Raw genomic sequence first — 56,782 nt, forward strand, 5'->3', positions numbered from 1 at the left:
CGGCAATGACACCATCGATGGTGGTGGGTCTTCGGACTATGCGCTGTTCGATGGCGATCTGGCCGACTACACCCTGACACGGACCGCCGATAACCGCGTGACGGTTGTTGGTCCGGATGGCAACGACAGCCTGATCGACGTGGAATACTTCCGGTTCGACGATCAGGATGTGCGGATTTGGGATCTGCCGTTGGTCTGAGACCCGCGACCGGGCTTCAAGAATTCGGGCAGGCGCAGGCCTGCCCGAATGTCCTGCGGGAATTGCTCGCTGCGCCCCGTGTCCGCGAAACTGTTGTACTTTGAGACCAAAGACCCGGCTGAGCCGGCCCGGTCGGCGCTTTCACCGCCCAGAATTGCCAAGGACATGGCGCCTGTCACGCCCATCTCCCTTGCGCGTAGACAGGTTTGCCGCGGCATTTCCGGGAAACCCTCGCACGCGCACACCGGATCGCTGGTATCCATGTACGCCCGAGTCCCGATAGATTGAGCAATCAAGTTTCCCATATCAGGGTGTTCTTGAATGGCCCCTCTCCCAATCGGTTCCATGCGATGGGTTCTGTGACGGGCGGGTGCCGATCAGTTTTGCACTACAAGAAGCATTTTCTCGATCAGCAATTGCGCGGCGTGAACAGGACCTGACCCCGAGGATGACCAAGTAAACAGAACACTTTTTCGTTGAGAAGTGGTGCTGCCGGAGAGATTTGAACTCTCGACCTCTCCCTTACCAACGGGCCGATCCAGACAGATCTACTACAAAAAAAGACACCACAAACCAATGAATTAAGGCGCTTGCTCATAATTCTGGCAGACACAAGCAGACACTATAGGACAAAACAGACAAGAAATGCTGGATTTCGCGGGGTCCATCCAGCATTCTATCCGGCGTCTTATCCGGCAGACACGACACGACGGACAAGGAAAAACCCCGCCGTTGGGCGGGGTCTCTTGGTGCCACACTGGCGGATTGTTGCCGTTCCCGCTTTAGTGGGAAAATCTTCTAGGCAGGCCGGTCCAGATGTGGTTATGGTGCGTATGTGGGCCGAGGCGTTGCCGCGCCCCGGCCAGGTCTACAACTACTTTAGAAGTTGCAGAATATTGACGAGCAGCGTTAGTGACATGATCACTAGCGCTGTTTCTTCACTGTTCCACGCAGGCCTCATGCTCCCCCCTCCTTTCTCTTTAACGCGCCGGTTCGCCCGGCTACCAACGAATCAGTCGTAGGTTGCATGGAACAAATCTAGTGGACCCAGCGATGTGAGCACAACAGTTTATCACGGCTTGACACTATATGAGGTGATTGTTCCGCGTATTAATATCAGGAATACACCACATATTGTGGATACACATTATGGATGACCTGTGGATATGGGCGGCTAGTAAACCGCAGCATCGGCCCCAAAAAGTAGAACCCCGCCGTGGGGCGGGGTTCGTAAAGGTCGAGGAAAACGGCGTTTCGGTCGGCTTACTTCTCAGCAGGAAGCCAACCGCCCTTCCAACGCCAGCACCTTGCCTTTCGAAGTGGCAATCTCTCCGGCCTTGTCGCCGCCGGTTAGTGAACCAACCGGGACGCCAATCAGGAACACCCCGATTGCGTCCCCTCTGACGGCTTCGCGCTGTGCAGCTTCCAGAGACGTAAGCAGCTGCTTTTCCGCCGCCAGATCGGCCCGGGCCTTCTTGCAGGGCGTCTTGGCATAGGCATCCCCGAGGGACACGGGCGCGATTGCATCGGGGGATTTGGCACAAGCAGCGACGGCAAGGCACAAGCAAACGAAGGCAGGTACTTTCTTCATGGTTCTTCTTTCTTTTCGGAGCGAACAGGCAAGCCGCCAGCGGCCCCGCCAGCGGCAAGGTCGGCGGGTTGTGCAGTCCGTCCATTCAGTTGGTGTGTGGGCTGTTGTGAAAAAGTCTGGTCGCCCGGGCCAGTCGAACGCCCCCGGCGGGGGCGTTCCAACGCTTACAGTCTATTGAACTTTTAGCGATAGTCAGCCCGCTTTAACTCACGTGTAACCGAGGTTTGAGGTATCCGTGAGCTGGTGTTCATTTCAACAACCTCACCAACCCGTCGATCTTCTTTCGGGCTTCGGGGGACGGTTTTCTACCCCCAAAAGCCCGTGCATTGCGGCCTCCCGCGCTCAAGTCCGTTTACAACCTGCTGGCTGTCCCCGCCGTCAACGCCTTGCTGTCCGCGATCCCGGCACCCGGTCCTTTGACCGCAGCGTCCCGATGGGGGGCCATGCAGACCCTTTTGTCCAGCACGGCGGCGGCAACTTTTACGGAGGCGGTGGTGGGTCCGAAGGGCGACAAAGCCCCGTAGGTCGGCGGACGCAAACAAGCAGACACGGGACCAAATCAGGAACATCCATCCAGCATTTATCCAGCAATGCTGGATGAGCAGACAAACCCGATTAAGGCGAGTGGATTTTTTTCTTATATTTTCGGGGGTTTCTGGTGCTGCCGGAGAGATTTGAACTCTCGACCTCTCCCTTACCAAGGGAGTGCTCTACCCCTGAGCTACGGCAGCCCGCTGTGTCGACGCGGCCGGCCCGTTTCTGAGCCACAGCGTCGCGGTGAGCGGGTGATTAGACTCAAACGAAACGCGGCGCAAGGGCATCTGGACGGTTTTTTTCACCTCCTGTAGAGAAAGGGTATGGCAGAGCAAAAAACCCCTTCAAAAAGCAAATCCGCACCGGCGGGCCGCGAGGACAGGCTCAAGGCCGCGCTCAAGGCCAATCTGGCCCGGCGCAAGGCACAGGCCAAGGCGCGAACCGCGCAGGCCGACGCGGAAAACGACAACAAAGGTTAAGAGCAGATGGATTCGATTCTCGTTACCGGCAACGGGCCGCTTAGTGGCCAGATTCCGATTGCAGGGGCAAAGAATGCCTGCCTCACGCTGATGCCCGCCACGCTGCTCAGCGAAGAACCGCTGACGCTGACCAATGCGCCGCGATTGTCCGATATCAAGACGATGACGCTGCTTCTGCAATCGCTGGGAGCCGAAGTGTCGGCCTTGCAGGATGGCAAGGTGCTGGCGATGTCCAGCCACGACCTGACCAGCCATACCGCCGATTATGACATCGTGCGCAAGATGCGTGCCTCGAATCTGGTGCTGGGACCGATGCTGGCACGGCTGGGTCATGCGGTGGTTTCTCTGCCGGGTGGTTGCGCCATTGGCGCCCGCCCGATGGACCTGCATATCGAGGCTCTGGAGGCGTTGGGGGCCGAGATCGAGCTGCGCGACGGCTATCTGCACGCCAAGGCGCCCGGCGGGCTGAAAGGGGCCGTGCACGAGATGCGCTTTGCCTCGGTCGGCGCGACCGAGAACATGGTGATGGCCGCCACCCTGGCCAAGGGCACCACGGTGCTCAAGAACGCTGCCCGCGAACCCGAGATCGTCGATCTGGTGCGTTGTCTGCGCGCGATGGGTGCGCAGATCGAGGGCGAGGGCACCCCGACTATTGAAATCCAGGGCGTTGACCGGCTGCATGGGGCCACCCATCAGGTGGTGACCGACCGGATCGAACTGGGCACCTATATGCTGGCCCCCGCCATTTGCGGCGGCGAGGTCGAGCTCTTGGGCGGCAGGCTCGACCTGATCGGTGCCTTTGTAGAAAAGCTGGACGCCGCCGGTATCGACGTTGCAGAGACCGACAAGGGCCTCAAGGTCAGCCGCCGCAATGGCCGTGTCTCGGCCGTCGATGTCACCACCGAACCGTTCCCCGGGTTTCCCACCGATTTGCAGGCGCAGATGATGGCGCTCTTGTGTACGGCCGACGGCACCAGCGTGCTGGAGGAGAAGATATTCGAGAACCGCTTCATGCATGCGCCCGAACTTACCCGCATGGGCGCCCGGATCGAGGTACATGGCGGGACAGCTACCGTGCGCGGGGTTGAACGGCTGAAGGGGGCGCCGGTGATGGCCACCGACCTGCGCGCCAGCGTGTCGCTGATCCTGGCGGGGCTGGCCGCCGAAGGGGAAACGCTGGTCAGCCGGGTCTATCATCTGGACCGCGGATATGAGCATGTGGTGCAAAAGCTCGAAGCGGTGGGCGCCAAAATCGAACGGATCAAAGGCTGATGTCGGACGCAACATTCAAGGACGGGCGCGAGGCGCCGCTGAACCTGGGCGCCGAGGATGGCGAGGACCTCAAGATCATCTCGACCCTGGTACAGGACGCGGTGTTTCCGATCACCGAAATGTCCTGGCGCCCCGGCTCGCGCCGGTTTGCCCTGCTGCTGAACCGGTTCCGGTGGGAGGATCGCGTCGCCGCCGACAAGCGCGGGCGCGACTATGAGCGGGTCCAGTCGCTGCTGGTGATCGACACAGTGCTGGGTGTCGCCAGTCAGGGTATCGACCGGACCGACACCGATACCGTTCTGTCGCTGCTGTCCGTGACATTCGAGCCGGACACTGATGGCGCCGGGCAGGTTCTGCTGACGCTGGCGGGCGATGGTGCCATCCGGCTGATGGTCGAGGCGGTGGATGTCACGCTCAAGGACGTGACCCGGCCCTATCTGGCCCCCTCGCGCCAGGCTCCGCATCACTCGGACTGATGCAGAACAAGCGGGGGATATCGCAGGCCTTTTCCCCCGCAGGCACCGGGGGCGAGCTGTTGCGCCGGGCCACCCCCTTTGATCTTTTCGACATGTCGCGGGTGCTGACCCGCTCGATCAGCCAGCTGTGCACTGCCGATCATGGCGGTGATGCAGCGGCGATTGCGCGCTGGTGCGCCAACAAGACGCCGCAGGCGCTGCGCGCGCAGATGATGGCAGAGGGTTGGGAGTTCTGGCTGCTCATCCGCGCTGGTCAGATTGCGGCCGTAGGCGCGTTGGCCGAGATCGACCGGGGCGCTGGTACCGGGCGCATCACGCTCAACTATGTCGATCCCGCCTGTCGGGGACAGGGCGCCAGCACGGCCCTGCTGGCGGGGATGGAGGCGCGGTTGAGCGATCAGGGCGTCACGCGCGGGGTTTTGACCAGCACTGCGACGGCGCGCGATTTCTACCTGTCGCGCGGCTGGCAGGCCGATGGCCCAGCTCGGCAAGGTCGTTGGATATTGGGCCATCCAATGACCAAGACACTCGCCCGCTGAACGCTGTCGGCGATTGAGTCCGCCGCGCGCTGCCGCGCCGCAGCGAGTGAAGCTTGAGGCGGGCGGGCAGTCCGGTTATGTCAGCGCCAAAGGAGAGCCAGATGCCCCAGTTCCTCGACAGCCGTCAGCCCGATTTCGAGCCCGCCTTTGCCGCCCTCCTGGGTGCCAAGCGCGAGGACAGCCCGGATGTCGATGCGGTGGTGGCCGGGATCATCGCCGATGTGCGCGCCCGCGGCGATGCGGCGGTGATCGAACTGACCGAGCGGTTCGACCGGATCGCGCTGACGCCACAGACGCTGCGGTTCTCCGCCGAAGAGATCGCGCAAGCGGTCGATGAGGTGCCCGCCCCCGAACGCGCCGCGCTGGAACTGGCCGCCGCGCGGATCCGGGCCTATCATGAGCGGCAGATGCCGCAGGACGCGGACTGGACCGACGACACCGGCGCGCGGCTGGGCTGGCGCTGGTCGGCGGTCTCGGCGGCGGGGCTGTATGTGCCGGGTGGTCTGGCCTCCTACCCTTCGTCGGTGCTGATGAATGCGATCCCGGCCAAGGTGGCGGGTGTCGGCCGTCTGGCCATCGCCGTGCCCACGCCGGATGGGCAGGTCAACCCGCTGGTCTTGTTGGCCGCGCAGATCTCGGGCGTTGACGAGGTCTATCGCATCGGCGGTGCACAGGCGATTGCCGCGCTCGCCTATGGCACCGATACCATCGCACCTGTCGACAAGATCACCGGCCCCGGCAACGCCTTTGTTGCAGCGGCCAAGCGGCGGGTGTTCGGCAAGGTGGGCATCGACATGATCGCCGGCCCTTCCGAGATTCTGGTGATTGCAGACCGCGATAACGACCCCGACTGGATCGCGCTCGATCTGCTCTCTCAGGCGGAACATGACGAGAGCGCCCAGTCGATCCTGATCACCGATGACGCCGGTTTTGGCCGGGCGGTGGCCGATGCGGTGGAGAAGCGGCTCGAGACACTGGAACGCCGCGCCATCGCCGGTGTCAGCTGGCGCGACTTCGGCGCCGTCATCACCGTGGCGGATCTGGACGAGGCGGCGGCGCTGTCGAACCGGATCGCGCCCGAGCATCTGGAACTGTGCGTCGCCGATCCCGAGGCGCTGGCGGCCAAAACCGTGCATGCCGGCGCTATCTTCCTGGGCCAGTATACACCCGAGGCGATCGGCGATTACGTGGGTGGCCCGAACCACGTGTTGCCCACCGCGCGCTCAGCGCGGTTTTCGTCAGGGCTGAGCGTGATGGACTTCCTCAAGCGCACCACAATGTCGCGGATGACCCCCGAGGCGTTGCGCGCCATCGGCCCGGCGGCCGCGCAGTTGGCGCGTTCGGAAAGCCTCGAGGCGCACGGCCTTTCGGTTCAGGCCCGGCTTGACCGGTTGAACGGCTAGATCTCCAGATCGCGGGCAAAGGGAAAGAACCAGGCGGTGAGGCTGTTGAACATCTCGCGCACGGTCCCCGCGCGGCTGTCGAATTCCGCGAGACAGGCGCAGAGCGTGCCCAGCTCGCCGCATTGATCGGCCACTTCGACCAGCGTTGCCGACTGGTTGCGGCTGTACCCGCTCAGCGCCGACATCCGCAGTTCTTCGGGCCAGTGACGGGCCCGCTGGGCCAGCGCCTCGGCCACACGCAGCACCACCTCGCCCTCCTGCTCCTCAAGGATGCGCCGCAAGGGCGGATAGAGGTCGGGGTTCACCCCCCGGAACATGCGAAACGCCAGGTCCGTTTGCGGCAGCGTATCGCTGGCCAGCAACCGGGTCAGGTCCTCTTCTTCGCCGAAGCGCCGGTAGAGGTTGGCGATATCCGAAATCCCCGGCGCGCCATGGGACCAGAATTTCTCCAATCGACCGGCCAGGTCGGGGGCGGCCTCGACAAGGGTTCCAAATTCGTCGGCAGCACGCGTAACCCGCCCCGCGGCCAACGCCAGTGCGCGGGGAGAGGGTGCAATCATATTTCCAGGCTTTACATACCGTTCGCTCAGAAATGGGCTTGGCCAGCATCGGCCAAACCATTCATCCAACCGCCCCTCGGACAGGCGGTAAGCGTCGATATAGGATCGAAACCCCGAGTAACGCAGGCTTTCAAACCCTTCGGCAACCTGCGCATCGGACTCCGTATGGGTATAGGCAATCGAGCTCAGTACCGAGGGGTGGTGATCGACAAAGCCAGGGCTGTCATTGATTTGGCTCTGTGCGCTCTCGGCCATCGCAGCGGTATCCATACCGCTTCCTGCCACCAGTAGACATTGCCAGATCGGATGCCTCCAATATCCGCGTTGCAAGGCACTTGCCTTATCTTCTTCTGCCTCACCCTTGCTGCGAGTCTGCAATGCTTCGAAATAACGCGGCGCCAAGTCGGCCACCTCGGCGAACCGGGCGGCGGCAAAGGCGCGCTGGATGTCGCGCGACAGGCGCGAGGCTGATCGCCAGTCGGACCCGTCGGGGCGATAGACATCCTCATGCGCGCGCACGCCCAGCGGATCAGCGGCGCGGCTTTGACTGGCTTCGCTGACGGTGGTGAAATCCTCGTCTGCCGTGCTCAGCCCGTGCTGCGCGGCCGAAGTGAATTCCTGTTTCTCGGCCAGTTCGCGCAGGTCATCGCCCAGATCGAACGCTTCTTCCTTGCTCAAAACCCGGCCCAGCAGCACATTCACCCGCGCCCGCCAGGCGGCGGGCAGGGTGTCCAGATCCTCGCCCAGCGACAGGTCCAGCGCGCGCGCGGTAACGGCATCAAATTCCGGCACCTCGCGCGGCGACAGAAACGCCTCGTAATAGAGCGCCTGAAGATCGCGCATCTCGGGGTCCATCCGCTCCCACCTTTGGCGGGCGCCCTGATCGGCGCCATCGGGCGGACCCAGCCGGAAATAATCGCGCGCGGCGGAACAGACAGCGAGAGCATCCTCGCGCAGCCGCGCCTTGCGCTTGCGGTCGGCGGCGGTATCGGCCTCGCGCGGGCCGGCAAACAGGCCGGCCACCATCATCCGCCGCACATCGGCGCGGTGGCGCAGGTCAAAGGGCGGCTCGCCCGGCTCGACCAGCCAGTATTCGTTCTCCAGCTTTTCGCGCAATGCCTCGGCCCTGCCCTGCGGCAGCACGGTGCCCTGCGGCAGGCCCAGACAGGGCACCGCCAGCACAAAGCGGATCAGGTCGGTATTGATCTGCCGCAGCACCAGACCGGGATGCGCCAGGCTGCGCAATTCGGGGTCGTCGATCCGGTCGAGGATGCGTTCATAGAGGAAGCGATGGGCGAATTCCGAGCGGAACGCTTCGGCGCCATCCTCTTCGAGGTCTGCAATCAGATCGGCGATATCGCCGTCGTGGCCGCGCGCGTATTGCACAAAGATCAGCAGCGCCAACGGATGCCCCTTGAGCAGGCGGCTGACCGTGTGACGCAAGCTCTCGTCGGTCAATACCGGGGCGCGGTCGAGGCCCTTGCGCTGCATGTCCTCCTCGGAGAGGCGCCGGTCCTCTTCCTCGATCAGCTGCGCGCCCGCCTCGACCGAGAGGCCCTCCAGTGGGATGCGTCGCGAAGCCGGGCCAAAGCGGTCGTCCAGCTCGTCGCCCTCCAGCGGCTCGGCGCGACCCGACAGAACGCAGCGCAGGCCGGGCAGCTCGCGGCGGAACTGTTCCTCGACGTCGAGGATCAGGCGCACCACCTCGCCGCCCTGCCGGTCGACCGCCTCGAAACTGTCAAAGGCCAGCGCGATGGGCTGCGAGCGCAAACCATGCGCCCAGTCGCCCCGGAACCAGCCGGGCAGCTGGCTTTCCAGGAAATCGGCCTGGGCGCCATGATCGCGCACCTCGCCCATCAGATCGGTCGAGGACAGGGCTGCCCGCCGTGCCCGCAGTTGCTTGGACACATTCGCAGCGGCCTCGGGTGGTTCCAATGTGCGGGTCACGCCCACGGCGATCTGGTTCAGAATCTCGCGGGCAATCTGGAACGGTGCCCCGGATTTCAGTTGCGGCCGGTCGAAATCGAGGATCACGGTGATCGGCGCGTCACGGCGGGTCTGCCAATCCTGCAACAGTCGCGCCAGCACCGCCGATTTGCCGATGCCCCCGGTACCGGTGAGCAGCAGCGGGCGCGTATCCACGGTCTTGCCACGCAGAAAACGGGACAGGCGGCGACGGACATTGTCATAGCCGAAATGGCGGCGCGGCAGCACGATGACCAGATCGCGCCATTTCTGCACCTCCTGGATTTGCCGTTTGGCCTCGCTTTCCAGCGCCTCGAACCCGGCGTTTTCCAACGCTGGCACCGCGCGGGCAAACTGGACCGCGTCCAGGATGGCGGCGTTGTGGCGCAGATGGCTCAGCAGGCGAGTCTCGTCATCGCTGCCCTTGGGTCGGGCCACCTCGACCTGCGCGCCAGCCAAGAGTTGGTGTAGCATCTGTCCGAACAGGTCGTCATGCCAAGGCGCCGGTGCCAGTTCCAACGCCTGATCCAGTTGCGCCCGCGTGAGAAACCCGCGCAGCGCGGCGTTGCGCGGATCGGGTGCCAGCATCCAGCCATAGCGGGGCGCCGCCCCCGGCGCCGGGCATAGAACCTCGGTCACGCCGCGCGACAGCGCGCCCAGCACGTCGTGGCGCAGGTCGGGCCGTCCGTCGACCCCGAGTGCGTCGCACAGCTCGTCAGGTTCGTAGCAGCCGCAAACCGCGCTCAGCTCGTGTGCCAGATCGATCAGGGCCTCTCGCATTACTCGTCCTCTCCCACCCGTGCGCCGACCCGTCCAAACAGCGCATCCGCCGCACCCGCCACATGGGTTTCGACAAACTCCGACATCCGCTCCAGCGGCGCGTTCGCGCCAGCGAGCGAGGCGACGATATTGCTGAGAAAACCAAGGCTGGTCTCGTCAAAGGGCTTGTCCCGCGCCCCGCGCATGTTCAGCCACTGACGGAATACCTGTCCCGGATCGGCCAGATCCCGAGTGCGGATTGCCGATTTCAACACAAGACTGGGGTCGAGCCCGTTGATCTGGATATCTTCGCGCAGGCCGATCAGCACCAGCCGCAGATTGTCCTGCCGCCCGATCTGGTCATAGAGCGTCGACAGGAATTCGCGCCCCGAGGCATCGGACAGGTCGTGCCGGTCCAGATCGTCGAGCAGGATCCAGACCATGCGGTCGCCCAGCCGCTCGTTGACTTGCTGCATGAATTTCGACACCAGCCGTTTGACATAGGCGGGCGTTGTCGTGTCGGGCGCTTCGGGCAGGCTGGCCACTGCATCGGGGGCAAAGCTGGCCAGCGTATCGCAGGCCATGCGATAGGCGTCGACCTGCACGTCCCCGGCGCGAAACACGATATGGTGATGCTCGGGCGCGGCAAAGAGTGCGCGCAGGATCTCGACCGAGAAGCTCTTGCCGGGGCGGGTGACCGGCACGTCTTCATCGTTCTCCACATGTACCCGCAGAATACGGCGGTCGCCCTTCCACAGCTTCTCCAGCGCGGCGATGTAATCGGCCCGGCCAAAGACCGGGCGGCGCCCGTCCAGACAGCCCCCCACCGGGCTGAGACCGGGGATCTCGGCCAGCTTGCCCAGCATCCCCTTGGCCGTCAGATCCGCGGCGATCGAGGTGAGCGGCACCGCCACGTTGAGCGCGCGGTGATGACGGGCATCGGGCGGCGGGGTCAGGGCCTCGAGTCCCAGATAGTGCAGCGCCACCGGCTGGCCATTCTGGTCCAGTGCCAGCCCGCCCGAGGAGCCGTGCGCCGTGGTCGCCTGATGGAACAGCCGGTGCTGGCGCGGTTGGCCATAGACCACCTTGCCGCCGGTGATGGTGTGTTCCTCAGAACCCGGATGATGCAGGATCCAGACCCCGTTCGGCACGTCCTGTGTTACCCGCGCCAGATCGAACCAACCCCGTTGCAGGCCCGGCGCTCCGGTCAGCCGGATGACAGCATAATCCCAGAACCCTTCGACCGCGTTCAGCCAGCCACGCCGCTTGGCCAGCTTGTCCCAGGCGTAATCTTCCTCCAGAACGGGCCCGGTCTCGCTGTGGGCGACCAGCCAGTCCTCTGCCACGTCGAACACGGCGCCCTTGCCCTCTTCGATGCCAGTGGTCGACGAATAGTCGAAACGTATTTGAAGATCGCCCGGTTCCAGGTCCAGTTCGATCACATCCTTGATCACGTGGAAATTGGTCAGGACCATGGAGGGGCCGATCAGAAACCCGCTGCCGGTGACCCGATCGCCCATATCATTCCGGGCCTCGACCCGGCAAAGCCGTCTGCGTCCCAGGATGATGCCGGGCAGGATGTTGCCGGGATCGGTCCAGAACGCGGTTTCGTTCACGAGGGACTCGGTATTGGCCCGTTGCAGCGTGGCATGGGCGCGCTTCAACCCCAGCGCGCTGATCATCTTTTGCGCCAGTTGACGACGGTGCACCGGCAAGGGCGCCTCGGCTCCGATATCGAAAAGGCCCGCCGACACGGCGGCGGCGAAACAGTCGGCCACCGCTTGCGGCCCGCCAAGTGCGGCCAGCGCCAGGCACAGCGCATCGGCGTCGCGGGCCGGGTCCAACCCGCCGCCGCGCCCTGTCACCACCATCGCATGGGCAAAGCTGACCGGTGCCCCCGGCAGACGCCGGGCGGACAGCCAGCTATCGTACCAGCCGCGCAATTGCGGGCGGGCGAAATGCAGCCCCCGCACCACGCCCAACACGCAAGAGATCAGCCGTTCTTCGGTCCAGTCCTGTTCCGTCATTCCCCCTGCCCGTTCAGCAACCCGGTGGCAAAAGCCCCGTCGCCCATCCACAGCACCGCCTGAATATCATGCGCCAGGTTGGTCTCCATCGACTGCCCGCCGAAATGCAGCCCGCAGAGCTGGCCCGGATTGTGCAGCGACAGGATGGCCGAACCCGAGTTGCCGGGCAAGGTGGTCGCATCATGGCTGAAGGCCCAGCCGCGCGGATCGCCCGCCACCGCGCCGGGGCGCGCCTCGATCATGCCGGGGCTGATGTATTTCACCCCGTAGCGATCGCCAAAAAGCTCGCCCAGCCGCGCCCAGAAGGCCAGATAGGTGTCCTGGTCCTCGCGCGGATCGGGTCCGCGCACATTGCGCGGCTCGGCCGGATAGCCCGCCACCAGGATCTTGGTCAGCGCCGGATCAGTGGTCGAGATCAGGCCCCGGTCGATCGGATCTGGTGGGGGCGCATGACCATTGTTGGGGTCGATCCGCATAAGCGCCATGTCAAGCCGCGCCATGTTGACCGTCCGCCCGATACGCGCCGCGCCCGCCGTCGCCACCTCGGTCAGGGTATAGCGGGTGGTCTCGTCGGCGGCCTCGGGATCAAAGATGATCGAGACCGGAAAGCGCAGCTTGAACGGGCGCCGGCCGTTTTCCTCGGGCATTGGTTCGGCAAAGGCGTCGATCACGTGACGGTTGGTCATCACCAGTCCGTCCGACAGCAGGAACCCGGTGCCCACGTGCACCCAGACCCCTTGCGGGTTGCGGGCGTCGATACGGCCCACTGCGCGGACCAGCGGTTGCCAGCGGTTTACCGCCGTCAACAGATCGGCGCGCCAACTGCCCAGCAGCGGATCGAACAGTTCGGACCCGTCCGCCTGAACCCGGATCGCGGGTCGGCCGCTGAGCTTGACCAGCGCCTCGAGCGCAAAACCCACCTCGCCCGGACTGAGCTGAACATCGCGGTCCGGGTCGAGATGCGATTGCACCGCCTGCCGGATCTTGTCTGCCGCTTCGGCCTGCATGGCGGTATCGACCAGATCGGGCGCGGACTCGGCCCGCGCCTTGAACAAGTCGTTGACCGTTTCCATCACGGTTTCCAGCCCCTCGCCCCTGAGCCGGTCGACCGAGGCCTCATAGCTGAGGTCAGCGGCGCTCTCAGTCGTGCCGCCGCGCCCGGCAGCCAAGCGGCGAAAGGCGTGGTCCAGCGGCGCGGGTGGCGCGGCGGGGGCCAGCACCAGCCCCGGTTCACCCAGCGGCTGGCGATCACCCAGCAGCGCAGCCAGCGCCGGAGACGGCATTTCGCGCATCGCGTTCTCGACCGTGACCGAGGCTTCGGGCTGTTCGCGCAGCCGCCAGTCGAAGGCCAGGTATTCCGCCTCGGCCTGCAAGCCGCCTGCGTTGAAATCGGCGCCGAACAGCAGCTCGGCGGGACCTGCGCTTTCCGAGACCGCACCCCCGACGATGTCGGCTGGGTCCAGTGCCAGCAGCGCCTCGGCATCGACGATGCCTGCGCCCATCAGGCCGTGATCCCAGCCTGCGGGCGCGTGCGCGGTCTGACGCAGCGCGGCGCGGAACAGTTCTTGCAGCGGCCAGCCACGACGATGCGCCTCCTGCCGCAGCGCGCTCCAGCCATGATGCTCCAGCCACAGCGCCGCCACCCCGGCCGTCAGTGCAACGGCAAAGGAGGTGCCCTGCCCGGTATCGGTCACATCGCTCAGATCGGTCTGGCCCGGGCGACGGCGAGCGACATGCAGGTTCTCGGCCGGGGCCGAGACGTCGACCTCGGGGCCCCGGCACGAGCCGCGCCAGCGCTGCCCGGCATGGTCGACCCCGGCCACCGCGATCACGTTGCGGTCAAAGGCGGGATAGGTGACGAAACGCACGCAATTGCCCGCCGCCGCCATCACGATCATGTCCGCCGAGACCGCGCGCGCCACAGCCCGGCGCATCACCCGTGGGCCAAAGCCGCTGCCCAAGCTCATGGTCACGATCCGGCAGCCCTGGGCTCGCGCATGATCAAGCGCGCGCGCCACCGGAACCCAGGACCCGACCACGACCGCGTTATTGGTCCGCAACGGTACCAGCGAGGCGCGCGGCGCACTGCCGTTTACCCGGCCCGACCGGCGGCTGATCACCAGCGATGCGGTGCCGGTGCCATGGCCTGGCGATCCCATCGAGGGCAACAGGGGATCGGTCGGGTCCGGCGTGTTGTCGACAAAATTGTAGCCCCGCGCCATGTCGATACCGTGATCCAGTTCGTTATGGGCGGCCACGCCGGTATCGGGCTGGCCGATCCGCTGACCGGCGCCGGTAACCCCGAACCGCGACATCGCCCTGTCCGCCCGGATCAACCGCAGCGCCCAGTTGCGATCCGCCAGCGGCGGCGTATGCGCCCGGCACAGGTCCCAGATCACATCGCCCACGTTTTCGACCGGGGGCGGCACGCTTTCGGCATCGGTGAAGGGTGGCAGGATATCGGGTGTGACCGAAACCAGACCCAGCGCCTCTTTCAACGCCGCCGCCTCGGCAAAGAGGTATCCGGGCGATTGCTCGATCGGAACGCCCGGGAATTGCAGGACCAGCATGTCCTCATCCGCCTGGGTCGCGCGGAACAGGTCGAACCGGTCCCCTTCCAGCAGCGTCGCGATGGCGCCCCGCGCGGCCTCGGCGGTGACCGGTTCGGGATATTCCAGCGTAAAGGACAGGATATCGGTCGGCAGCGCCTCTCGCCCCGTGGGTGTTGCAACCCGTGCCGCGGCTTTCAACAGGTCCAGCATGGCGGTCTCCTTCAATATGCGAATGGGAAATCAGGTCTCAAATATTCCGCAACAATAGCACCGACGCCCCGTGATTTGAAGAAAAACCCTCGCGCCCTGCGGGCATATGGGGCGCGGGCATTACCTTGCGTTGTGCAATCGGTTCTCGGACCGCCCCGCGCACGGGACTTGGCAATCGGGCGTCGACGCAGTACTCCTCTGTCCAGATAGACGTTATAACCCCTTGGATTTACAAGTCTCGGTCGAGAAGGAAGGCAGCGCGTGCGCCCCACGAACCGAAAAACCATTCCGCCACTTGAAACCGTCTTGACGGGCGTTTCGCTGCTGGCCGGGCTCGAGACCGAGGTTCTGGCCGAATTCGCGGCCGATCTGGAGCTGGTCACTGTCTATACCGGCCAGACCGTGATGGAGCAGGGCGAAACCTCGACCGAGATGTACGTGGTTGTGCGAGGTCGTCTGGTCGGTCTTTTGTTGTCGCCCAACGGCAAGGAGGTGGCGTTTACCGAGATCACCTCAGGTCGCTATTTCGGGGAATTGTCGGCGTTGGACGGGCGGCCGCGCTCGCTCACCATCTCTGCCGCCGAAACCACGATTCTGGCGCGGATGCCAGCGCAGCGGTTGCTTGAATGGATGGCGCGGGAACCGCGGCTGGCCCATAACCTGGCCATCGACCTGGCCGAGCGCAACCGGGCGCTGACCGAACGGGTGTTTGGCCTGGTGGTGCACGACGTGGACAAGCGGGTACGGGCGTTGCTGATCCAGCAGGCACAGGCGGCGCAGCAACTCAAACCGGGCGGTGTGCTCGATCCCAGCCCCACGCATGACGTGATCGCCAACTATATCGGTGCCACCCGCGAGGCGGTCAGCCGCGTGATGGCGCGGCTTGCCGCCGCCGGAGTGATCGAGACCGGGCGACGGCGGCTCGAAATCGCGGATATAGAGCAGCTGTTCGAAGGGCTATGACCTGCCCCAGCGCTCCTTGAGCCGCAGGCATTCGGGCAGCATCCAGCGCTCGCCCGAACGAATTGCGCGCTCCAGCGCAGCCAGATCGCCGCTTGGCCCGTCCCGCAGCGCGGTTTCCTCGGCCATGGCATGGATCACCCGAAAGGTGGGTTGCAGGAATTCGAACCCCTGCTCGCCCAGAACCCTGCTGCCATAGGCGAACTCGGCCTGGCCCTCGTCGACCCGTCCCGCGGCAATATCTCCGATGCCGGCCAGCATCCGGGCATAGACAAGCCAAAAGGCCAGTTGCCTGCTCTGGGCCAGCTGTTTCAACTCGCTGGCATGGTCGCGAAATGCCCCCCAGTCGCGGCGGATCGCGGCCGGAAAGGCGGCGCCGAAGGTCAGTGTGTGACACAACGTGTGGATCATCTCGGAGGCGCGTGCTGAGGCCAGCGCCGCCGCCGTGGCGACGCGGGTATCCTCGGGGGTGCCGGTGAAGGCCTCGATCGCTGCAATGCAACACAGAACGGTGGCGTGATTGTCGGTGGCGCCGAACGGCCGCAACGGCTCGGCATGAAGGGTCGGGTCATAGGTGGCGAGGAACCGGTCCAGATACTGTCGCGCGTCGTCGAACTCCCCCCGGAACATGTGGCTCGAGCCCAGCATCCGGTCGAGCACCAGCGCATGCAGGCCGGTCGGATCCGAGCGCGCGATATCGGCCAGCCCCACGGCAAATTCGTGGCCCGCGTCGATATCGCCCTGCACGCAGATGTCGATCCAGCGAAAGAACATGGTCGAGAACACCCGCTGGCTGCCACCAGTACGTTCGATCAGCGCGTTGATCCGGCCCAGCACATCCTCGCCCGCTGCGCGATAGCCCTTGGCCCCGATCAGCGCCGGGAACAGCGCCAGCAAGGTGTCGGCCTCGAACTGGTCGCTCCAGTCGCCTTCGGTGGCGCCGATCCGGGGCACCAGCGCCAGCGCCCGGCGGAACAGGGCCACGGCCTCGGCATCAGCCGATTGTGCGGCGGCGCCACGCCCGGCCTCGGCCCACAGTTCTGCGGCAGGGCGCAACCGCCCGGCCCGTTCAAGCTGATCGGCCATCAACGTCGGTTCCACCGCCTGCCCTTCGGCGCGGCGGCGCGCCAACGCTTCGGCGATAGCGGTGTGGATGCGCTCGCGGTCGCGGGTCAGGATGATGTCATAGGCACAATCCTGAAGAAGCTGGTGACGCAGGATCAGCCGGTTTTCGTGTTGGCTGTCGCGGGCAAGGTGCAGTTCCGCCAGCCCCGCCGCGATCAGCTCGTCCAGCGCCTCTTCGATGGAGCCGGGGCCAGGCCAGAGGTCGCGCAGCAGCGGCAAGGGCGCCTCGCGCCCGATGCTTGCCACCAGCCGCAGCAGTGGACGCGCGCGCGCCAGCCGACGAATACGTGCCTGAAGGCTCTGTTGCAGGCTGGAGGGTACCGACATGTCCGGCAGGTTGTCGGCATCCACATCCTCGGGTCCCGCCAGCCGCGCCCGCATCTCCAACGCCAGTTCCTCGGCAAAGACGGGGATGCCCTCGGCCCTTGCCACCAGCGGCGCCACCAGAGCTTCGGCGCCCTTCGCATCTCCAAGGACCTCGCGCACGATGCTGTTGGTATGTTCCGGCGACATCAACCCCAGCGAAATCGGCACCGATCCGTCCACATGCATCAACCGCTGGTCTGGCAGCGCGTTGCGGGCGCTGACAATCAGCATCAGGCCCGGCGGGCGGCGCGAGGCCAGTGTCAGCAGAACGTCGATGGTCGAGGGGTCGGCCCATTGCAGATCGTCTATCCACAAAACCTTGGGCCCGGATTCGGTTCTGCCGAAGTGATCCGCCAAGAGGCTGATCACACGTGCCCGGCGCTGGCGGCGCTCGGCCTGGGTTGCTCTGGGAACGGCCTCCAGCTCGGCCCGCAGGGTCGTTGCGGCAGGTAGATCGGGATCGTGATCCAACAGCAGCCGGAAGGCGCCATAGGGTGTGTCGCGGCCCTGCTGGGGACAGTTGACATGGCGGACCGGCCGGTCCTCGTGCCGCAGCCGGTCAAGGAACTCTCCCACCAACCGCGATTTTCCGATGCCGTGCTCACCGGCCACGGTGATCAGGTTGAACGCCCCCATCGCGACTGCGTTCCAGCAGGCCGACAGCCGCGCCAGTTCCGCTTTCCGATTGACAAAGGGCACCCGGTCGGGACGGGCCAACAGCGCCACGCCCAGATCGGGGGTCCGGCGTGCCTCGACCGCGTAGACCGGCGCGGGTTCGTCGATCCCCTTGAGCTGCCTGAGGCCCAGGAAATTCAACTCGAAATGATGCTTGATGAGCGCCGCCGTGGTGTCCGAGACCACGACACCGCCCGGTTGCGCCTCGGCCTGAAGTCGCGCGGCCAGATTGACCACCGCGCCATAGGCCCGCCCGCCCCGCGCGTGCTGGCTGAGGTGCCGGTCCCCGATCACCACCGGCCCCGAGGCGACCCCGACCCGCACCTGCATCGGCCGCGCCCCCGGCACCGCGATGGCGCCGACGCGGCGGCAGGACTCGCAGGCGGCCATCACGCCGCGCAGCGCCGCATCCTCCAGTGCCTGCGGATAGCCGAAATAGATCAGCACTCCGTCGCCGTGATACTGCGCCACATGGCCGCCATATCGATCTACCGCGCCGTCCACCGCACGGTAGAATTCGCCAAGCAGGTCGGTGAACCGTTCCTCGCCCAGAGAATGGGCAAGTTGGGTCGATCCGACCAGATCGCAGAACACCACGGTCAGATAGAGGCGCTCGCTCTGGTCCTCGACCGGGGCGGATGGCACAACGACGTCAGGCGCATCGCGCAGGTCGGCGATGCGTGCCAGGATCTTGCGCCTGTGTCCCAGAGAGATCACCCCGAGATCCGTCAGATCCTGATCCGACAAATGCTCCAGCACCTCCAGGTCGATATCGGCCTGTTCGAACCGCTCGGCATAAACCTCCAGGCCGATATCGGCCAGCCATAAGGTGACAGAGCCGATGGTTCGGGACATTTCAGTCATTTCTCCGTTATCCGGTGATCGCCTTGATCGGTTCCTCGAAGCCATGGAAACCCGGCGGGAATCCCGGCCCCGGCGGATGCCATTCCAGCGGCTCGATGCTTTGCGGGAAGCGCAGCAGGTTGAGCGGGTCGTATTTGTGCTTGATCAAACGCAGCAGCCAATAGGTATCGCCCCAGTATTCGTCGGCAAAGCCGGGATTGTCCGGGCTGGGATAGTTCTGATAGCTCTGCCCGGTCCAATGCGGGGCAAAGGCTGCCTCCCAACCCGCGATGAACGCCAGCATGGTTTCCTTCTCCTGTTCCGTCAGCCAGAACACGTCAAAGAACAGGTCGCAATACACATCCCGGTGAAAGAAGGCGTTTTCGCCCTTTGGCATGCGGGCGATGGCGCCGCCATAGATCTCCATCGCGGCGATCGTATAGGGGCTGGGTGAGGTTCGGAAATAGTCCAGCAGTACCTTCCAGCCTGCAGCGTCGATCGGCTTGGCGACATAACGGCTGATCTTTGCCTCGGGAGGCGGCATCGGCGTCATGTCGGCGGGGAATTCCGGCACCTCGTAGGGTTCGCTCAGCAGGATACGGTTGAGGTCGATATATTGCTGCGGATCGTAAAGCGCTTGCAAGGTGGCGCCGGGGAGCGCCAGCACCGGGGCCAGCTTCTCCTGCAACTCCTCGCGGGTGCCGCGATACATCCCGCGCATCAGCAGCACCGGTTCCTTGGTCTGCCCCTCGGGCCCCTCGAAGGCCCAGATCATCTGATAACCCATGGTGTCGGGCGCGCCGGTGCGCATGAAGTTCTCTTGCAGCCAGGCCAGCGAGGTCGCGGTATCCTGCACGCCCGCGTCGGTCTGCATCGACCAGCGCACGGAAAAGCCCGAGAAGGTCGAACCGCGATACAGCCGGTACTTGACCCCCAGCAGTACGCCAAAGTTGCTGCCTGTGCCGCCGCGCACCGCCCAGAACAGATCGGGGTTCAGCTCGGCATTGGCATGCACGATGCGACCGTCGGTCATCATCACGCGGATTTCCTCGACCTGGTCGCAGTTCATGCCGAAAATACGCGCGGTAAAACCGTATCCTCCACCCTGCATGTAGCCGCCGACACAGACATCGGGGCAGGCACCACCGGGCGTGTGCAGATCATAGGGCAGAAGCTTGGCGTTGAACTTGCCGAAATTGGTGCCCGGCCCGACCCAGGCGCGCAGCGCCTCGGGGCTGATGCAGACATCGTTCATCCGGCTGACGTCGATCAGGAACCCGTTCTGCGACGAGAAGCCCGCCGTGCTGTGCCCGCCCGAGCGCACCACGACCGCCATCGACAGCGCCCGCGCCACCCGCAGGCATTCGGCCACGTCGGTCTCGACCTCGCAATAGACGATGACCTGCGGATAGGCCGAGAACCGGGGGTTCGACAGCATCCGGTCGGCGTTGTATTCAGGGTCGCCGGGCAGCACCACGGTGCCCAAGATGTTCTTTTGAAGCTCTTCGGCGTATTTCGGCGGAAGCCCCTGAAAACTGGGGTCGGTCTTTTGATTTACGGCCCAAACTGCGGATTTTTCGCGCAAACGTTGCGCACGACTATCATACCAAAGCACGGCTATGTCCTAAACAGAGAATATCTGGGGGCATCGTAAGAGAGCCGCCCCGTATTTTGCAATCGGTTCTCTCGCTTAGGTCGAAAAATCTGAACCGGCTCTACCCCTGAGATGTCTCTGTCACAACCGGTCGCGCAGGCTGAACCACAGCATCGCCAGGATCAGCAGCGGTGTGCGCAGTGCCGGGCCGCCAGGAAACGGGCGCCCGGGCACGCGTGCCATCAGGTCGAACCTTTCCGCCTGTCCGGCGATGGTTTCCGCCGCGATCTGCCCCGCCAGGGTTGCCAGCGCCACACCATGACCCGAGAAGCCCGACAGGCTCAGCATATTGCCCGACAGCCGTTCGAAATGCGGCATCCGGTTCATGGTGATGCCAAGCGTCCCTCCCCAGGCATGGTCGATCCGCACATCGGCCAGTTGCGGAAAGATCTCGAGCATCGGCTTGCGCACCTTGGCGGCGATGTCGGAGGGAAAGCGATAGCCATAGCTTTCGGTGCCACCGAACAGCAGCCGGTGATCGTCGGAGAACCGGAAATAATTGATCACGAACTTGCTGTCGGCCACCGCGTGATTGTTGCGGATCAGTGCCTCTTGCCGTTCGGGCCCCAATGGTTCGGTGGCGATGATATAGTTGTTGATCGGCATGACCCGCGCCGCCACCCGGTCATCAAGACGGCCCAGATAACCGTTGCAGCCCAACACCACATGGCGCGCTGTGATCTCGGCCTGATCGGTGCGCAGATAGGCGGGATCGCCCTCGGTTAGTGCGGTCACTTTCGAGCGCTCGAAGATACGCGCGCCTGCGGCCACCGCCATCCGGGCCAGACCCAGCACCAGTTCCAGCGGGTCGATATGGCCCGCATCCTCGTAAATCGACCCGCCGTGATAGGCGTCCGAGGCCACCAGGTGCCGCATCTCGTCCCGGTCGAGCGCCCGGATCGCGGTATAGCCGTATTCCTCGCGCATGTGGCGGACATGGTCGTGGCTGTGCGACACGAAACGTTCGCGGTGATCGGCATGGATGATGCCGGGATGGAAATCGGCATGCACCAGATCCGAGGCAGCCAGGTCGCGCACCAGATCGACCGATTGCCGCGCCACCTGCCACAGGGCATGGGCATGCTCACGGCCCAGCATCTTTTCCAGTTCTTCCTGTTCCAGCCGCTGTCCCTGCCCCACCTGGCCGCCATTGCGGCCAGAGGCGCCGAACCCCACGCGCTGCGCCTCGAGCAGGACCACGTCATAGCCGCGCTGCGCCAGATGCAGCGCCGCCGAAAGCCCGGTGAACCCACCGCCCACAACGCAGACATCACAAGTCAGCGCGCCCTTCGCCTGGGGGAACGGGTCCAGCTTCTTTGCCTGCGCGGCGTAGTATGACGGCGGGTATTCGCCGGGGCGGTCGTTTACGGTCAGCAGGTCCATCATCTCATCCCCTGTTTCGCCGCCTGCTATAGCAGCAAATTCAGAGGCCTGCCAGATATGATCAAATTTTTGATCAGCCGTTATCTCAACCCGCCATGCCGATCAGCGCCACCCCTGCCGCCATCAGCGCCGCCGCCCCCAGACGGCGTTTCCAGTTGCCCTCGCCCAGAAAGACAAAGCCGATCAGGGCGGCAAAGATCACCGAGGTTTCGCGCAGGGCCGAGACCGCGCCAAGGGGGGCAAAGTTCTTGGCATAAAGGACCAGCCCATAGGCCGCCATCGACACCAACCCGCCCAGGATGCCGGTGGCCCAGACCTTTGGCTTCAACCCCGCCAGCGTGTCCCGTTTTCGGATCGCCACAAAACCCGCGATGAAGAGATGCAGGAACGCCCCCCAGGCCCAATATGACAGCGTGTTCTGCGACAGCCGCACCCCAATCCCGTCGACCACGGAATAGGCCGAGATACACAGGCCCGTGCCCACCGCAAACCCCAGCGCCGCGCGCCCGACCCCGAGGCGCAGCGCCGACCAGCTGCTCAGCTGGATACCGGCGGCGATGGTGGCGATGCCCACCCAGGCCTGGACCGGCAGGGTTTCACCTAGCAAGAGCAGCGCCCAAAGCGCCACCAGCGCCGGCACGATGCCGCGCGCGATGGGATAGACCACGCTCAGATCGCCGTGACGATAGGCCTGCCCCAGCATGTAGTAATAGCCGAAATGGATCACCGTCGAGAGCAGGATATAGGGCAGGCTTTCGGGTGCGGGCAGCGGCAGCAGCGTAACCATGACCGCGCCCGCCAGCACATGGCCCGAGGCGACAAGGCCCAGCATCGTGGTGCGGTCCGCCGCGCTTTTGACAATGGCGTTCCAGATCGCGTGCAACAGGGCCGCCGACAAAATGATGGCGACGATGCCCGCCGACATCTCAGTCCTCGTCCTGCGTTGCTGGCAGGGTTTCGATCAGGCGGGTCTCTAGCAGTTGGCCGTTGGCATAAAGTATCGGATAGGCCACAGCCGAGACATGGCTGTTGAATTCGCGCAGGGCACGCAGGGTTTCCAGATGACAGTCGCTGGTGTCGAAACTCTGCACCTCGCCATTCTGCAAGCGCCGGAAATGCCGCTTGCGGCTGCTGCGCTCGGCGCGTTTCAGCTCGGTCTTTTCCAGGCTCAACAGGCGCGCGCTTTCCAGATCGTCCGAGATCAACACGTTCGAGGCCAGTTTCATGTTGGCCAGAATGGTCTCGTGCATCTGCTGCAACTCGGACCAACCCTCTTTCGAGAACTGGTTGCCGGTCTTGCGCAGATCGCCCGCCAGAACGCAAAGCCGCCCGGCCACGACGTCACCGGCGGTTTCCAGCCGCACCGCATATTCCAGCATGTCACGCGCGCTGCGCGCCGCGTCCTTGCCGATCTGATCGGCGGGCAGCGCGGCAACATAACGGCGGATGCCCGACAGGCAAGCATTCACCTCTTTGTCCAGCGATTGCACCGCCTTGATCCGGGTCTTGTCGCCATCGCGATAGAGGCCCAGAACGGGGCGGAACATCGCCTCGACCAGATCGGCCATGCGCAGCAATTCGCGCTTCAGGCTCGACACCGCCTGCGCCGGGCTGCCGATATGGGCGGGGTCGAGGCTGGAGGCCGGGCGCGCCAGTGTGTCCGCATCGACCGGCTGCGCCGGGTCCGGCAACAGCCGGGTCAAGGGCGCGGCCAGCAGGTTGCAGAATGGCAGCGCCAGCACCAACAGCGACGCGTTGAATGCCAGATGCGCATAGACCAGCTCCTGCCCGCCATGCTCACCGGCGCCCAGACCGTTGCGCAGCGCCAGGTTGACCGCAAAAAGGCACAGCACCGCCCAGGTGCCGCGCAGCGCCAGATTGGCGAATGGGATGCGCCGGGCGGGCATCGTCATGCCGCGCGACAGCCAGACCGGGATGAAGGCGCTGCCGAAATTTGCCCCCAGCACCAGCGACAGGCCCGCGGCAAAGGGAATCGCGCCGATCTGAACCAGCGTCACGCACATCAGGATCGCCGCAACCGACGAATGCATGACAAAGGCCAGCGCGCCACCGACGATAAAGGCGGTGACATAGTCGCGCGCCAGATAGTCGGCGATGGCGGGTAGAAAGGCGCTGTCTCGGATCGGGTCCATCGCCTCGCGCAGGAACCGCAGCGAGATCAGGATAAAGGCGATACCCATCAGGATGCGCCCGAACTGACGCGCCTTGCGCTGTTCGGTCTTGACGAACAGCCAGCCGCCCACCGCCAAGAGCAGCGGTACCAGCCAGTCCAGCCGCCAGGACAGGATCTGGATCACCAGCGCCGAGCCCAGATCGCCGCCCAGCACGATCGCCAGCCCCTGACCGAACCCCATCAGCCCCGCCCCGGCAAAGCCCGAAGTCAGCAGCGCCACCGCGGCCGAGCTTTGCAGCACCACCGCCATGACCAGTCCCACCGCCCCGGCCCGCATCACGCCGCTATTGCCGGTCATCACCCGCTGGAACGACGAGCCATAGGCGCGCTCGATCCCCGTGCGCACCATCCGCACCGCAAACAGCAGCAGCATCGTCGCGCCCGCAAGGCTGATCAGAAAGGAAAAGATCGCCATCGCTCAGCCTTCGGGGCAGGTCGCGCGGAGGTGCAGGGGGCGGTTCAACGTGGCGGGCTCCTTGTCTTATGTCCGAGTGGCCCCCGCCGCTCTCGGAAAGATGTGAGACTCAACAGGCCGGGGTCCAGAATTGACCCAAGCTGCCTTTGTTTGCGCAAACGTGCAATGGCCAAACCCACAAAACCGGTATTTTCCGGGCAAAGACGGTCACGAAATGGCGATCAGAGCAGGGATAGCACCAGCAATAGCAGTACAAACCCGGTCAGGACTGTTCCGATGCCGCGCATCCAGGCCGGGCTTTGCCCCAGTTCCAGATAGCGCGACAGGATCAGACGGGCCTTGACCAGCGCCAGCATCAGTACACCTGCGCCGATCAGCGCCTGCGGCACCGGCGCCAGTGTCAGAAGCGCGCCCGCAAGGCTCAACGCCAGCAGCGCCAGCCAGGCGCGGTTCAATGGGTCGGAGAGAAACGCGCGCATCCCCTTACCCTGCCAGATAGACGACCGGGTAGAGCAGGACCCAGACAAGATCGACCATATGCCAGAACTGCGCGCCCGCCTCGATATTGCGAGGCGCATCGCGCCAGGCCACCAGCAGCAGGATCGCGACCCCGGCCAGAACATGCGCCGCGTGAAACCCGGTCAGCAGGTAGTAGAACATGAAAAACGGATGAGAGTCATAGCTGATCCCCTGGGCCGCCTTGCCGGCATATTCCGCGCCCTTGATCACCAGAAACAGCGCCCCCAGCGCCGCCGCGCCCGCCAAGGCCCACCTCGGCCGTGCGCGCAGACCCGCGCGGCGCCAATGGAGCGCACAAGCCGCGAGGTAACCCGACGTGACCAGCACCAAGGTGTTGAGAGCGGCCCCAGTGCGGTGGAGATGGTCCTGCGCCTCGGCAAAGCCTGCCGGATCGCTCAGCCGTACCGCCAGCAACGCCACCAGCCCGGCACCGAACACCAATAGCTCGGACAGGATCAGAACCCACATCATGAGTTCGCCCGGCAACTCGTCGATCAGCGAACGCTCGTTCATGCCCCGACCAGATGCCGATAGATCTGCGGCAGGGCCAGTGTCAGCCGGTGGGGGTCGGGGATCACGGCAAATCCGCCCTGCCCGAACATGCGGGGGAACCAGCTTTTACCGGATTTATCGATGGTGACACCAAACACCGATTGTCCGGCGCGGCGCGCCTCGCGCACCGCCATGGCGGTATCTTCGATGCCGTGGTGGCCCTCGTAGTGGTCCAGATCGTTGGGCTTGCCATCGGTGATCACCAACAGCAGCCGCCGCTTGCGCCCCTGCCCGGCCAGATCGGCCGAGGCATGGCGGATCGCTGCGCCAAGCCGGGTGTAGAAGCCGGGTCGCAGCGAGGCGATGCGGGCCTCGACCTGACCGCTCATCATTTCGCCGAAGCCCTTGCAGCGCTGCACATAGACCCGCGCGCGTTTCAGCGAGCTGAAGGCGTGGATGGCGAAATCGTCGCCGCAGGCATCCAGCCCCCAGGCCAGCGCCGCCAGCGCCTCGCGTTCGATGTCGATCACCGCGCGGCCCGAGACCGCGCTTTCGGTCGAGCGCGAGACATCGAGCAGGATCGACACCGCCAGATCGCGCGCCACCGGGCGCGACTGCATCCAGATGCGCTCGCTGCCCTCGCCATTGGCAAGCCGGTCCAGATGGCCGCGCACGGCGGCCTCGACATCCAGCTGGTCGCCGTCCAGATGGCCGCGCGTCATCATCCGGCCCGGGCGCAATGCCTCGAACTGGCGCTTGACCGCGCGAATGCGGCGGGCGGTGGCCGGATCATGGGTAAGGGCCTCGGCGCCGTCACGGATCTCGGCCTCGGAGGTCAGGACATTGACATGGTCGGGCAGATAGGCACCGGTGCGCACGTCCCATTCGGGATAAAGCACCCGGCCCGACAGCCGCTCGCGGTCCACATCTTCGGGTGCGAGATCCAGATGCAGTTTCAGCCGCGTCGGCGGCGCCTTGGAAATCTGACCCAAACCGATCTCGTCCTGATCGTCGGCGGCCTTTTTGGCATTGTCGGGATCATCGTCATCGACCCGGCGGTTGAGGTTCAGGAACTCGGCCCAGCTCAGGATCGCTTCGAACTTGTGCAGGATGAAACTGTCGTGGCGCGCGGCCATGTCGGATTTGCGGCGCCGGGCGCGGTGGGTCTTTTCGCCCGATTCCTCGGGCGGCCCCTCTGTATCGCGGCTTTCGGCCTCGTGATGTTCGGACAGGGCCACTGCGCGCAGCTCGGGCCAGAGCGGCACCGGGCGAAATGGCTGATAGCCGCGCGGGGCGGTGAGGGTCTCGTCCATCGCCTGAAACTGCGCAGCCCGCGTCGAGAGCGGTTGCGGGTCGCCCAGCATCTGGCGGATCAACTCTTCGACCGCGGCCTCGGCAGGGGGTAGGTTCGGCAGGTCGCGCTGCTGTAACAGGCCCTTGCACAGTTCGGCGTAAAGCGGGCGCAGGCCGGGTGCGTCGGATAACGTTGCCGCCACCATTGCCTGTGCCGCTGACAGCGTCCGCAGATCGGCGCGTAGCGGGTCATCCTCTTCGACACGGGTGCCGGCATGGGCGGTGGCGGCGGCCAACCAGACATAAAGCGCCCCGTTGGCCGCGCGCATCGGGAACACCGCCAGCCGGTCCGGCAGGCGCAGCACCTCGCCGTCGAAACTGGCACGTGGCAGCGCCTCGGCCTCGGTGCCCAGACGGCGGCGCCAACTCAACCGGTGGCGCGAGATCTCGGGCGAGACCGGGCGCAGCTCGACCCCGGCGCTGCCACCCAGACCCCGGAAAAGAACGGCCAGCCGTCCCGCGACCTCTGACAGGTCGACCGCGGCTCCTTCGTGCACCAATGGTGCGTCGAGACGGCTGGCAAGGCTATGCCACAGTTTCCCGATTGTCTCCTCGGGTTCCCATGGCTCGAAGTCGATCTGGACCATCGCCGGCCTCACCCAAAGACGGCGGTGGTCAGATCGAGGAGCCCGCGTTTGATATCCTCGTCATCTGTGAGAGGTTCGACCATGGCGGCCAGGATGGCGCGTTCGGTCGGCATGCCCTGCGCGATCAGGGTCGCGGCATAGACAACGAGGCGGGTAGAGACCCCTTCCTCCAGATCCTGCCCCTTGAGCCCGCGCAGCTTGCCCGCGAGCCGGATCAGCGGCTTGCACCGCTCCAGCGACAGGCCGCTTTCCTGCGACACGACGCGCGCCTCCAACTCGGGCGCGGGGAAGTCGAATTCCAGCGACAAGAAGCGTTGCCGAGTCGAGGGTTTCAGGGTCTTGAGGATGTTCTGGTAACCGGGGTTGTAGGATGCGACCAGCATGAAGCCGGGGGCGGCTTCCAGCTCTTCGCCGGTACGGTCGATCGGCAGGATGCGGCGATCATCGGTCAGCGGGTGCAGCACAACGGTCACGTCCTTGCGGGCCTCGACCACCTCGTCGAGGTAACAGATCGCCCCCTCGCGCACCGCGCGGGTCAGCGGCCCGTCGACCCAGACCGTCTCGCCACCCTTGAGCAGATAGCGCCCGATCAGATCGGCGGCGGCCAGATCGTCATGACAGGCTACGGTGTAAAGCGGGCGGCCGAGTTTTGCCGCCATATGGGCCACAAAGCGGGTCTTGCCGCAGCCGGTCGGACCTTTCAGAAGGACCGGCAGGTTGTTGTTATAAGCGGCGGTGAAGATATCGCATTCATCACCCTGGGCGAGGTAGAAGGGGGCGTCTGCCGCCCCCGTTCCCATATGTTTCGATCCGTCCATCTGCATCACTCGGCCGGTGTTTCGACTGCGCCACGCTCGATAATCTCGCGCCGCGGTACCCACATGGCATAGATGAACAGAAGCGCACCGATCACCACCACCAGACCAGAGCCAAAGCGCATCCAGTAGAAGATCGCCACCTGGTCCTGGACGTCCATGAAGTATTCGCCCATGACCCGTTGCAGGTGGGTCTGGATGGTGCCGGCAAAGGTCAGCACAAAGGTCATGAAGACCATGCCGCTGCTCATCAGCCAGAAGGACGCCATGTTGAGCACCTGGTTATAGGGATCGCGGTTCAACAGGATCGGCATCGCATAGCTGAAGATCGCCAGGTTCAGCGACACATAGGCCCCAAAGAACGCCAGGTGCCCGTGGGCGGCGGTGATCTGGGTGCCGTGGGTGTAATAGTTCACCCCGTGCAGCGTGTGCAGGAAGCCCCAGACCCCGGCGCCAAAGAAGGCGAGCGTGGCACATCCCAGCGACCACAGCAGAGCGGCCTTGTTCGGGTGGTCCCGGCGGCCCTTCCAGACCATGACAAAGGCAAAGGCCATCATCGCGAAGAAGGGGATGACCTCGAGCGAGGAGAAGATCGACCCGATCCACTGCCAATACCCCGGCGTCCCGATCCAGTAATAGTGGTGGCCAGTGCCCAGAATGCCCGAGAACAGCGCGGCGGCGACGATGACATAAAGCCATTTCTCGACCACTTCACGGTCTACGCCGGTCAGTTTCAGCATCAGATAGGCCAGGATCGAGGCCATGATCAGCTCCCACACGCCTTCGACCCAGAGGTGCACGATGTACCACCAGTACTGCTTGTCCAGCGCCAGGTTCGACGGGTTGTAGAAGCTGAACAGGAACAAGAGCGCCAGACCCCAGAGGCCCAGAAGCAGGATATTGGTGATCGCGGTCTTCTTGCCCTTCAGCACCGTCATCGAGACGTTGTAGAGAAAGATCAGCGCCGCCACGACGATGCCCGCCTTGACCCATTTGGGCTGTTCGATGAACTCGCGCCCCTCCTTGCCCAAAAGCCAATGGCCCTCGAACAGGTTGAACACATAGGTCACCACCACGCCAAGCGTGCCCAGAACCAGGATCGCCAGCTGGATATAGGCCAGTTTGGTCGAGTGGATCTCGCGCTCGGCCTCTTCGGGGATCAGGAAATAGGCCGCCCCGAAGAATCCGAGGATCAGCCAGACGATGAGTGAGTTGGTGTGCAGCATCCGCACGATGTTGAACGGCAACAGCTCGCTCAGCGTGTTGGGGGCCACATAGATCCAGCCGGCGAGCAGACCGCCCAGCACCTGGATCGCAAACAGGCCCATCGCTACGGCAAAGTAGACGAGGGCGATTTTCTGGGATTCGTATTTCATCTCTGTGCTCCCTTCTCAGCCGGCGTCGTTGGGGGGCCAGCCCTGGGTGTCGATCGTGTTCGTCCACAGCAGGAAATCGGACAGGTTCCGCATCTCCGTGTCGCTGAGGTCGAAGCGCGGCATCTGGCGGCGGCCTTCGATGCCGGTGGGTTGTGCCTCCATCCAGCCCTTGAGCATCTCAAAGGCGGCATCGGGATCGTCCTGCACCCCCCAGCGCGTCATTACATTGCCCAGCTCGGGGGCGAAATAGGCGCCCTCGCCCAGGATCGAATGGCAGTTGATGCAGGCGTGTTTCTCCCAGACATGCTTGCCGTCTGCAACACTGGCGGTCAGCGTTTCGGCATTGGTCGAGGTCGAAGTGATGTAACGGTGGGAATGGGCCGACAGGGCCAGGAAGATGAGGATGAAGAAGAGGGACCCGCCATAGAATATGTTGCGGGCCATGCTTTTGGTCATGACTTCGCGCATCGCGCTCTCCTTTGCGCCGCGTTTCTGATGGGGGCGACAATGGCGGGCGGGGAGAAAGATGCCTTAACCAAAGTCAAGACTGGCGCCGAATGCCGCTCATCGGCCCTTGCGGGCCTCGTTGTGACACCCAGCGAGGGCGCCCGAAATGGCGGAGAAACTGCCCGCATTTACGCTGGACAGCGGGTGCGGGTGCGGGTCACTCTTGGTGCAAAACAGGCCGATCACCATGCCCGCAAAAATCCTCGCCCCAATCCACGCGTTCGATTTCGACGCTGGTCATGCCAGCCCCGTCACCGAGAGTTGGCCGGCGCCTGCGCCCGTCGCGGGCACCGGGTTTCGCTGGCTGCATCTCGACCTTTCGGACCCCGCCAGCGCCGACTGGCTTCGTGCGCATCTTCCACCGGTTGCCGCCAGCGCACTGACCCAGACCGAGACCCGTCCCCGCTGCGACCCGCTGGCCGATGGCATCCTGCTCAACCTGCGCGGCGTCAACCTGAACCCGGGATCGGCGCGCGAAGACATGGTTTCGCTGCGGCTCTGGGTGACGCCCTCTCTTGTCGTCACCGCCCGCATCCGCCGTATCCGCGCCACGGATGAATTGCGCCAGCAATCCGACAGCGGGCGCGGGCCGGACAGTATCGCCCTGTTTCTGTCCGAGTTGCTGCACGGACTGTCGCACAGGATCGAGATCGTTTCGCTGGAACTGGACGACCGGACCGACGGGATTGAGGAAGAGGCGCTGGAAGGCGCCGGTGACGTGAATGACAAGCTCAGCGCGCTGCGACTGGAGGCAATCAAGCTGCGCCGCTATCTGCATCCACAGCGCGAGGCGCTGGATGCGCTCTTGCGCAATGAGGCCGGGCTGTTCGATCCCGCCGGGCTGGTTCTGCTGCGCGAAGCTGTCGATCGCACCCGTCGCACCATCGAGGAACTGGATGCGACCCGCGACCGGCTGGCCGCGGTGCAGGATCAGATCGCCTCGGAACAGGTGCGTCTGCTGGGCCGCAACAGTTTCGTTTTGTCGGTGGTGGCCGCCGTGTTCCTGCCGCTTGGGTTTCTCACCGGTCTTTTCGGGGTCAATATCGCGGGTATGCCGGGCACCGGATCACCGCTGGCCTTCTGGCTGCTGGCTGGCGCCTCGGCCCTGCTGGGCCTTGCCATCGTGTTGCTGTTCCGGCTGCTGAGATGGCTGTGAGCCGACCGCCTTATCCGGCGGAACCCGCGCGCGGACCAATCAGCGCTGGCCACATCGCCGCAAGATAGGTAGTGAACGCGGCCGTCCACAACAACCCCGCGAGCAGCATAGCCGGAAGGTAAAGCGCTTCGAAGCCGGAGCCCGCCCATCGCGTCAGCGCCGCCGCCGCCATCAGCCCATAGCCCAGCACCATCGGCCCCGGCGCCACCAGCGGGCGCCCGGAATGACCAAGCGCCGCGCGGCTCATCACCGCCAGCGTCATGCCGCCGACACAGCCGATGCCCAGCAGATGCAATGCCGCCAGTTCGTTGCCCAGGCCCAGCCCGGCCAGCCCCCACAGGATCATGCCCGCCGCCAGCATCGCCAGCGCCAGGTGAAGCGCCCACAGGATCGGCTGCGACAGGCACCAGAGTCCGCCCCAGCGCATCAGCCGCAGCGCCTGCACCACGCCAAAGGCCAGCGCGACCGTGCCACTCAGCCCCGCAGGCGCGCCGCCAAGCACCATGCCCGGCAGCAGCAGAGCCAACACCACCGCCGCCCGTTCGAGCAGCGCCCGGCTGACGGGCCAAATCGTTTCGGCCACGCCTGCGCGTTTCATTGCGTTGCGGGTAAAGGCCGGGGTGATCCGCCCGCCCAGCACCGAAATCAGCGCACACAGCACCGCCAGACCGGCGCGCAGCCCGGTTTCGGCATCGCCATAGCCGGTCCCGATCCAGTCCAGATGCAACCACAGGTCGGCGGCCCAGAGATAGGCCAGGAACAAAAGGAACATCAGGTTCTGTGGCTTGGGACGTTTCAGCAGCTGGGTCACGATCTTCAGCGCCAGCACCGGCAGAAAGGCCAGATCCAGCAGTGCCACCCAGACTGGCGGCAGCGCACCCGCGTACCAGACCGCCAGCCGCCCGGCCAGCCACAGTCCCGCCGCCAACGCGATGAAGCTCTGACGCGCGCCGGGCGCGCCGGTCCAGTTTGGCACCGCGGTCAGAAAAAAACCGCCAAGGGCGGCGGTGGCGTAACCGAACACCATCTCATGAGCGTGCCACTGGCTTGGCACCTGCGCCAGCGCGGGTCCGTCACCCGCCAGAAAAAGAACCCAGATCGCCCCGGCAAACAGGCCGTAAACACCCGCCGCCAGGAAAAACACCCGAAACCCTTCGGAAAACAGTCGCGTCAGCGCGTTCATCTCTTGCCTCCTGCCGCACGGGTCGCCCGCGCGGGATCGTTCGCTCGTCCCGTCACGCTAACGGCAGAGGCGGCGGTTGACCTTAACGAAAGTCAAGGAGCGTCCCCGCGCGGGCTGCCAGAGTCGGACATGCCTCACCAGCCTTCGACGGAGATACCGTTATGAAACCAACCCCCGCCATTCGCAGAACCCTGCTTCTGACCAGTGCCGCCATGGCCCTGGGCCTGGCCGCACCCATGGTTGCCGCTCAGGACAGCCACGGGTCGGATGCCGGCGCCGCCTATCAGCCCAGCATGACCACCCTTGGTGCCCTGAACCTGGAAATCCCCGGACGCCGCGAAGGCGACCCGGTGATGACGCAGGAAGAGTACAACATCGGCAACAAGATCTATTTCGAACGCTGCGCCGGGTGCCACGGCGTGCTGCGCAAAGGTGCCACCGGCAAGCCGCTGACCACCGACATCACCCGCGACGTGGGCTATGAATACCTGCGCGATTTCATCACCTACGGCTCTCCTGCCGGTATGCCCAACTGGGGCACCTCCGGCGAGATGAGCGAAGAAGAAATCGACATCATGGCGCGCTACATCCTGCTCGATCCGGCCTCGCCGCCCGAGTTCGGCATGGCCGAGATGCGCGAGACCTGGAAAGTTCTGGTCGCGCCCGAGGATCGCCCGGCCGAGAAGATGAACGATATCGACATCGACAACCTGTTCTCGGTCACGCTGCGCGATTCCGGTCAGGTGGCGTTGATCGACGGTGCCAACTACAAGATCCACGCGGTGATCGACACCGGTTACGCGGTGCATATCAGCCGGATCTCGGCCTCGGGCCGCTATCTGTTCGTGATCGGGCGCGACGCGCTTGTGAACATGATCGACCTGTGGATGGAGACCCCCGCCACCGTGGCCCAGATCAAGGTCGGCTCCGAGGCGCGCTCGATCGAGACTTCGAAATTCAAGGGGTTCGAGGACAAGTACGCGATTGCCGGTTCCTACTGGCCGCCGCAATACGTGATCATGGACGGCGACACGCTGGAGCCGCTCAAGATCAAGTCGACCCGCGGCATGGTCTATGACGATCAGAGCTATCACCCCGAACCGCGCGTGGCCTCCATCGTGGCCAGCCACTTCAACCCCGAGTTCATCGTCAACGTCAAGGAGACCGGGAAGATCCTGATGATCGACTATTCGGACATCAAGAACCTCAAGGTGACCGAGATCGAAGCCGAACGCTTCCTGCATGATGGCGGGTTCGACAGTTCCAAGCGGTACTTCCTGGTCGCGGCCAACGCCCGTGGCAAGGTGGCCGTGGTCGATACCAAGGACAGCACCCTGACCGCGCTGGTCGAGACCGGCGGCCAGACACCGCACCCGGGCCGGGGCGCCAACCTGATGCACCCGACCTATGGTCCGGTCTGGGCAACCTCGCACCTGGGGGATGAGACCGTGGCGCTGATCGGCACCGATCCCGAGGGACACCCCGACAACGCCTGGAAGGTCGTGCAGACCCTCTATGCCCAGGGCGGCGGTTCGCTCTTCGTGAAATCGCACCCGACCTCGGAACACCTTTATGTCGATGCGCCGCTGAACCCGGATGCGGAAATCTCGGGCTCGGTCGCGGTCTTCAAACTGGGTGATCTGGCCCAGGAAGAGCCGGAATACACCGTTCTTCCGATCGTGGAATGGGCCGAGATCGGCGAGGGTCAACCCCGCGTCGTGCAGGGCGAGTTCAACCAGGAAGGCAACGAGATCTGGTTCTCGGTCTGGAACGCCAAGGACCTGGAAAGCGCCATCGTCGTTGTCGACGACAAGACGCTGGAACTCAAGGCCGTGATCAAGGACCCGCGCCTGATCACCCCGACCGGCAAGTTCAACGTCTATAACACCCGGTCCGACGTCTACTGACGCCGGTCCGTCGGGCGGGCCCGGTTGCGTCCCGGGGCCCGCCCATCCCTTTCCCCTCTCGCCAGCCCCAACCTGACGGAGCACGCCATGACACTCACCGGACATGTCCACCTGATCGGCGCAGGACCAGGAGATCCCGAACTGCTTACCCTGCGCGCCCTGCGCCTGCTGCAAGAGGCCCAGGTGGTGGTCTATGACCGGCTGGTCGATCCCCGCATCGTGGCCATGGCACCCGATGGTGCCCGGATGATCCCGGTGGGCAAGTCGCCCAAATGCCATCCTGTGCCGCAGGACCGGATCAACCGCATTCTTCTTGACGAGGCCCGCGCGGGTCATGTGGTGGCCCGGCTCAAGGGTGGCGACCCGATGATCTTTGGCCGCGGCTCGGAAGAGGCGGCCTTTCTCATGGCCCACGGGGTGCGGGTCGATTACGCCCCCGGCATCACCGCAGCGCAGGGCGCTTCGAGCGCGACCGGCGTACCGCTGACCCATCGCGGCCTGGCAACAGGCGTGCAATATGTCACCGGCCACCGGCAGTCGGACCGTGTGCTGGACCTCGACTGGAAACGCCTTGCCGATCCCGACACCACGCTGGTGGTCTATATGGGCGTGGCCAATATCGGCCAGATCGCCATCGGCCTGATGACCGAGAACCTGCCCGCCACGACCCCTGTTCTTGCAATCAGCCGTGCGACCACGCCGGATGAGCGCCGCCTGCTGTCGCGGCTCGACCGGATCGCGGCGGATGCCCGGGCCGAGGCGCTTGAGGCGCCGACCCTCTTTATCATCGGCAAGGTGGTCTCGCTTTATGCCGAGCAGCCGGTTACCGATCTGCTGGAACAGGCGGTGGCCCATGGCTGATACCGCTTTCTTTCCCCGCCTTCACAGTGGCACCGCACTCGGCATCGGCAAGGCGCTGCTGACCATCGCCGCGCTTTTGGCCACCACCGCCTTTGCCGCCGAAACCCTCGACCCCGACGCGCTCAGGCGGCTGGTGCAGCAGGATTGCGGCTCGTGCCACGGGCTGACGCTCAAGGGTGGGCTTGGCCCCGATATCCGGCCCGAGGCGCTTGGCCATTTCGACCGCGAGGTGCTGACCGGCGTCATCCTCGACGGCATCCCCGACACCGCGATGCCGCCCTGGCGCCCGCTTCTGACCGAGGAAGAGGCAGAATGGATCGCCCGTTACCTGCAAGACCCGGAGGCCAGATGAAACCGCTTGTCCTGACCCTTGTCGCCGCGCTGATGGCGGGCACCGCCGGCGCCCAGACCGTTGCCACCGGCGATCTGGGGCTGGTGATCGAACGGGCCACCGGCTCGGTCCTGCTGGTCGATCAGTCCGAGCGCGCCGCGCTGGCCCGGATCGAGGGGTTGGGCGATCTCTCGCATGCCTCGCTGGTCTATTCCCCCGATGAACGCTTTGCCTATGTGTTCGGCCGCGACGGCGGGCTGACCAAACTCGACATCACCACCCGCCAGATCGTGAACCGCGTGCTGCAATCTGGCAATGCCATCGGCGGCGCCATCTCGGACGATGGACGGCTGGTCGCCGTGTCCAACTATGATCCCGGCGGCGTGCGCGTCTTTGATGCCGACACGCTTGAGGTGGTCGCCGACATCCCCACCGGCGGCAAGACCATCGGCCTGGTCGATGCGCCGGGCCGCCGCTTCGTCTTTACCGTCTGGGATACGGGCGAGACCTGGATCGCCGATTTCACCACGCCCGAGCCGGTGCTGACCACCATCCCCGGCATGGGCAAGAACCCTTATGACGCGCTGATCACCGGCAATGGCCGCACCTATATCACGGGCCTTTTTGGCGAGGACGGGCTGACCGCGCTTGACCTGTGGGACGAGACGCCCCAGCCGATCCGCGTTCTACCCGGCTATGGCCGGGGTGAGCAGGAAATGCCGGTCTACAAGATGCCGCATCTCGAAGGCTGGGCGCTGACAGGCCGCGAATTCGTGCTGCCCGCCGTTGGCCACGCGCAGGTCCTGTGGGTCGATGCCGACACATTGACCGAGACCGGGCGCACCACCACCCATGGCCAGCCGGTATTCGCCATGGCGCGGCCCGACGGGCGGCAGGTCTGGGTCAACTTTGCCCATCCGCTGAACGACACCATTCAGGTTATCGACACGGTCAGCAAAGAGGTGATCCACCAGTTCAAACCCGGCCCCGCCGTGCTGCATATGGAATTCACGCCGCGCGGGCACGAGGTCTGGATCAGCGTTCGCGACGCGGGCAAGGTGATGGTCTACGACACCCGCACCTTTGAGAAACTGCGCGAAATCGAGGCAGACAGCCCGTCGGGCATCTTCTTTACCGCGCGCGCCCATCGGACGGGGCTGTGACGCGCATGTGCCAGATCACCGATCCCGTCGACCGCGCCCTACTGGATGACTGGCAGCGCGATTTTCCCATCACCGACCGCCCGTTCCTGGGCCTGGCCGAACAGCTGGGCGTCTCGGAGCACGAGGTCATCACCCGCCTTGCCCGGATGCAGGCGGCGGGGCGGATCACGCGGGTGGGTGCCACCATCGCGCCCGGCAGCGCCTCTGCCAGCACCCTCGCCGCGGTTGCCGCCCCCGAGGACCGGATCGAAGAGATCGCCGGGATGATCGGCGCCGAGCCGGGAGTGAACCACAATTACCAGCGCGAGGATGACTGGAACCTCTGGTTCGTCGCCACCGGACCCGACCGGGTGCATGTGGACGCAACACTGGCGCGGATCGGAGCGGCCAGCGGGCTGCGGGTGCTCGATCTGCCCTTGCTGCGGCCCTTCAACGTCGATCTGGGTTTTCGCATGGGCGCCAGAACGCCACGTGTTCCTACACGAAGGGCGGTCGATGCCAGCGTACTGCGTCCCGGCGATACCGACCTGTTGCAGGCGCTGACCCAGGGCCTGCCGCTGGTACCCGCGCCCTATGCGGCTTTGGCCGAGGGGCTGGGCCTGAACCCGGGCGAGGCAATGGAGCGGATCGCACTGTTGCAGCAGGCCGGGGTGATCTCGCGCCTTGGGGTCATCGTGCGGCATCGGGCACTTGGATGGTCGTCGAACGCGATGGTAGTCTGGGACCTGCCTTCCGAGAGTGTTGATCTCGCCGGTCCGGTGTTGGCCGCGCATCCCGGCGTGACCCTTTGCTACGAGCGACGCCCGGTACCGGGTGTCTGGCCCTACCGGCTCTATTCCATGATCCACGCCCGCTCGCGCCGCGAGGCGCTGGCGGTGCTGGACAGCGCCATGGCCCTGCCCGAACTGGTCGGTGCCCCGCACAAGGTGCTGTTCTCGACCCGCTGTTTTAAACAGACCGGCGCGCTGATCAAACCCCGCAAGGAGGAGGCCGCATGACCCCCGACGCAACCGACCGCCGCATCCTCAACCGCATGCAGGAGGATCTGCCGCTGACGGCGCATCCCTATTCCGCCGTTGCCGCCGAACTGGGTCTTGCCGAGGGTGAATTGCTGGAGCGGCTGACCCGGATGAAGGCTGCGCGGCTGATCACCCGTTTCGGTCCGTTTTTTGATGCCGCCGCCATGGGCGGGGCCTTTTGCCTGTGTGCAATGGCGGTGCCCGAGGCGGAACTCGAAAGTGTCCTGACCAAAGTCAATGCCCACCCGGAGGTGGCGCATAATTATGAACGCACGCACCGGCTGAACATGTGGTTCGTGCTGGCCACCGAAACCCCCCAGGGGATCGCGGCAACCGCCGATGCGATCGAGACGGAAACCGGGATTGCGGTCCTGCGCTTTCCGAAATTGCAGGAATTCTTTATCGGCTTCCGGGTGGCGGCATGATCGACGAGACAGACAGACGCATTATCGCGGCCATGCAGGAGGGCCTGCCGCTGGTGTCCGCCCCCTTTGCCCGGGTCGCCACCGACCTGGCCCTGCCCGAACCCGAACTGATGGAACGTATCGCCGCCCTGAAGGCGCGCGGCGTGATCCGTCGCATCGCCGCTGCGCCCAACCACTACAAGCTGGGCATGACCTCCAATGGCATGACCGTCTGGGACGTGGACGATGCCCGCATCGCCGATCTGGGCGCGCGCGTGGGCGCGCTGCCCTTTGTCACCCATTGCTATGAACGCCCCCGCGCCCTGCCCGACTGGCCCTATAACCTGTTTGCCATGGTGCATGGCGCCGACCGGGACGAGGTCGAGGCCAAGCGTGCCGAAATCGCCGCCCTGCTGGGCACCGCCTGCCGGGGGCATGACATCCTCTATTCCACCCGCATCCTGAAAAAGACCGGGCTGCGCCTGAAGGAAAGGACCTGACATGTTCCGGCTCACCGAATACATGCACCAGTTGATCGCACCGACCCCGGTGCGCCAGCGCCGCCCCGGCCCGGTGAAACCGGTGGTGATCTGGAACCTGACCCGGCGCTGCAACCTGAAATGCCGCCACTGCTATACCGTATCGGCGGATGTGGATTTTCCCGGCGAGCTGAGCCATGAACAGGCCATGGACACGCTGGAGGATCTGGGCCGGTTCAAGGTGCCCGCGATCATCCTGTCGGGGGGCGAGCCGCTGGACCGGTTCGATTTTTTCGACATCGCCACCCGAGCGCGCCAATTGGTGCCGATGCTGGCGCTGTCGACCAACGGCACCCGGATCCACCGTGAAACCGCCGACCGCATCGCCGATGTCGGCTTCAGCTATGTGGGTATCTCGCTCGATGGGATCGGCGCCACCAACGACTGGTTCCGGGGCGTCGAGGGCGCCTTTGCCGACGCCCTACGCGGGGTGCGCGCATGCAAGGCGCGCGGCATCAAGGTTGGCCTGCGCTTCTGCCTGACCGAGGGCACCCAGCACCATCTGCCCGATCTGCTTCAGCTCTGCGATGACGAGGGCGTGGACAAGTTCTATCTCAGCCATCTGGTCTATGCCGGGCGCGGCGACAAGAACCGGCGCGAGGATGCTGCCCATCTGCGCACCCGCCACGCGATGGACCTGCTGCTGGACCGCGCCTGGGTGGACGCGGCCGAGGACATGCCGCTCGATATCGTGACCGGGAACAACGATGCCGACGCGGGCTATTTCCTGGATTGGGTACGGCGTAATTTCGACGCCGAGCGGGTGGCGCATATCCGCGCCCATCTGGCCGCCTGGGGTGGCAATTCCAGCGGGCTGGGCGTGGCCAATATCGACAATCTGGGCCGGGTGCATCCCGATACCTATTGGTCCGACTACACCGTCGGCAATGTGAAGACGGCGCCGTTCTCTGAGCTCTGGACCGGGGATGACCCGATGCTGGTGCTGCTGCGCACCCGCCCCCGCCCGCTCAAGGGCCGCTGCGGTGCCTGCACGCTCAAGGATGTCTGCGGCGGCAATACCCGCATCCGCGCCTTGCAGCTGACCGGCGATCCCTGGGCCGAGGACCCGGCCTGCTACCTGTCGGATGCCGAGATCGGCGTGACGGGTTCGGACCGCCTGACCGTCACCCCGTTCCGAGGAAAGAGACATGACCCGGCGCATCAGTTCTTTTGACAACCGCATATGCGGGGCCGCATCCGCTGTGCCTGCCGCGCGCGAAGGAGCCTCCGGCGGGAGTATTTGGAGCAAAGTGAAATATGGGGTCTGTGCCCTTTTGCTGGCGGGTCCGCTGGCGGCGGGACCGGCCGAGGACTACGCAGAGCATTGCGCCAGCTGCCATGGCGCGGGGCGGCTGGGTGGGCTTGGCCCGGCGCTGATCCCCGAAACGCTGGGTCGGATGCGCGGGCCGAAAGTGGCCACCGTGATCCGCGAGGGCCGAACAGCGACCCAGATGCCGGGGTTCTCGGACACGCTTGACGAAGCGGCTATCGCCGCGCTGGCGGAGTATGTGAAAGAGCCGCTGGCCGATATCCCCGCCTGGGGCGAGGGTGAGATCATGGCAAGCCGGACGCTCGACAGCGACTATGTGACTGCTGCCGCACCGGTCTGGGACGCCGATCCGATGAACATCACCCTGGTGGTGGAAACCGGCGATCATCATGTCAGCGTGCTGGATGGCGACACCTTCGACATTCTCGACCGGTTCGAGACGCCCTTTGCCGTGCATGGCGGGCCCAAGTTCAGCCCGGACGGGCGTTATGTCTTCATCATGTCGCGCGACGGCTGGGTGCAGAAGTATGACCTCTGGTCGTTGCAACAGGTGGGCCGGGTGCGCGCGGGGCTCAACAGCCGAAATATCGCCATGAGCCATGACGGCAAATGGCTGGCGGTGGCCAATTACCTGCCGATGTCGCTGACCCTGCTGAGCACCGAGGATCTGTCGGTGGCGAAGGTCATGAAGGTGACCGCCAAGGATGGCACGCCCAGCCGGGTCTCGGCCGTCTATCAGGCGCCGCAACGGCAAAGCTTTATCCTGGCGCTCAAAGACGCGCCCGAGATCTGGGAGGTGGCGACCGACCCCGATGCCGACCCGGTTTACGAGGGCTTCATCCACTCCCGCGAAAAGGGCATGGTCGAGGCGATCGCCTCGTCCGAGGGCCTGTTCGCCCGGCGCCGGATCGAGATATCCGAGCCGCTCGACGATTTCTTCTTTTCCGACGATTACCGCAACCTGATCGGCGCCGCGCGCGACGGGGTGCGCGGGGTGGTGGTGAACCTGAACGTCGGGCGCGAGATTGCCGAACTGCCGCTGGAGGGCATGCCGCATCTGGGCTCGGGCATCAGCTGGGCGCGCGACGGGCGCCGGGTGATGGCCACGCCGCATCTGAAAGAGGGCAAACTGAGCGTCATCGACACCGAAAACTGGACCCGCATCGCGACGATCCAGACCGAAGGTCCCGGATTTTTCCTGCGCAGTCACGAGAACACCCCCTATTTCTGGGCCGATGTGTTCTTTGGCCCCAACAAGGACGCGATGCATGTGATCGACAAGCAGAGCCTCGAGATCGTGCGCACCCTGCGCCCGGCGCCGGGCAAGACGGTGGCACATGTGGAGTTCACCCGTGACGGCAAACATGCACTTGTTTCGGTCTGGGAAGAGGATGGCGCGGTCATCGTCTATGATGCGACGACGCTTGAAGAGTTGCTCCGCCTGCCGATGAAGAAACCCTCGGGGAAATACAATGTCTGGAACAAGATCACCTTCTCCGAAGGCACTAGCCACTGAGCCGGGCATCGAGGGCCGCTGGCCGGTCTGGAAACTGGCGCTGCTGCTGTGGCCGGCGGTGACGGCCACGGTGGCGATCAACCTGTTCATGGCGGCGCTGATGCTGCGCGTGCTGGGGGGCACGCCCTTGGGGCCGGTGGCAGCGCTCCTCTGGTCGCTGCCGCTGGGTATTCCGGCCAGCTGGCTGGCCGGACGCTGGTTGCGGCGCCTGCTGGACGAGGCCGAAAGCTGATCGACCTTTCGGCGAGGCATCGGAAAATTGCAAATTTTCCGTTCCGTTTTCCGGGCCGGAAAACGGAACCCCTCTCCCTATGTCAACGGTCTGACCCTGATCCCGACCCTGGTTGAGATTGCCAGCGGCGTCGAAATCTGGGAACTCTGTCCTGCGGACCGGACCGCCGAGCAGACCGAAAGAAAGGCCAGCCATGCGCATAGACCCCTTTGGCGTCGAAATCTGGATGAACGAATTCGAAAACCACTGCGCCTATAACCTGGCCGAAACCTGCGTGGCGTCGCTCGACATCGGCGAACTGCTGGAACTGGCCGGTCGCAATGACGACGTGATGAGCGACCTACGCGCGATGAAGATGACTTATGGCGCCATTGAAGGCTCCGACCGGCTGCGTGATGCGATCTCGACCCTCTATCGCAACCAGAAACGCCAGAACATCGTGGTGACCCATGGGGCCATCGGTGCGAATGCGCTGGTGCATGAAACCCTGGTCGAACCGGGCGATCACGTGATCGCCATCCGCCCAACCTATCAACAGCACTATTCGATCCCCGAAAGCTATGGTGCCACGGTCGACATCTTGGATCTGCGACCCGAGAACGGCTTTCTCCCGGACATGGCGGAATTGGCCGCGTTGATCCGGCCCGAAACCCGGCTGATCGCCTTCGCCAACCCCAACAACCCCACCGGGGCGTTGATGGAACATGACCTGTTGCAAGAGGTCATCGCGCTGGCCCGCCCGCACGGCACCTGGATCCTGTGCGACGAGGTCTATCGCGGCACCAACCATCAGGGTGATGGCTTTGCCCCGGCCATCGCCGATCTCTACGAACGCGGCATCAGCGTCGGCGGCATGTCCAAGACCTTTTCTCTGGCCGGTCTGCGGTTGGGCTGGATCGCCGCCAACCCCGAGGTGATCTCGGCCGTGTCGATCCATCGCGATTACAACACTATCAGCGTCGGCATGCTGGACGACTATTTCGCCGCCATGGCGCTCGAGGCCAAGGATCGAATCCTTGAACGCAGCCACCGCATCACTCGTGGCAATATCGAGATTCTGGCCGACTGGGTCGACCGCGAGCCCGATATCTCTTGGGTCCGCCCGCGCGCCGGCACCACCGCGCTGTTGAAATACGATTTCGACATGCCTTCGCGCGATTTCTGCGTCCTCCTGCTGGAGGAGACCGGGGTGATGTTCACCCCCGGTTCGGCCTTGCATATCGAGGGCTGGCTGCGCATCGGCTATGCCAACGACCCCCGGATCCTGACCGAAGGGCTGGCACGGGTCAGCACCTTCCTGACGCGCCTGCGGGCCGAGCGGACAGCTGCGCCCGTGAAAACGTGACCGCGGACAGAGCCGGTATGGACACCCTCAAGTAGGGGTGACATCCGTGCTGACATGGTGGCGCGAAAATTTTCGCGACGCGGCTGATCCAGTTTGGGGCTTTACCCGTATCCCTTCCATGGTGACACTGGACGTGAAAAAAGAAACCGGCACGGGCGCTCTGAAAAGGGTGTTCCCGAGAGGCAAGGCAGTATTGTCCGACAACACCAGTTATTCACAGTTGACCGTTTGGCTGCTTGCGGTCCGAGACCAGCGGGACCGGGCCGCGTTCGGCGACCTGTTCGACCATCTTGCGCCCCGTCTAAAGGGTTTTGTCATGCGCTCCGGTGCAAGCTCTGCGCTGGCAGAGGAAATCGTGCAGGATGTAATGCTCACGATATGGCGGAAGGCGGCACAATTCGATCCGCGCAAGGCACAAGCCTCGGCCTGGATCTATCAGATTGCCCGGAACCGCCATATCGACATTGTCAGGAAAGAGCAGCGTCCAATCCCGGACGAGCTGGGCGAAGCGCCCGAACCCGAGGATGATGCAAGCCAGATCCTGGCGCTTGAACAGGAAACCGAAAAGCTGAAGCAGGCGATCGCGCTGCTTCAACCGGATCAGAAAGAAATGATCGAAAAGGCCTATATCGGCGAACTGACTCATCAGGAGATCAGCGCGCAGACCGGGCTTCCCCTTGGGACAGTCAAATCCCGCATTCGGCTTGGACTGGGGCAGCTTCGGAAAGAATTGAAAGGATTGCGCTGAATGTCTGCAATCACCCACCATATCCCCGACTCGATGATCGCCGCCTATGCGGCTGGCAACCTATCGCATGCGTTTTCCATGGTCGTGGCCAGCCATCTGTCGTTTTGTCGCGAATGCCAGGCGGCTCTGGGCGCGCATCAAAGCGCGGGTGGCGCTTTGCTGGAACAGTCCGAACGGGCCAGCATTACAGGCGACCTGAAGGCAAATGTCTTGGCCCTGCTGGATGAGCCGGTCACACCTGAACCGGTCTATGATGCCACCGGGATTTACCCCGGTCCCGTGATGCAGGCCCTCAAAGGTGGAGCACCCCGGTGGAAAACGCTTGGCATGGGTGTCAGGCAAAGCATCCTGTTCGAGGGCGATGGCGGATCGGCGCGGCTGCTATATATTCCGGCCGGACAGGCGGTGCCGGATCACAGCCACAACGGGCTGGAGTTGACGCTTGTCCTGCAGGGCAGTTTCAGCGACGAAGCCGGGCGTTTTGCCGTGGGCGACGTCGAGATCGGTGACGAGGATCTGGAGCACACACCTGTTGCCGATGCCGGAGACCCGTGCATCTGCCTTGCTGCGACGGATGCGCCCTTGCGGTTCAACGCACTGGTGCCAAGGCTGCTGCAACCTTTGTTCAGGATCTAGTGGAGCCAATGCGACGAAGGAGCCCGAATTGGGAGTCCGTTCCGGCATTGGCTGTGCGAGGCATACTGAAGCGCACAGGAAATTCGTTCAAAGTCTCAAGCGAGGACAGGTCCTGACTTGAGGCGGTCATTTCGAACCCGCCCTCGCCGCAAATGCATGTCTTGCGTTGCCGCAACGTGCTTCTGAACGCCGATGGTGCCGGAACAACTTCGATCATGGCAATCACGGCCAAGTCCAAGACCTGCGTCTGGCGCGGCATCCGCGCTGGACGTTTCACTTAGTCTTGACATCGCCCTCCTTGCTGAACGTTGTCGAGGGAGTCTTCGCCAAACTGTGGCGACGCAGGCTCAAGCATGGCGTGTTCCATTTGGTCGTCGACCTGCAGGCCGCCTTCAACCGCTTCATCACCTAACGCAGCACAACCGAGGCCAAGCCATTCGTCGGGCGTGCCAAACCCGACGACATCTTTGCTGCCCGAAACCGAAGGGTTCAAGCCTTGGCTTCACCCCTCTAAACCCCACCAAAATCTGACGAAAACTATCAGGTGGAGGCAACGACCCCGAACCGGAAGCGCTCTTTCTGTGCTACCCACGGATGCAGCAGCCTTGATCTGAGTTGGAAAACTGTACTCAGTTAAGCTCCTCATCTTGCCAATACTTTGTTCCCGAAGCATTGGCGTTGATGCGCCATCCTGTTTTGCTCAGCACAAAGAACGACCGCCCGTCCGTGAAATTGGCCTCAGTCGTCGTTCGTTGGTCTCCTTGCATTGCGCCCGCATCTGCTGACGCCTCGTAACCATTTTTTACAAACCGTTCGAAGTCGACCGGTGTCTCAAACATGACAACGAATTGCGATTCAAAACCGCCAATCCCGAAAGCAGCGCCAACACCTCCAGTTCCCATCTGCATGTACGTCCGGCCGCCCTCCGGCGAAACGGCAACACCGCGGCCATAGCCAGCCGAGAGCGGGAAAACGGAAACGCGACGCATATCAAAAACCGCATGGCCGGCACTGATTTCGTAGGCTCTGGCAGCTTCAGCGTTTTCACTTAGCAATTGCGCCAGTACCTCGCTTGCCATCGTATCAAGTTTGGCTCTTGTCGCTTCAGGCGTTTCTTCATTGCGCACGAGGTCGCTGGTTGACTCCACGGCGTCTCCGACGGCATCCGCTCCCTTTTTCGCGACCTCACCAACTTTGTCCGCACCTTTCTTGACGCTGTCCAGAAGGCCTTGCGCGCATACGGGTGCGGTACACATCGTTACGAGAAGCAACACGAGCGCTGTTTTCATGGAATAGTTCTTCATGTTTTACCGATGGCAGACGGGCTGAACGTTGCAGGTCAAGAGCAACGTGCAGCCAAACAAGGAAATACGAATTTCACTCAGCGGGCTGCATTTCCGGAAAGACCCATTCACCCGAAATGATCTCGGGCATGGGGCGATAGGTCCGTGCCACGTAGTTCCAACCTTCGGTGATCGGGATGCAGTTGATGCGCCCGTCTTCACAGCCGCCGGCATTGATCGTGATGCTGCCATCCGCGTTCTTCTCGGCGGTGATGTTGTTCAGGGCAACCCGGTTTAGATCGTTCGGCTTCATGTAGTTGTCCTCGCCGTAGATCGTGATCGACCAGAAGCCCTTGTCACCCAGCGGAACGTCCTTGACCGTCACAGAATAGGGCGTCGTGCCGTCGTTCACGGTAGGCGAATGCGAGAAGTAGATCGCGGCTTCCTTCGGGTTGCCACCCCAGCCGGCCGCCGTGCCCATCTTGAATTTCAGCGGGTCGAGCCTGGAGCGGTCGCCGAAGAACTCCTTGGTGTCCGATACGGTCGAAGCCAGAACTGCGAGAGCGTTGCGAACCTTGAGAAGCGAGTCCATGTCCCATTCGGGCACATCGAAGTTGCCCACGTCAGCCTGGCTCACCTTGACCTGATCCTGCAGCGCGTTCGCCTTGGCGATGTCTTCCTGGTCGGTCGCGGCCATGAAGGTGCGCAGCGCGACGATGACGTAGCGGGTGCCGATCTGTTCCTGCGTCAGGGTGATTTCCGCCGGCGCGTATTCGACGGGGATCATCGAATGATCCTGATTGATGATCAGCGCCGACATGAAGCGCTCACCCGGATCCGGCAGCGTGATCGTGACCGGATTGGTCAGATCGAACACGCCGAAGGAATAGAGCGTGTCGACCTGCATCCGGACCACCGCCTGCGCGTCGATCGGGACCGGGTTGCGGATGTGGTAGAACTGCCCGAAACCGCCCAACTCGACGTAGTCGCGCATGGTTCTGTCGGTTTCGGCGCGCTCGAAGTTGTCGACGGTGACCCTTTCGGCCGCGGCGACAGGCAGCGCGATCGACGCGCTCAGCAACAATGCCGCCAAACCGGCAGTCCTGGATTTGAAGTAGGTTTTCATGTGTCTGGTTCTCCTCTGGAATTCTCTGGCGAGTTTCTTTCCCGACATTTCAGACGATAAGCGGATCAACTGGCTGCTTGCGAGGGCACGTCTATTGACGGAACGCTTGCGTTACTTTGGGTACAGGAAGGTGATCTGGAACCGGGCCGCCCAGCCTTCGGGTCCGCTGTCGGGCGAAGTCGCCCAATAGCGCAGGCCGCCCAGCAGGCTGACGGGTTGGTTGCCGAAATTCACCAGCTTGGCGACAGTCACATTGACCGGCACAGACCATTCGTTGGTCACGCCGTTGTAGGTGCTCTCGGTATTCAGGCCATAGGTCCACGACGTGGGCGTCGTGTAGGACAGAAACGGTTGCACGAAGGTTGTGTTGATCTCGACATCGCCGCTGACATCCCAGACCTGGCTGGCCAGCGCGCCATAGGTCCAGCCGTTCTGCTGCTTCAAGACCAGACCTGTCACACCGGCGCCCCAGGTGTCCGACGACAGATCGCTGCCGGATGGGATCTGGAAGACCGGGCCCGCGCCCCAGATCAAGCCATTGGCCGTCGGATTCTTGGGCGAGAAGAAGAAGCTTTGCGTCACATCCCTCAGGCCAGAGATACTGCCGGACCCCGAAGGCGTGTTTGTATTCGCAGAGAAGGGAATGATCGTTCTGGAGATCAGGTTCCAGTTTTCATTCAGGCTGATGGGGATGACGGGCTGTATCGTCCAGGTGCGGCTGATGCCATCGTCCCCGGTGCCGATGTTGGAATCGTAGTCGAACTTGAGCGGAACACTGATCAGCGAAGCGACGGGGTTTGACAATTGCTTGGCCAGTTCGGCGTCACTGGTGGATTGCGCCCATGCGCCAGACGACATGCCAAGGCTGGCAAGGGCAGCAAGCGTTCCTGAAAAGATCCCTGTCCTGCTCATGACTTTTGTCCTTTTTGAGAATGGTGAAATCTGGCCCGGCGATTGGCCGGGCCAAAGCGCTTGCGGCCTATTCGACCGGCTCGAAGTCACCCGGCTTCCAGGTCTTGTCGAACCAGGGCTCCAGCGGGCCATAGAGGCGGATCAGCGTGTTCCAGCCCTTGCCCGGCATGGTCTGGACCCAGTTGCCTTCCTTGCCTTCCGGTGCCTCGGGGCCGAACCAGATCGTATAGGAACCATCCTCGTTCGCCATCAGATCGGGGCTGTTGCTGTCCACGCCTGCAAATTTCTGGTCGGTTTCCAGCATCGAACGGGTCTGGTTATCGTAAACCATGAAGGACCAGAAGTTGTTGACCGGGACCGGGGCCGGCAGCGTGATGCTGTAGGTCTTGCCGCCGTCGAGATACTCGCCGTTGGCATCGCGTTCCGCGTAGCCATAGACGGATCCCGTGCCGACGGCGGGCGCCGCCATGGCTGGCGTGATTCCGGTGGCGTAGTAGTGGAACAGGACACGGGCATCGAGCAACCGCTCGCCGTTGTCGTAGAACTCGGAACTGCCGCCGATGAAACTGGTCTTCCACTGTCGGTCCGGATAGTAGAAGCCGCGCTTATCCCGCTGGGCGAACACGATCGCCCGCGCGGTGGCATTCCCGACCGCGACCGCGTCCGTCAGGATCGCGCGCATCCGCTCATCGGGCTCGAAGGGCTGGCCCTTCTTGATGCCGATGGCCGCCAGCGTGCCGACCACTTCAGCCGGCAAGGCATCGCCGGGTTCCTTCTGGATGACCGCGTTGATTTCCTCGTAGAACTCGAAATTGTTGGCGTGGACGGTGTTGATCTTCAGCCCCGACAAGTTGACGAACTTTGTCTCTGGCGGGTTGTCGCGCTGCGCCCATGGGTAAACCCGCATCGTGTCCTTGACGCCTTGGGCCGTCGCTTCGATATCTCCGTCCGTGACGAAGGCCCGGGCCAGTTGCCACAGCGTGTAGGTAGACGACTTGACGATGAAGTAGCCTTCCGCGGGCAACTCGCCCTCGTAGCCCGGCGGCACGAACAGATACTTTCCGCCCTCACCTTTGTCGGGACCGGTGAGGCCGACATCGGTGACATGCTTGAAGTAGCCATCGTCCATCGGCCCTAGAAGTCCTGGCGACGCCTCGAGCACGATCGGACCGTTTTCCAGGTCAAAGCAGTGGGTGACGTAGACGGTTGTCGAGTTCGGTGTCAGGAAGATCGACCTGGCGTCCATCAGTGTTTCGAAAATGCCGAACGTCTGATCGTCCAGCCCGGCATCTTCCTTCAGACCGTTGCACATCGCATAGATCGATGCCGCCGGCATGCCATCGAGAAACGCCTGCACGCCCCGCATGAAGTCAAGGTTGTCGTAGGCCAGAGCCACCGTCTCGGTGTCGGGGGCGCCGTCGGTGAACCGCAATGTGCCCAGCCGCGTCTCGACGGTGTCGGGGGTAAGGATCGAAGGTGGGACGTCCGCCTTGTAGGTGGGCTCGGCGACGGCGGGCGCGGCCCAAAGGATCAACGCGGCGGCTGCGGCCGACTTCCAGGATATCATGCTTGGTCTCGCTCCATTTTGCAAACGAGCCGCTTCAAATCTGCGACTCTCGGCATGTGTGGATTTGTACACGTTCGGGCCCGCCGGAACCGACCATTTTACGACAAAGCACCGGCGCTCGCCGAAGCGCCGGGATCAGGTCCTTTGGCGGTCGGACTGCCGCTGCATTGCGCCCTTCGACGCGCGGCGGATCTCGGCCGGAGACCGGCCCAGGGCCTTGCGAAAGGCACGGGCAAAGTGCGTCGGCGCCGAGTAACCGAGGTCTGCCGAGATATCGAGGATCGGGATGTCGGTCTCATGCAGCAATTCGAGGGCACGGTCCATGCGAACCCGTGCAACGATGTCGCGATAGCTCGTTCCGGCCTCGTCGAGACGTCGCTGCAGAGTCCGCGGCCCGATGGCAAGAAGGTGCGCCAGCCCCTCGAAGTCGGACGCCTCGTGGTGCAGGCGTGACCGCACGATCTCGGTGACTTCGCCCACGAAGTTGGGCGGAGCCCCGGCAGAAACCAGCCGGCGCAGATCCGCGGTCGTGACCGGGTGACCGGCGGATGGGGAAATCCTCGCAGAGGTCAACAGATCGCGCGGCAGGACAACCACAAGGTCAGGCCGGTCGAAGACGACCGGACAGCGGAAGATGTCTTCCCATGTCCCGGCAGGACGCGGTCGCGGCAGGTTGACCTCAATCCGGCTCGGCGCCCATCCCGGGCCAGTGAATGCCCGGATGAGGCTGATCATGGCGGCGGCAGCGCAGGCGGCATAGTGCGGGTATCCGATAATGCCGAACAGCTCGGCGCGGTGGATGAACCACGCCTCGTCGCCGCGGATCTCGAGCGTGAGCGTGTCCATGCTCGCGTGGTACGGCATCGCTCGCTCGGTGCGTCTGAACGCCCCTTCCAGCGTCTCGGCGTCCCGGACATAGGATCCCCAGAGCCCCCAGTCGGCGACATCGAGGTGGCGTCCATAGGCGAGGCCGAGGTCGCGCATCCCGAGTTCCCGGGCCGTCGCCTCGAGAAGGGCATACAGATTTCGCTGCGGCATGAAGCGAGCCGAAGCTCCCTGCGCAATCTCCGGTACGTCGGCCGATGAAAAGATCCTGGAGATCGCCCGCGTCCCCGCCACCGCCTCGACCAGAGTGGGCAGCGGCGTCGTGACGTATGTAGCGATGATAGGCGTCCTACGCACTGTCACGTCCTCAGGAATGTCCTTCGAGAGGATAGCAACCAACTCGCAACCAAGCCACTACGCAGAGTGCTGCCGGGCCTCGCAACCCATTTAGATCGACTTGTCCGTAATCGATCTCTTCCTTGGACGCTGGTGGAGGCAGCTATGCGGCTCCGACTGAACCGTTATCTTTGTCCTGCTCAGGGCGTATTCGTACCCGGATTGGGAAGATTTTCGATATTGTCATTTTTCCCATTTGGAACTCGACGCGGCTGGTGGGATTTGCCCATTGGTGCGCAACTGACGAAGGCACGAAACAAGCCGGTTCCTTGAGTTGATCCAATTTCTGCGAAGGTCTCAAGAGTCCGTCCTGCCGTCGTACGCCCGGCTTGTCATGCTGCGCGCAAACGAACGCCCGGATTGGCGAAGCTGCTTATCAGCGGTACAGCGCCGGGGGAATCTTTGCGCTCGATCCGCGCCGTCATCGGCTATGTCCACTGTTCGCGCACAGCAGGCCTATGCAAACAGTTCGCAACAGCCGCGAACGAGGGTTCGAATTGTCTGACTCAATTCACTAGGATCGGATTGGGCCGGATACCGCCCCGCCTCCTTGTCATCCACCGCGATAGACAAGCCAATCTGGCAGCAGGTGCAACAGTTTGATCGCCCAAGAAAAGGGGCGCGGGAAGTCTGTGCGGAACCGACGGTGACGCATCGCGGCCAGAACATGATCGGCTGCGCGATCAGGGGCCATGATCTGCGGCATGGCAAAGCTGTTCTTGCCCGTGAGCCGGGTCTTGATGAAGCCGGGATTGACAAGGCGCACCGTGACGCCGCTGCCGCGCAGATCGTGCCGCATCGTCTCGGCCAGGCTGATCAACGCGGCCTTGCTGGCGCCATAGCCGATGGCCGCGGGCAAGCCCCGGTACCCGGCTAGGGATCCGATCAGCGTAATGTCGCCCTGCCCTGCCCGGACGAAATCGGGTAGGACCTGTCCCAGAACGCGCAACGCACCGCCAAAATTCACGTCGTTCATTGTCAGCGCAGTCTCTGTATCCCAGTCCTGGCTGCGCATCGGCTCATAGGTTCCGGCATTGTAGATCACTGCATCGACCCGACCCGCCACATCTGCGGCCTGGATGACCGAGCTCAGGTCGGTGACGTCCATTGGCACGACGCGCGCTTGCCTCAACTCTGCCGCCAGCGTTTCAAGCGCGTCGGCCGAGCGCGCGGAAAGAATGACCCGCGCGCCCTGCCGGTCCAGCTTTCGGGCGATTTCGCGGCCCAGCCCGTGGCTGGCCCCGACCAGCCAGATCGTCTTGCCGGCGAAACTGTTCATGCCTTGCGGCCCGAATAGGTCGAACTGTCCGAGATCAGCGGTTCGGGCGGGGGCGGTGTTCTGAGGAACGGCGCCCGCTTCATCCAGAGTTTCAGCGCCTGCCAATGGATCAGAGCGACCACGCGCATGGCACCAAGCGGTCGGCGCAGGGCAGCCCCGGCCAGCGAGACAGTGGTCGCGGGACGGCGCAGTCCGTTCAGTGTCGCCAGCACACCCTGATCGCCGTTCTGATAGGCGATACGGATGTTCACGGCGCTGTCGGTCAGCTCGAAGTTAAACCGATACTCTCCGGCGACCTGTTGAAACGGCGATACATGCATCAGCTTTTCGGCCTGGATGACCTCTTCTTGGCGGATCGGCCGGAAATCGGAATGGGCCGCGAAATAGCAATGCCGATGCCCAAAGGTATTGTTCACCTCGGCGATGAAAGCTCGCGGGGTGCCGTCGATGACTGCGATCCAGAAACTGACCGGATTGAAATGGAACCACAGAAAGCTGGGTTGCGTCAGCAGGAACAGCCGGGCGCGCTCGACCGGAAAGCCGCGTTGGCGCAACTGATCACGGAACCAAGCGACCCCCTGCCCGTTGCCACGCGGACCGCCGTGATGCCTGTCATGGATCGAGAACAGGTTGAACCGGTTGCGCGACAACAGCGGCGGCGCGCCTGTACCCAAATCGGTCAGGATGTAGTCGACCCCGTAGCGGAAGGCGTTCTTCAGGTTCCCCTGCCGGGCGTGATAGGTCTGGGCTGCAACATGTTCGATCATGACCTGTTTACGCGGTCAGGCCGGTTGCGGATCACCCAAACGCGACCTTGTTTGAAAAATGGTGATCCGTTTCTCCCGCGCCATCGTAACACCTTCAAACAACACGAAGGAATGTTGCCCATGCTGGACCAGACCCAGGGTCCCCGCCGCAAGATTGCAATTATCGGAGGCGGCATTTCCGGTCTCTCTGCCGCCTACTATCTTTCTGTTACCCATGATGTCACTCTCTATGAGGCGGCGCCGCGTCTGGGGGGGCATGCCCGGACGGTCATGGCCGGCAGGAACGGCGACCAGCCCGTCGATACCGGCTTTATCGTTTTCAACTACGCGACCTACCCTTATCTGACCCGGCTGTTTCGCGAGCTGGATGTCCCGGTGATCAAGAGCGAGATGAGCTTTTGCGCCAGCATCGACGACGGGCGGCTGGAATACGGTTTGAACAATCTGCGTACGATTACCGCTCAAAAACGCAATCTGTTCCGGCCGCAGTTCCACAAGATGATCGCCGATATCATCCGCTTTGGGAAACGGGCCGAGGCCGCCGCAACGGATGACGAGAAAACAATCGGAGACCTGGTCGAGGAGCTGGGCCTGGGCCGTTGGTTCCGCGACCACTATCTGATGCCGATGTGCGGCGCGATCTGGTCGACCCCGGTCAATGATGTGGACGCGTTTCCGGCCAAATCTCTGGTACAGTTCTTTCGCAATCACGCGCTGCTCGCCGGCACCGACCAGCATCAATGGTGGACCGTCAAAGGCGGCAGCATCGAATACGTGCGTCGGCTCGAAGCGGCGCTCTGGGCGCGGGGTTGCGAGATCCATACCGGCACCCCCATTCGACAGGTGGTGCGCCAGGCGGGCTCGGTTCGGATCGTGGCCCAGGGACAGGCGGTGCGCGGGTTCGACGACGTGATCCTTGCCTGTCATTCCGATCAGGCGCTTGCCATTCTCGGCGGCGATGCGACGCCCGCCGAGGCCGCCGCGCTTGGCGCCATCCGCTACCAACCCAACACCGCGGTTCTGCATTGCGACGAGGGGCAGATGCCACGGCGCCGAAACTGCTGGTCCAGTTGGGCCTATCGCAGCCAGGATGGCGGTGTCGGGGTCACCTACTGGATGAACCGCCTTCAGAGCATCCCTGACACCGATCCACTTTTCGTGACGCTGAATCCAACACGACCCATTCCCGACGACAAGGTCTATGACCGGGTGGAATTTGCGCATCCTGTCTTTGACAAGGCGGCCTTGCGGGCGCAGCGGCAGATCCGCGCGATGCAGGGTCAGAACAACACCTGGTTCGCCGGCGCCTATAACCGGCACGGGTTCCACGAGGACGGCATCGCGAGCGCGATGCGGATCGTCCGGATGATGAACACGCTCACCCTCTACCCAGCCAAAGGAACAGATCATGGCACTCACGGACAAAGCGCTGAAATCGGAATTCCTCTCGGTCTGCGCGCGTCTGCGTGAGGGCAGACTGACGCTGCGCACCCCCGATGGGGCGCGCTACGAGTTCGGCAACACCGGACCCGAGGCCGAGATGCAGATCAACGACTGGGCCGCCGTATCCGCGATGGCGGCTCATGGCCAGGTTGGCCTGGGCGAGGCCTATGTGCAGGGTCTGTGGGACACATCCTCGATCGAGGGGTTGATGCAGCTTGCCATGCGCAATCGCGACCATCTGGGCAGCTATGATCAGGCAAGCCCGTTGAACCGCGCCAAGTTTCGCATTGTGGATACGGTTTTGCGCGCGAATTCCAGGCGCGGTGCCCGCAAGAACATCCGGGCCCATTACGACGTGGGCAACGAGTTCTATCAGCTCTGGCTGGACGACGGCATGACCTATTCCTCGGGCCTGTTCGGGTCGGGCGGGGACGATCTGGCACAGGCTCAGACCCGCAAGAATGCCCGTATCCTGTCGCGGCTAGGAGACGGCGAGCGGGTTCTTGAGATCGGCTGCGGTTGGGGAGGCTTCGCCGAGCAGGCCAGCAGCGAGGGCCGCGATGTGACCGGCGTGACCATCTCGCGCAATCAGCACAGCTATGCCGAAAGCCGTCTGGACGGACGGGCCGACATCCAGCTGCGAGACTATCGCGACATCCAAGGTCGGTACGACAACATCGTGTCGATCGAGATGATCGAAGCGGTGGGCGAGCGGTATTGGCCAAGCTATTTTGCCAAGCTCAAGGCCAATCTGGCCGAGGGTGGTCGGGTGCTGTTGCAGGCGATCACGGTGCGCGACGATTTCTTTCAGACCTATCGCGCCTCGTCGGACTACATCCGGCAATACGTGTTCCCGGGCGGCATGCTGCTATCCGATCAAGCCATCGCACGGCAGGCGGATCTGGCGGGCTTACAGGTCAGGGAAAGCTTTGGCTTTGGTCAGGATTACGGCAAGACCTGCCGCATCTGGGCCCGCCGCCTGTCCGATCAGAAGCGCCGGATAATGGAGCTGGGCCATGGCGAGGCCTTCTTTCGGAACTGGCAGTATTACCTCGAAATCTGCGCCGCTTCCTTTGCGATTGGCCATACCAATGTGGTGCAGGTGGAGCTGGCCCATGCCTAGAGTGTTCGCTGTTCTCTGCCTGCTTGCCCTGCCCGTCGCCGCACCCGCCAGCCAGGTGCAATCGCTGTTGCCGGGGGCCGAGGAGCGCGGCGCTGCCACGTTCCGCCTGCTGGGTCTGCCTGTCTATCAGGCGCGCCTGTTCACGCGCAATGCGGCGCCGCTGGATTGGTCGCAGGATTTCGGGATCGAGCTGACCTATCAGCGCAGGATCAGCCAATCCGATCTGGTCGAGGCAACGCTGCGCGAAATGGAGCGGATGGGAAACCCGCCGCCACCGGCCTCAAAGTTCACGGCCTGCTTTCAGGATGTTCAGCCCGGTGACAGCTATCTTGCCATCAGCAGGGGGGTAGATCGGCTGGAATTCCGGCTGAACGGCCGCAAGACCTGCGACCTGAGGCACAAGAGTATCAAACGGAATTTCATGTCAATCTTCCTGGGGCCCGACAGCCGTTCAGCCCGGTTCACGCAGGCGCTCTTGGGTCAGTGATGACCTATCCCCGTGTCAGCCTCTATGCGATGATGCTCGCATCGGCGGGGATCCCGCTTTACATCCATCTGCCGCAATTCGCGGCGGTGGAGCTGGGGATAGGTCTGGGCACGGTTGGAGCCATCCTGCTTGCCATCCGGCTTGTCGATCTTGTTCAGGATCCGGCGATCGGCTGGCTGGTCGACCGCTGGCCATCGGCGCAGATGCCCTTTGCCATGCTGGCCGCCGGCGGGCTGGCGCTTGGCTTTCCACTACTGTTCTCCCTGACAGCCGGACCCGGTGTCATCGTCAAGCTGGTCGCCATTCTGATCGGGCTGTTCACCGCCTACAGCCTTGGCATGATCCTGCTCTATGGCCGCAGCGCGACGCTCGCCAGAACCCGCGAACCCGGTGAATTGCTGAGGCTTGCGGCCTTTCGCGAGGGCGGCATGCTGGCGGGGGTGATCTTTGCGGCCATTGCACCTGCGTTGATTGTGGGCCTTGGGGTATCGGGCAGTGCCTATCCGACCTTTGGGCTGGCGCTTGGCGGGTTTGCGCTGCTGACCGCGCTGTTGACCCGCCCGATCTGGGCGCGGCCCGTGCTGGCGGGCCGGCCCCTGTCGCTCCCGTCGCTGGCGGATGCGGGCGCGCTCCGCTTGCTGGCGCTGGCAGTTCTCAACAGCCTGCCTGTGGCGCTGACCTCTACCCTGTTCCTGTTCTTTGTCGAGGACCGGTTGCAACTGGCCGGATATGCGGGTGGACTGCTGGTGCTTTTCTTTCTGTTCGCCGGCCTCAGCGTGCCGTTCTGGACCCGTCTCAGCCAACGTATCGGACCCCGGCAGACCCTGCTGATCGCGATGCCGCTGGCGATTGCAAGTTTCGTTGGCGCGGCCTTTCTTGGCGCGGGCGATCTGCTGCCCTTTGTCCTGATCTGCGCCATTTCGGGTGCGACCCTTGGCGCCGACATGGTGCTGTTGCCGGCCATGTTCAGCATCGCGCTGACCCGGGCGGGCCTGAATGCCTCGACTGCCTTTGGCATCTGGTCCTTTGCCGGAAAGCTGGCCCTGGCGCTGGCCGCCTTCCTTGCCCTGCCTCTGCTGGAGCAGCAGGGATTCCAACCGGGTGCTGACAACGATCCGCGCGCCTTGGGCGCTCTGACCCTGACCTATGCCATCCTCCCCTGCGTGCTGAAATCCGCGGCCTTTGCTTTTGCTCTGACGCTGCCACAAGAGAGACCTGCCTGATGAAACTCCTTACCGTTGCCCTGCTGGTGATCGTCGCGGCGATGATCGTGAAAACCTATCTGCTCAGCTTCAAGTTCCAATCGCCAGAGGACTATACCGAAACCGGCCCGCAGTTCGTTCTGAACAAGCACCTTTCAGGCGAGATCCTGTCGGAGGGAATCATCTTTGGGCCCAACGGAAAGATGGCCAACAGCTTCGTTGCAAAGATGTT

The 56,782-nt window shown here is 63.8% G+C and carries 50 protein-coding genes, 1 tRNA gene and 1 pseudogene (1 of these 52 cut by a window edge); 28 read left to right on the forward strand and 24 right to left on the reverse strand.

Going from position 1 to position 56,782, the window contains the following annotated elements; all coding sequences use genetic code 11:
- The coding region (locus tag AC2FNA_RS20370; RefSeq protein ID WP_496829689.1) for a hypothetical protein at positions 1-199 on the forward strand (199 nt) is incomplete at its 5' end.
- A 1,270-nt stretch (positions 200-1,469) separates the two neighbouring features.
- On the opposite strand, the gene AC2FNA_RS20375 is transcribed toward AC2FNA_RS20370, so the two are convergent.
- Together AC2FNA_RS20375 and AC2FNA_RS20380 are read right to left on the reverse strand one after the other, a co-directional pair.
- Entirely contained in the window at positions 1,470-1,790 is a 321-nt protein-coding gene (locus tag AC2FNA_RS20375; RefSeq protein WP_496829690.1) for a hypothetical protein, read from the reverse strand.
- Between the two features lie 656 nt (positions 1,791-2,446).
- Positions 2,447-2,521, reverse strand: a tRNA-Thr gene (locus AC2FNA_RS20380).
- Positions 2,522-2,647: 126 nt separating this feature from the next.
- On the opposite strand from AC2FNA_RS20380, the gene AC2FNA_RS20385 reads away from it, so the two are divergent.
- The 5 genes from AC2FNA_RS20385 (at position 2,648) to hisD (ending at position 6,493) form a co-directional block, all read left to right on the forward strand.
- A complete protein-coding gene (locus AC2FNA_RS20385; RefSeq protein WP_234145743.1) occupies positions 2,648-2,803 on the forward strand; it encodes a hypothetical protein in 156 nt (51 codons plus the stop codon).
- A gap of 6 nt (positions 2,804-2,809) precedes the next feature.
- Complete coding sequence (gene murA, locus AC2FNA_RS20390) at positions 2,810-4,075, forward strand: UDP-N-acetylglucosamine 1-carboxyvinyltransferase (RefSeq protein ID WP_496829692.1); 1,266 nt, start codon at positions 2,810-2,812, stop codon at positions 4,073-4,075.
- Positions 4,075-4,551, forward strand: a complete 477-nt coding sequence (locus AC2FNA_RS20395) for a DUF2948 family protein (RefSeq protein ID WP_496829694.1) — start codon at positions 4,075-4,077, stop codon at positions 4,549-4,551. The genes murA and AC2FNA_RS20395 overlap by 1 nt, the downstream gene beginning before the upstream one ends.
- Entirely contained in the window at positions 4,551-5,090 is a 540-nt protein-coding gene (locus AC2FNA_RS20400) for a GNAT family N-acetyltransferase (protein WP_496829696.1), read from the forward strand. Before AC2FNA_RS20395 ends, AC2FNA_RS20400 begins: the two co-directional genes overlap by 1 nt.
- 101 nt (positions 5,091-5,191) lie before the next feature.
- Positions 5,192-6,493 carry a histidinol dehydrogenase gene (gene hisD, locus AC2FNA_RS20405; RefSeq protein ID WP_496829698.1) on the forward strand — a complete coding sequence of 434 codons (1,302 nt, stop codon included), beginning with the start codon at positions 5,192-5,194 and terminating at the stop codon, positions 6,491-6,493.
- On the opposite strand, the gene AC2FNA_RS20410 is transcribed toward hisD, so the two are convergent.
- The 3 genes from AC2FNA_RS20410 to AC2FNA_RS20420 are packed head-to-tail and all read right to left on the reverse strand — an operon-like array spanning position 6,490 to position 14,566.
- Entirely contained in the window at positions 6,490-9,798 is a 3,309-nt protein-coding gene (locus tag AC2FNA_RS20410) for a hypothetical protein (protein ID WP_496829700.1), read from the reverse strand. The genes hisD and AC2FNA_RS20410 overlap by 4 nt on opposite strands.
- Positions 9,798-11,804 carry a trypsin-like serine peptidase gene (locus AC2FNA_RS20415; protein WP_496829702.1) on the reverse strand — a complete coding sequence of 669 codons (2,007 nt, stop codon included), beginning with the start codon at positions 11,802-11,804 and terminating at the stop codon, positions 9,798-9,800. The genes AC2FNA_RS20410 and AC2FNA_RS20415 overlap by 1 nt, the downstream gene beginning before the upstream one ends.
- Positions 11,801-14,566, reverse strand: a complete 2,766-nt coding sequence (locus AC2FNA_RS20420) for a S8 family serine peptidase (protein ID WP_496829705.1) — start codon at positions 14,564-14,566, stop codon at positions 11,801-11,803. The genes AC2FNA_RS20415 and AC2FNA_RS20420 overlap by 4 nt, the downstream gene beginning before the upstream one ends.
- A 306-nt stretch (positions 14,567-14,872) precedes the next feature.
- On the opposite strand from AC2FNA_RS20420, the gene AC2FNA_RS20425 reads away from it, so the two are divergent.
- Positions 14,873-15,529: a Crp/Fnr family transcriptional regulator gene (locus tag AC2FNA_RS20425; RefSeq protein ID WP_496829707.1), complete on the forward strand. Its 657-nt coding sequence runs from the start codon at positions 14,873-14,875 to the stop codon at positions 15,527-15,529.
- Here the strand turns inward: AC2FNA_RS20425 and AC2FNA_RS20430 are convergent.
- The 11 genes from AC2FNA_RS20430 to AC2FNA_RS20480 all read right to left on the reverse strand — a co-directional run bounded on the left by AC2FNA_RS20430 (position 15,524) and on the right by AC2FNA_RS20480 (position 29,791).
- Positions 15,524-18,547 carry an adenylate/guanylate cyclase domain-containing protein gene (locus AC2FNA_RS20430; RefSeq protein WP_496829709.1) on the reverse strand — a complete coding sequence of 1,008 codons (3,024 nt, stop codon included), beginning with the start codon at positions 18,545-18,547 and terminating at the stop codon, positions 15,524-15,526. The genes AC2FNA_RS20425 and AC2FNA_RS20430 overlap by 6 nt on opposite strands.
- A gap of 16 nt (positions 18,548-18,563) precedes the next feature.
- A complete protein-coding gene (locus tag AC2FNA_RS20435) occupies positions 18,564-20,012 on the reverse strand; it encodes an FAD-binding oxidoreductase (RefSeq protein WP_496829790.1) in 1,449 nt (482 codons plus the stop codon).
- A gap of 258 nt (positions 20,013-20,270) precedes the next feature.
- On the reverse strand, positions 20,271-21,572 hold the full coding sequence (locus tag AC2FNA_RS20440) for an NAD(P)/FAD-dependent oxidoreductase (RefSeq protein ID WP_496829792.1): 1,302 nt from the start codon (positions 21,570-21,572) through the stop codon (positions 20,271-20,273).
- Positions 21,573-21,657: 85 nt separating this feature from the next.
- On the reverse strand, positions 21,658-22,497 hold the full coding sequence (locus AC2FNA_RS20445) for an EamA family transporter (RefSeq protein WP_496829711.1): 840 nt from the start codon (positions 22,495-22,497) through the stop codon (positions 21,658-21,660).
- Position 22,498: 1 nt separating this feature from the next.
- A complete protein-coding gene (locus tag AC2FNA_RS20450) occupies positions 22,499-24,181 on the reverse strand; it encodes a Na/Pi cotransporter family protein (RefSeq protein ID WP_496829713.1) in 1,683 nt (560 codons plus the stop codon).
- A 221-nt stretch (positions 24,182-24,402) separates the two neighbouring features.
- Entirely contained in the window at positions 24,403-24,660 is a 258-nt protein-coding gene (locus AC2FNA_RS20455; protein ID WP_496829715.1) for a cytochrome C oxidase subunit IV family protein, read from the reverse strand.
- Between the two features lie 4 nt (positions 24,661-24,664).
- Positions 24,665-25,213, reverse strand: coding sequence for a cytochrome c oxidase subunit 3 (locus AC2FNA_RS20460; RefSeq protein ID WP_496829717.1), 549 nt, complete (start codon positions 25,211-25,213; stop codon positions 24,665-24,667).
- Positions 25,210-27,132 carry a nitric oxide reductase activation protein NorD gene (locus AC2FNA_RS20465; RefSeq protein ID WP_496829719.1) on the reverse strand — a complete coding sequence of 641 codons (1,923 nt, stop codon included), beginning with the start codon at positions 27,130-27,132 and terminating at the stop codon, positions 25,210-25,212. The genes AC2FNA_RS20460 and AC2FNA_RS20465 overlap by 4 nt, the downstream gene beginning before the upstream one ends.
- Positions 27,133-27,140: 8 nt before the next feature.
- Complete coding sequence (locus tag AC2FNA_RS20470) at positions 27,141-27,950, reverse strand: CbbQ/NirQ/NorQ/GpvN family protein (RefSeq protein ID WP_496829794.1); 810 nt, start codon at positions 27,948-27,950, stop codon at positions 27,141-27,143.
- Between the two features lie 5 nt (positions 27,951-27,955).
- Positions 27,956-29,323: a cbb3-type cytochrome c oxidase subunit I gene (locus AC2FNA_RS20475; RefSeq protein ID WP_496829721.1), complete on the reverse strand. Its 1,368-nt coding sequence runs from the start codon at positions 29,321-29,323 to the stop codon at positions 27,956-27,958.
- Between the two features lie 15 nt (positions 29,324-29,338).
- On the reverse strand, positions 29,339-29,791 hold the full coding sequence (locus AC2FNA_RS20480) for a c-type cytochrome (RefSeq protein WP_496829723.1): 453 nt from the start codon (positions 29,789-29,791) through the stop codon (positions 29,339-29,341).
- A 226-nt stretch (positions 29,792-30,017) separates the two neighbouring features.
- On the opposite strand from AC2FNA_RS20480, the gene AC2FNA_RS20485 reads away from it, so the two are divergent.
- On the forward strand, positions 30,018-30,986 hold the full coding sequence (locus tag AC2FNA_RS20485) for a zinc transporter ZntB (RefSeq protein ID WP_496829725.1): 969 nt from the start codon (positions 30,018-30,020) through the stop codon (positions 30,984-30,986).
- 10 nt (positions 30,987-30,996) lie between these two features.
- On the opposite strand, the gene AC2FNA_RS20490 is transcribed toward AC2FNA_RS20485, so the two are convergent.
- Positions 30,997-32,169 (reverse strand): NnrS family protein, encoded by a 1,173-nt coding sequence (locus tag AC2FNA_RS20490; RefSeq protein ID WP_496829727.1) that lies wholly within the window; start codon positions 32,167-32,169, stop codon positions 30,997-30,999.
- Between the two features lie 161 nt (positions 32,170-32,330).
- Here AC2FNA_RS20490 and AC2FNA_RS20495 point away from each other — a divergent pair, with 161 nt between their 5' ends.
- The 15 genes and pseudogenes from AC2FNA_RS20495 to AC2FNA_RS20565 all read left to right on the forward strand — a co-directional run.
- Entirely contained in the window at positions 32,331-34,076 is a 1,746-nt protein-coding gene (locus tag AC2FNA_RS20495; protein ID WP_496829729.1) for a cytochrome D1 domain-containing protein, read from the forward strand.
- 87 nt (positions 34,077-34,163) lie between these two features.
- Positions 34,164-34,937, forward strand: a complete 774-nt coding sequence (gene cobA / locus AC2FNA_RS20500) for a uroporphyrinogen-III C-methyltransferase (RefSeq protein ID WP_496829731.1) — start codon at positions 34,164-34,166, stop codon at positions 34,935-34,937.
- On the forward strand, positions 34,930-35,289 hold the full coding sequence (locus AC2FNA_RS20505) for a c-type cytochrome (protein WP_496829733.1): 360 nt from the start codon (positions 34,930-34,932) through the stop codon (positions 35,287-35,289). Before cobA ends, AC2FNA_RS20505 begins: the two co-directional genes overlap by 8 nt.
- Positions 35,286-36,431: a cytochrome D1 domain-containing protein gene (locus AC2FNA_RS20510; protein WP_496829735.1), complete on the forward strand. Its 1,146-nt coding sequence runs from the start codon at positions 35,286-35,288 to the stop codon at positions 36,429-36,431. Before AC2FNA_RS20505 ends, AC2FNA_RS20510 begins: the two co-directional genes overlap by 4 nt.
- A gap of 5 nt (positions 36,432-36,436) precedes the next feature.
- A complete protein-coding gene (gene ahbB / locus AC2FNA_RS20515; protein ID WP_496829737.1) occupies positions 36,437-37,429 on the forward strand; it encodes a siroheme decarboxylase subunit beta in 993 nt (330 codons plus the stop codon).
- Positions 37,426-37,875, forward strand: coding sequence for an Lrp/AsnC family transcriptional regulator (locus AC2FNA_RS20520; protein ID WP_496829739.1), 450 nt, complete (start codon positions 37,426-37,428; stop codon positions 37,873-37,875). Before ahbB (AC2FNA_RS20515) ends, AC2FNA_RS20520 begins: the two co-directional genes overlap by 4 nt.
- Positions 37,872-38,354, forward strand: coding sequence for a siroheme decarboxylase subunit beta (gene ahbB, locus AC2FNA_RS20525; RefSeq protein ID WP_496829741.1), 483 nt, complete (start codon positions 37,872-37,874; stop codon positions 38,352-38,354). Before AC2FNA_RS20520 ends, ahbB (AC2FNA_RS20525) begins: the two co-directional genes overlap by 4 nt.
- 1 nt (position 38,355) lies before the next feature.
- Complete coding sequence (gene nirJ / locus AC2FNA_RS20530) at positions 38,356-39,567, forward strand: heme d1 biosynthesis radical SAM protein NirJ (protein ID WP_496829743.1); 1,212 nt, start codon at positions 38,356-38,358, stop codon at positions 39,565-39,567.
- The gene (locus AC2FNA_RS20535) at positions 39,542-41,179 is read left to right on the forward strand and encodes a cytochrome D1 domain-containing protein (protein ID WP_496829745.1); all 1,638 of its coding nucleotides are present in this window, start codon (positions 39,542-39,544) and stop codon (positions 41,177-41,179) included. Before nirJ ends, AC2FNA_RS20535 begins: the two co-directional genes overlap by 26 nt.
- Positions 41,136-41,411, forward strand: a complete 276-nt coding sequence (locus tag AC2FNA_RS20540) for a hypothetical protein (protein ID WP_496829747.1) — start codon at positions 41,136-41,138, stop codon at positions 41,409-41,411. The genes AC2FNA_RS20535 and AC2FNA_RS20540 overlap by 44 nt, the downstream gene beginning before the upstream one ends.
- A 193-nt stretch (positions 41,412-41,604) precedes the next feature.
- On the forward strand, positions 41,605-42,756 hold the full coding sequence (locus AC2FNA_RS20545) for an aminotransferase (RefSeq protein WP_496829749.1): 1,152 nt from the start codon (positions 41,605-41,607) through the stop codon (positions 42,754-42,756).
- A gap of 46 nt (positions 42,757-42,802) precedes the next feature.
- Positions 42,803-43,504, forward strand: a complete 702-nt coding sequence (locus tag AC2FNA_RS20550; RefSeq protein ID WP_496829752.1) for a sigma-70 family RNA polymerase sigma factor — start codon at positions 42,803-42,805, stop codon at positions 43,502-43,504.
- Complete coding sequence (locus AC2FNA_RS20555; protein ID WP_496829754.1) at positions 43,505-44,140, forward strand: ChrR family anti-sigma-E factor; 636 nt, start codon at positions 43,505-43,507, stop codon at positions 44,138-44,140. It begins immediately after the preceding gene.
- A gap of 152 nt (positions 44,141-44,292) precedes the next feature.
- Entirely contained in the window at positions 44,293-44,421 is a 129-nt protein-coding gene (locus AC2FNA_RS20560; RefSeq protein ID WP_496829796.1) for a hypothetical protein, read from the forward strand.
- Positions 44,388-44,654 (forward strand): annotated as a pseudogene (locus tag AC2FNA_RS20565) (IS630 family transposase); the annotation flags it as partial. The gene AC2FNA_RS20560 and the pseudogene AC2FNA_RS20565, both read left to right, overlap by 34 nt.
- Before the next feature lie 115 nt (positions 44,655-44,769).
- Here the strand turns inward: AC2FNA_RS20565 and AC2FNA_RS20570 are convergent.
- From AC2FNA_RS20570 to AC2FNA_RS20600, 7 genes are all read right to left on the reverse strand, one after another.
- Positions 44,770-45,444, reverse strand: a complete 675-nt coding sequence (locus AC2FNA_RS20570) for a lipid-binding SYLF domain-containing protein (protein ID WP_496829757.1) — start codon at positions 45,442-45,444, stop codon at positions 44,770-44,772.
- A gap of 73 nt (positions 45,445-45,517) precedes the next feature.
- Entirely contained in the window at positions 45,518-46,549 is a 1,032-nt protein-coding gene (locus AC2FNA_RS20575) for a DUF1214 domain-containing protein (protein ID WP_496829759.1), read from the reverse strand.
- A gap of 111 nt (positions 46,550-46,660) precedes the next feature.
- Positions 46,661-47,461, reverse strand: a complete 801-nt coding sequence (locus tag AC2FNA_RS20580; RefSeq protein ID WP_496829760.1) for a transporter — start codon at positions 47,459-47,461, stop codon at positions 46,661-46,663.
- A 67-nt stretch (positions 47,462-47,528) separates the two neighbouring features.
- Positions 47,529-49,028, reverse strand: a complete 1,500-nt coding sequence (locus tag AC2FNA_RS20585) for a DUF1254 domain-containing protein (RefSeq protein WP_496829762.1) — start codon at positions 49,026-49,028, stop codon at positions 47,529-47,531.
- Positions 49,029-49,163: 135 nt separating this feature from the next.
- Positions 49,164-50,210 (reverse strand): AraC family transcriptional regulator, encoded by a 1,047-nt coding sequence (locus tag AC2FNA_RS20590; RefSeq protein ID WP_496829764.1) that lies wholly within the window; start codon positions 50,208-50,210, stop codon positions 49,164-49,166.
- A gap of 592 nt (positions 50,211-50,802) precedes the next feature.
- Positions 50,803-51,528, reverse strand: a complete 726-nt coding sequence (locus AC2FNA_RS20595) for an SDR family NAD(P)-dependent oxidoreductase (protein WP_496829766.1) — start codon at positions 51,526-51,528, stop codon at positions 50,803-50,805.
- Positions 51,525-52,295 (reverse strand): DUF1365 domain-containing protein, encoded by a 771-nt coding sequence (locus AC2FNA_RS20600; protein WP_496829768.1) that lies wholly within the window; start codon positions 52,293-52,295, stop codon positions 51,525-51,527. The genes AC2FNA_RS20595 and AC2FNA_RS20600 overlap by 4 nt, the downstream gene beginning before the upstream one ends.
- A gap of 120 nt (positions 52,296-52,415) precedes the next feature.
- Here AC2FNA_RS20600 and AC2FNA_RS20605 point away from each other — a divergent pair, with 120 nt between their 5' ends.
- The 5 genes in view from AC2FNA_RS20605 to AC2FNA_RS20625 are tightly spaced (each overlapping or abutting the next) and all read left to right on the forward strand, a layout consistent with a single transcriptional unit that may run on beyond the window.
- A complete protein-coding gene (locus AC2FNA_RS20605) occupies positions 52,416-53,765 on the forward strand; it encodes an NAD(P)/FAD-dependent oxidoreductase (protein WP_496829770.1) in 1,350 nt (449 codons plus the stop codon).
- Positions 53,704-54,861, forward strand: coding sequence for a class I SAM-dependent methyltransferase (locus tag AC2FNA_RS20610; RefSeq protein WP_496829772.1), 1,158 nt, complete (start codon positions 53,704-53,706; stop codon positions 54,859-54,861). Before AC2FNA_RS20605 ends, AC2FNA_RS20610 begins: the two co-directional genes overlap by 62 nt.
- Entirely contained in the window at positions 54,854-55,348 is a 495-nt protein-coding gene (locus AC2FNA_RS20615; protein ID WP_496829774.1) for a hypothetical protein, read from the forward strand. Before AC2FNA_RS20610 ends, AC2FNA_RS20615 begins: the two co-directional genes overlap by 8 nt.
- Entirely contained in the window at positions 55,348-56,571 is a 1,224-nt protein-coding gene (locus tag AC2FNA_RS20620; protein ID WP_496829776.1) for an MFS transporter, read from the forward strand. The genes AC2FNA_RS20615 and AC2FNA_RS20620 overlap by 1 nt, the downstream gene beginning before the upstream one ends.
- On the forward strand, positions 56,571-56,782 hold the beginning of the coding sequence (locus AC2FNA_RS20625) for a DUF3833 family protein (RefSeq protein ID WP_496829778.1). It continues 349 nt past the right edge of the window; only the first 212 of its 561 coding nucleotides appear in the window; the start codon lies at positions 56,571-56,573; its stop codon lies beyond the right edge, outside the window. Before AC2FNA_RS20620 ends, AC2FNA_RS20625 begins: the two co-directional genes overlap by 1 nt.

The organism is Ruegeria sp. YKSD163, from assembly GCF_059612905.1.

What these genes read in the sequence shown, in the direction of transcription:
- AC2FNA_RS20375 (WP_496829690.1), bottom strand. Translation starts at nt 1,790, where the DNA reads ATGAAGAAAGTACCTGCCTTCGTTTGCTTGTGCCTTGCCGTCGCTGCT.
- AC2FNA_RS20385 (WP_234145743.1), top strand. Translation starts at nt 2,648, where the DNA reads ATGGCAGAGCAAAAAACCCCTTCAAAAAGCAAATCCGCACCGGCGGGC.
- murA (WP_496829692.1), top strand. Translation starts at nt 2,810, where the DNA reads ATGGATTCGATTCTCGTTACCGGCAACGGGCCGCTTAGTGGCCAGATT.
- AC2FNA_RS20395 (WP_496829694.1), top strand. Translation starts at nt 4,075, where the DNA reads ATGTCGGACGCAACATTCAAGGACGGGCGCGAGGCGCCGCTGAACCTG.
- AC2FNA_RS20400 (WP_496829696.1), top strand. Translation starts at nt 4,551, where the DNA reads ATGCAGAACAAGCGGGGGATATCGCAGGCCTTTTCCCCCGCAGGCACC.
- hisD (WP_496829698.1), top strand. Translation starts at nt 5,192, where the DNA reads ATGCCCCAGTTCCTCGACAGCCGTCAGCCCGATTTCGAGCCCGCCTTT.
- AC2FNA_RS20410 (WP_496829700.1), bottom strand. Translation starts at nt 9,798, where the DNA reads ATGCGAGAGGCCCTGATCGATCTGGCACACGAGCTGAGCGCGGTTTGC.
- AC2FNA_RS20415 (WP_496829702.1), bottom strand. Translation starts at nt 11,804, where the DNA reads ATGACGGAACAGGACTGGACCGAAGAACGGCTGATCTCTTGCGTGTTG.
- AC2FNA_RS20420 (WP_496829705.1), bottom strand. Translation starts at nt 14,566, where the DNA reads ATGCTGGACCTGTTGAAAGCCGCGGCACGGGTTGCAACACCCACGGGG.
- AC2FNA_RS20430 (WP_496829709.1), bottom strand. Translation starts at nt 18,547, where the DNA reads ATGTCCCGAACCATCGGCTCTGTCACCTTATGGCTGGCCGATATCGGC.
- AC2FNA_RS20440 (WP_496829792.1), bottom strand. Translation starts at nt 21,572, where the DNA reads ATGGACCTGCTGACCGTAAACGACCGCCCCGGCGAATACCCGCCGTCA.
- AC2FNA_RS20445 (WP_496829711.1), bottom strand. Translation starts at nt 22,497, where the DNA reads ATGTCGGCGGGCATCGTCGCCATCATTTTGTCGGCGGCCCTGTTGCAC.
- AC2FNA_RS20450 (WP_496829713.1), bottom strand. Translation starts at nt 24,181, where the DNA reads ATGGCGATCTTTTCCTTTCTGATCAGCCTTGCGGGCGCGACGATGCTG.
- AC2FNA_RS20455 (WP_496829715.1), bottom strand. Translation starts at nt 24,660, where the DNA reads ATGCGCGCGTTTCTCTCCGACCCATTGAACCGCGCCTGGCTGGCGCTG.
- AC2FNA_RS20460 (WP_496829717.1), bottom strand. Translation starts at nt 25,213, where the DNA reads ATGAACGAGCGTTCGCTGATCGACGAGTTGCCGGGCGAACTCATGATG.
- AC2FNA_RS20465 (WP_496829719.1), bottom strand. Translation starts at nt 27,132, where the DNA reads ATGGTCCAGATCGACTTCGAGCCATGGGAACCCGAGGAGACAATCGGG.
- AC2FNA_RS20470 (WP_496829794.1), bottom strand. Translation starts at nt 27,950, where the DNA reads ATGGACGGATCGAAACATATGGGAACGGGGGCGGCAGACGCCCCCTTC.
- AC2FNA_RS20475 (WP_496829721.1), bottom strand. Translation starts at nt 29,323, where the DNA reads ATGAAATACGAATCCCAGAAAATCGCCCTCGTCTACTTTGCCGTAGCG.
- AC2FNA_RS20480 (WP_496829723.1), bottom strand. Translation starts at nt 29,791, where the DNA reads ATGCGCGAAGTCATGACCAAAAGCATGGCCCGCAACATATTCTATGGC.
- AC2FNA_RS20485 (WP_496829725.1), top strand. Translation starts at nt 30,018, where the DNA reads ATGCCCGCAAAAATCCTCGCCCCAATCCACGCGTTCGATTTCGACGCT.
- AC2FNA_RS20490 (WP_496829727.1), bottom strand. Translation starts at nt 32,169, where the DNA reads ATGAACGCGCTGACGCGACTGTTTTCCGAAGGGTTTCGGGTGTTTTTC.
- AC2FNA_RS20495 (WP_496829729.1), top strand. Translation starts at nt 32,331, where the DNA reads ATGAAACCAACCCCCGCCATTCGCAGAACCCTGCTTCTGACCAGTGCC.
- cobA (WP_496829731.1), top strand. Translation starts at nt 34,164, where the DNA reads ATGACACTCACCGGACATGTCCACCTGATCGGCGCAGGACCAGGAGAT.
- AC2FNA_RS20505 (WP_496829733.1), top strand. Translation starts at nt 34,930, where the DNA reads ATGGCTGATACCGCTTTCTTTCCCCGCCTTCACAGTGGCACCGCACTC.
- AC2FNA_RS20510 (WP_496829735.1), top strand. Translation starts at nt 35,286, where the DNA reads ATGAAACCGCTTGTCCTGACCCTTGTCGCCGCGCTGATGGCGGGCACC.
- ahbB (WP_496829737.1), top strand. Translation starts at nt 36,437, where the DNA reads ATGTGCCAGATCACCGATCCCGTCGACCGCGCCCTACTGGATGACTGG.
- AC2FNA_RS20520 (WP_496829739.1), top strand. Translation starts at nt 37,426, where the DNA reads ATGACCCCCGACGCAACCGACCGCCGCATCCTCAACCGCATGCAGGAG.
- ahbB (WP_496829741.1), top strand. Translation starts at nt 37,872, where the DNA reads ATGATCGACGAGACAGACAGACGCATTATCGCGGCCATGCAGGAGGGC.
- nirJ (WP_496829743.1), top strand. Translation starts at nt 38,356, where the DNA reads ATGTTCCGGCTCACCGAATACATGCACCAGTTGATCGCACCGACCCCG.
- AC2FNA_RS20535 (WP_496829745.1), top strand. Translation starts at nt 39,542, where the DNA reads ATGACCCGGCGCATCAGTTCTTTTGACAACCGCATATGCGGGGCCGCA.
- AC2FNA_RS20540 (WP_496829747.1), top strand. Translation starts at nt 41,136, where the DNA reads ATGTCTGGAACAAGATCACCTTCTCCGAAGGCACTAGCCACTGAGCCG.
- AC2FNA_RS20545 (WP_496829749.1), top strand. Translation starts at nt 41,605, where the DNA reads ATGCGCATAGACCCCTTTGGCGTCGAAATCTGGATGAACGAATTCGAA.
- AC2FNA_RS20555 (WP_496829754.1), top strand. Translation starts at nt 43,505, where the DNA reads ATGTCTGCAATCACCCACCATATCCCCGACTCGATGATCGCCGCCTAT.
- AC2FNA_RS20560 (WP_496829796.1), top strand. Translation starts at nt 44,293, where the DNA reads ATGCATGTCTTGCGTTGCCGCAACGTGCTTCTGAACGCCGATGGTGCC.
- AC2FNA_RS20570 (WP_496829757.1), bottom strand. Translation starts at nt 45,444, where the DNA reads ATGAAGAACTATTCCATGAAAACAGCGCTCGTGTTGCTTCTCGTAACG.
- AC2FNA_RS20575 (WP_496829759.1), bottom strand. Translation starts at nt 46,549, where the DNA reads ATGAAAACCTACTTCAAATCCAGGACTGCCGGTTTGGCGGCATTGTTG.
- AC2FNA_RS20580 (WP_496829760.1), bottom strand. Translation starts at nt 47,461, where the DNA reads ATGAGCAGGACAGGGATCTTTTCAGGAACGCTTGCTGCCCTTGCCAGC.
- AC2FNA_RS20585 (WP_496829762.1), bottom strand. Translation starts at nt 49,028, where the DNA reads ATGATATCCTGGAAGTCGGCCGCAGCCGCCGCGTTGATCCTTTGGGCC.
- AC2FNA_RS20595 (WP_496829766.1), bottom strand. Translation starts at nt 51,528, where the DNA reads ATGAACAGTTTCGCCGGCAAGACGATCTGGCTGGTCGGGGCCAGCCAC.
- AC2FNA_RS20600 (WP_496829768.1), bottom strand. Translation starts at nt 52,295, where the DNA reads ATGATCGAACATGTTGCAGCCCAGACCTATCACGCCCGGCAGGGGAAC.
- AC2FNA_RS20605 (WP_496829770.1), top strand. Translation starts at nt 52,416, where the DNA reads ATGCTGGACCAGACCCAGGGTCCCCGCCGCAAGATTGCAATTATCGGA.
- AC2FNA_RS20610 (WP_496829772.1), top strand. Translation starts at nt 53,704, where the DNA reads ATGGCACTCACGGACAAAGCGCTGAAATCGGAATTCCTCTCGGTCTGC.
- AC2FNA_RS20615 (WP_496829774.1), top strand. Translation starts at nt 54,854, where the DNA reads ATGCCTAGAGTGTTCGCTGTTCTCTGCCTGCTTGCCCTGCCCGTCGCC.
- AC2FNA_RS20620 (WP_496829776.1), top strand. Translation starts at nt 55,348, where the DNA reads ATGACCTATCCCCGTGTCAGCCTCTATGCGATGATGCTCGCATCGGCG.